We start from the raw sequence: 53,434 nt of genomic DNA, 5'->3' as shown, positions 1-53,434 counted from the left end.
CCAAACACACCGAAATGTGTTGCCGCAGATAAAGTGGTCGGTGTTGAATTTAATTATAGAGGGCGAGATCATGTCCAAAAATTTTTGAATATGGACATCCGTTTGCACGGCGGTTTGGGTCTTTGCTTTACTTGCCATATGGTTTCTTCCTTTCTGATTTTACATTTTGACATAAAAAGCCGCCACATTTGTGACGGCGCTGGACACATTTTGGGCCAAGCATGGTATAATAAGCGCATACAAAATTTGCATTGTTTATATTTTACGAAATCAACGTATACTTACGCTATTATATCTGTCTTAAGAAAAAGAAAGGGTTCTATGACATTACAACAGCTAAAATATATTGTTACGATAGCGGAATGCGGCTCCATAAACGAGGCGGCAAAGCAGCTATTTATTTCTCAACCGAGTCTCTCAAACGCCATTAAAGAGGTAGAATTGGAAGCGAAGAGAACTCTGTTCCTGCGTACTCCGAGAGGAATGCAACTAACGGAGGAGGGAATGGAATTTCTTGGCTATGCGCGTCAGGTCTTGCAGCAGATGGATATGCTGGAGGGCAAGTATCTGAATGAACAGAACGGGAGGCAACGCTTTTCCGTTTCCACGCAGCACTATACATTTGCCGCAAACGCGTTAGTAGAAATGGTAAAGCAGTTTGGCGGAGAGGTTTATGACTTTACGCTTTACGAGGGCACAACCCATGATATCATTGAAAACGTGAAGAATCTCCGCAGTGACCTTGGTATTATCTATCTGAGTTATGCAAACGAAACCGTCATTCGAAAACTGCTGTCCGACAACGACTTGAAATTCAAACATCTTTTTACCGCAAAGCCACATGTTTTTCTGTTCAAGAACCACCCGCTGGCGAGTAAGGACATCGTTACGCTTGACGAGCTTGAGAATTACCCTTACATCACCTACAATCAGGGCATATACAATTCGTTTTATTATTCTGAGGAAATCCTGTCCACAAGAACGGTGGCAAAGCAGATACGCGTGAGCGACCGCGCCGCCGTCGTGAATTTTATTATTGGCCTGAATGCTTATACGATTTCGTCTGGAGTGTTTCCAGCCTACTTGCACGGCAATGATATCATTGCTGTACAGCTGGATGTGGACGAAAAGATAGAGATAGGTACAATTATGCACAAGGATATAATTCTAAATGAGTTAGGGCACATCTACCTTGCTGCGTTAGAAAAATACGCAGAGGATATATAGTTTCATCCTATATCGATACATACAAAACTCGTAATTTAGTATAGCGCCTTTGGGTGCTATACTATTTTTATCTTAAAAAACATGGAGGAACGCCGAATGAAAGACGAAACGAAATGCCTGCACGCAGGTTATTATCCCCAGAATGCGGAGCCGCGTGTAGTACCTATAGTACAAAGCACGACGTATGTGTACGATTCAACCGCTGATGTGGCTGCGGTATTTGATGACCCGATGAAAAGCTTAATCTATTCAAGATTCGGTAATCCTACCGTTATGGCTGTTGAGAATAAAATTGCGGAGCTTGAGGGTGGAATCGGTGCAATGTGTACCACTTCCGGTCAGGCTGCAACATTGTTATCCATACTGAATATTTGCAACTCCGGCGACAGCTTTATCAGTATGCCACATATTTACGGAGGAAGCATTAATCTCTTTTCCTTTACCTTGAAAAAACTTGGAATTGAATGCATCTATGTCGAGGGAAACGCGACAGAGGAAGAAATTAACAATGCATTTAAGCCGAATACAAAAGCTGTTTTCGGTGAAACCATTGCCAATCCCTCATTGACTGTGTTTGATATTGAGCGTTTTGCAAAAATTGCGCATAGCCATAAGGTGCCGCTGATTGTCGACAATACCTTTGCAACGCCGATTCTGTGCAAGCCCTTTATATTTGGAGCAGATATCATCATTCATTCCACTACAAAATACATGGACGGCCATGCAGTTCAGGTCGGCGGAGCTATTGTTGATAGTGGAAATTTTGATTGGACTAATGGTAATTTCCCGGATTTGACCGAGCCGGACGAGTCCTATCACGGAATATCATATACCGAAACTTATGGCAAAAAAGCATATATCGTTAAGGCGCGGATGCAGCTCATGCGTGATTTCGGCATGTACCCTGCCGCACATTCCGCGTTTTTGCTCAATCTCGGTCTTGAAACCTTAGCTGTAAGAATGAAACAATATTGCGAAAACGCGCTGATTGTTGCACGCCATCTCAAAAGTTCCGAGCAAGTAGAAGAAGTAACATATCCGGGGCTTGAGGGAGATGTTAATTATGCACTGGCACAGAAATATCTCAAAGGCGCAAGCGGTGTAATTTCGTTTGTTATTAAAGGCGGAAGAAATGCAGCTACTCGATTTATGGATTCGCTTGAGCTTGCATCCAATGAAGTCCATGTTGCCGACATCCGAACCTGTGTACTTCATCCTGCAAGTGAGACGCACCGTCAGCTAACCGACGAACAGCTTATTGCGGCAGGAATTGAAGCCGGGATGATACGCTTATCCGTTGGGCTTGAAAATGTTGATGATATTATCAGTGATTTAGAAAATGCATTTCGAAAGATTCAAAAATAGACGAGATATTATGGAGGGAGTGTTGTTATGCCTACTCCTGCACTAACTGCACTTGCTGCCTATATGTTAATCAATTCTTTCACGCCGGGACCGGGTAATATTCTAACACTGACCACCATTACAACATATGGTTGGAAAAAGGGGAAAACGCTATTTTTCGGCATCGTATGCGGATATTATTGCGTGCAGGCCATTTGCGCCGCTGCTATTTTCGGACTGAGTCATTACCTGTCACCGATGCTGACTGTACTGAAGTATTTTGGTGGGGGGTACCTCTTGTGGCTTTCAGTACATATTGCCAGAAGCAGACCGGATGAAAGAAGTGAAACTAAGGAACCTTCATTCTGGACAGGGTTCTTATTGCAGTTTGTGAATGTCAAAATATATTTTTACGGCATGACCTGCCTTACGGGATACATCGTACCGTATTATGACTCTTTTGCCGCTCTATTGGGTACGGAAATGATAATTGCAACCGTCGGTTCGCTTGCGTCCTTATCATGGGCGTGGTTCGGCATGAAAATTCAGAAAATTTATAAAAAGTACTATAAACCTATCAATATCATTCTTGCTGTTTTTTTGGTTTACTGCGCTTGGACTATGGTGTTTTAGGAAGGAAATCAAAGTTTAATCTGTTATTGAGATTATAAGCAAACTGGGAAGCTGATGTACTGCGTCAGCTTCCCAGTGCTTTTTCATCGTCTATAACTACCATGTCGGGTATTCTCGAAGCGCCCAGACGCACCGGTAGGTGTTGCCGCAGATGAAATGATCCGTATTGAATTTGACCACCGAGGGTGAAATCATGTCGAGAAACTCCTGAACATGGCTATCGTCATACGATAGTTTAGTGGGGTTTATTTTCATTGTTATCCGCTCCTTTCAAAACTTTATTAAAAATCGGCCTGATAAAAATCAGACCGATAATTTATTTTTGGTATTGTAACCAGTATTACTTTATGATATATTTTAGTAACCAGTATTACATTTAAGAGGATGATTTTATGGAACAAAACAAATGGCTTGTAATCAATTATACGCTGCCGAGAGAACCGTCAAGGGCGCGTGTGTCCATCTGGAGAAAACTGAAAAAAATCGGCGCTGTCAGTATCCAACAGTCAATGTGGATATTACCTTTAAGCGATGAAAATTACAGTTTGTTGAATGAGATTAAGAGCGAGGTTTTCCAGAATAGTGGAGAGGCGTTTGTCATGACATCCTCGGTAGATGAGGACGGTAAAAAAATTATAATTGAACAGTTAAACGCAGCCAGGGATGAGGAATACGGAGAATTGCTTGAACAATGCGAAGAATTTTTCAAGGAAATTGACAAGGAAATAGCAAGAGAGAATTTTACGTTTGCTGAGATCGAGGAAACTGAGGAAGAACTCAACAAGCTTAAACAATGGTATGAAAAAATTACTGCAAGGGATTCTTTTGACGCGCCGCTTCAAGAAAAAGCCAAGTTAATGCTGTCAAAATGTGCGGAGTCCTTGAATGGTTTCTGCGACAAGGTGTATGAATTCAACGAAAAAGCGGAGGGATTGAAATGAAAAAGAAAAAGATTATATCCAATATTGTTCTGATCGGGCTTGTCAGCATGTTTGTGGACATGAGCACCGAAATGGTTTACCCGCTTGTTCCGCTCTTTTTAACAGCCACTCTCGGGGCATCTCCAGCAATCGTAGGAGTCATCGAAGGAAGCGCCGAGAGCATAGCTTCGCTTCTAAAGGTGTTCAGCGGTTATATTGGGGATGTGTACCATAACAAAAAACGCCTTGCCTTTGCAGGATATTCAGCGTCGGTGATTTATAAGATATTCCTTATTCTCGCAACCTCATGGTTTGGTGTTTTAGTGGCGAGAGTCATTGACCGTACCGGAAAGGGTATTCGAACCGCTCCGCGTGACGCACTTGTCGCACAGTCGAGTGATAAGAAAAAGCTCGGAGGTTCTTTTGGGCTACATAAGATGCTTGATATGGCGGGTTCGTCACTTGGCGCACTGGTTGCCTACATATTTGTTGCAACCAATTTTGGGTATCATAAGGCATTTCTGTTTTCCATGATTCCGGCAGTCATCGGAATCATGATCATTTTTGCAATCAGGGAAGACAAAAGTTGTGAAGTGCCCTGCGAGAAGTTGACCCTAAAAGGTTTAAAGCTGGATGGAAAGCTGAAAACATATCTCGCCGTAATATTCGTTTTCTGCCTCGGAAATTCATCAAACACATTTTTACTGCTGAAAGCACAGGAACAAGGCTTTGCAGCGTCGCAGGTCATTTTGCTTTATCTGATTTTTAATGTTTCGGCGTCTATACTCGCGATTCCGTCAGGTAAGCTGTCCGACAAATTTGGAAGGAGCAGAATCCTTGTTCCCGGATACCTGATTTACGGATTTGTATATCTTGGCTTTGCGCTTTTATCGTCAAAACCGGCAATTGTGCTGTTGTTTATTGCTTACGGCGCTTACAATGCGTTTATCAGCGGCGCGGAGCGGGCTTTTATAGCGGAAAACTCGCCAACAGGACTAAAGGGAACCGTGCTTGGCCTTTATGGCATGCTGCAGGGCATCGGCCTGCTCTTGTCATCAATCATAGCGGGCTTAATGTGGGATAATATCAACTCCAGCGCCCCGTTTTTGTTCGGCGGCATCCTTGGAGTTGCTTCCGCTGCCATCATCCAAATAATTCTTGGAAGCAAGCCGAGGAAACTGAATATTTAGTTAGAAGCCGATGAACGGTGGTTATGAATATGAAAATCAAAGAAAAAGTCAGGGACTTAAAAAGTAAGATAGCTGCTCTGTTCCTTGCATATAAGCGCAAGGACACACCGCTTGCCGCAAAGATTGTGGCGGCGCTAACAGTAGGCTATGCCTTATCGCCAATTGATATAATACCTGATTTCGTCCCGGTACTCGGTTACCTTGACGATATCATCATTCTTCCGCTTTTAATAACCTGGGCTATTAAACTTATACCGGACTATATTATGGAGGAATGTCTTGAACAGGCAAAAGGCATGTGGTCCGAAGGCAAGCCGAAAAAATGGCGTTATGCGATACCGATCATCTGCATTTGGGTCTTTATCATCGCAATTATCGTATATATAATCCTTAATTAGTTGTTACCTTGTTTGTATATGCACCCCGTTTTGCTGTCATTTCTTCGTCTATAACAAACTGGTAGGGTACTCCCGCAGGGCCCACACGCAGCGGAAGGTGTTGCCGCAAATAAAGTAATCGGTCTGAAATTTGATAATACTCGGCGCGATCATGTCGAGGAAATCCTTGATTTTGGCATCCCCGGCGGTAACCGTGCCTGTTATTTTGCTGTTTTCTCTCAATGGATTCATCCTCCTGTTATCAGCCGGTAGGAGGCATGAACGGCAGCAATCCATTGCAGCGGCCGGTACGCCTGCTTACCGGCCAAATTCAAAATAAAGAATAAAAAATGCCCGCTGTTCTATCACAGTGGGCATCGTATCGGTATGCGGTTTTATTGTGTTACAGAGATAGCTTTGGCTCCTGGTCGGAGGGTCGCAGCGTGGGGATCAGATCGGAGCAGAATGTATAAATCCGCTCCGCCTCTTTCAGTGCGGATGCCGCTTAACGCTTTTTCAGCAGCCTGTTGGCAATGGTAGCAGACAGTTTCGAGCGGCTTGGGATGTATGGTTTCAAACAGGTGCTTTGCGGTGCGCAGGTTGGTCGCGGCGATCTCATACCATTCTCTGACTTTCCGCCCTGTTCATAAAGCACGACCCCCTCTCTGGCGATACGGCGTTCCATTGTTGGCAGCACGCTCATTTCCGCGAACCGGCTTGACCGCGCGGCCAAAACATCGACCGGCATCTTCCGCTTTACGTTGCCCAGGTTCCGGTGGATTTTCCGCATCGCCTCTATTGGTCGCAGGTTGGAATCGTCCGGAAGCACCACATAAAAATCCAGATCGCTGTCTTTATGCGGCTCGCCATAAGCAAAAGAGCCGAAGAGATATATCTTTTCGCAATCCACGGTATTCATGATGGTTTCCGCAATTGCCATGATCTCAGCATCCATGCGCGTCGTCGCCTCCTTTAGCATATTATTGTATCCTGTTTTATGAGAAGAAGCAACACGCAGGCCGCTTAGTCATTTAAGATGATCCAGCGTTCCCCGTCGAAATCCTCGAACCGCTCGGTGGTCACATTCTGCTCGTAGTAAACGCCCAGCAACCGCTTGATGTCTGCTTCATTTGCCCGCCGTGCGGTAAATCCCTGATCCTTCAGGCTTTTTTCGATACGGGAGAGATACGGGAGAACATCGGACTCCTTTTCCTCCCGCAAACGGATGATAATGAAAAATTCCCGCGCCGTTGCCATCTGAACCTGCATCCGGTCCAGGTTTGCCGCGTCCTGCTGCAGCAGTTTACGGATGACAGGGTTCTGCTCAGCTTCCGTGCGCTGGCGCAGAAAGCTCTTGTTGTCCTCAAAGTTTTCCCGTGAGTTCAGGCAGAGCATCTCGATCTCCGCGATACCCTTGAGGACATTCATTAAGGCATAGATCCGCGCTCCGACGCTGGCGTCAGACAGGACGCTGATATTTGTCGGTTTGATCATAAAAAACACCAGCCTGCCGTGACCGGTCACAAGACTGTAATCGGTGATGCCGGTGATGCCTATAAGCTGGCGGGTAGAGGCTTTTTCCTTTGCCGCCTGTTTTTCTTTTCTGCTCATATAGCAAGTCCTCCATAAAAGAATGCATTTGCTTTCAGCTTCTTTGGACAAAGTTAGGCCCCGCAGGTTTTGTTTCTGCGGGGCCTTCACCCGATTTTATTCAGCGGCATCTCCATTGTTTGGGGGATTTTCGGGGGTGACGCTGCCGCCCACGCCATCCTCCGAGCTGCTTTTATCGGCAGTTCCATCAATGTCGGGATGTTCCGGCCGCGCCTCCTGTTTCTCAAACCTGTCCAATTCCTGCTCGATCAGATCGACAATAAAATCTTTCTGACTGAGCTTCGGATGCTTGGCGAGGTATGCCTTTACCCGCTGAAAGAGTTCCTCCGACACCTGAAATGCCAGGGTTCTGTTGTTACCGTTCATATCTGTTCCGCCTTTCTCATTTTGTTTTGGATTGAAGTGTTCTTCGAGTACCATTTGGATGTATTGGCTCATCGTCTGCTTCAGCAGTTCCTGCTCTGCCTTTACCTTGCCGTGCAGGTCTGCCGGTACCTGGACGGTGATTCCGCGCATTTCCGACATTTTCTTTTCTCCTTTCCTACTGTGTTTTGTAAGCCAAGTATATTGAAATGTATGGGCAATAGCTATTACCAACACTAACAATGAATGTTAAAGAAATGAAACATAATTGTGCTAATGGGAATCGGCTGCCTCCGCCTTGAGACTTCCGGTATCTCAAACTACAAATCCCGTTTTCAGGCCCTCCATTGATAAATTTGCTGGCGTCCGATGAAGAACCCGAAAGCGTATCGGATAAAATCGAGGATACTGGTATCCTCGAAGCGTATGGATAAAAAGGCGTAGAGCGCCGTTAGGACGATGGGCGGCAGGAACCGGAGCTGCGCCAGCGCAAATACAGAGATTAAAAGTCCGACGCCGATGATGCCGATGTCCCGCAGTTCCCACAGCCACAGGGTGGCTTTCGCTTTCAGGTTGTCGGGGTACATATACATTGCTGATTCCTCCTGTGTTTTATTGGTTAAGCTCCATGACGGGGCCGTTTGCCTGCTCCTGTGGATGGAGCAGTTCGATTTGACTCTCCGGAGAAGCAAGGAGTGAGTCCATGCGGTTGACGAGCATTGACATATGGTTTTGCCAGTCGTGCCAGTTCTTTTCTTCAAACCAGCCGCCCCACCGATCCCACTCATGCACTCCTTGTTTTGCTATGAGCTCCGCATTTTCTTTGGCGCATTTGAGCGTTTCGTAGATATAGTCCCTGAGCCACCGGATGGATTCCTTGGTTGCGGTGAAAGATGTCACGGTGTTAAACTTATTATCGTTTGCCGCCCATTCCTCGTTATAGTCCAGATCGCCGATGTCTTGGTCGAGGAATTTCACCGCGATTTCAGCAAATGCCATAGGGCCGGTGTGGGAATAGCCGTCAGTAACGTCAGGCACATACCCCTCATCTTTCTGCATGGCTTCAATCATTTTCCCAAGCTCCAGTTTCCCGTCCTCCGGCAGATTTCCTCTGAAAAAGTTAACCGCGTCCAATCCGTCATCCGATTCAAAAGCGGTAATTCCCCAGCATCCCATCAGTTGTTTACCTCCTTTTCAATTTTGCGTAAAAAATAAGCGACGCCCCGCAGGACAAAGTCCACGCAGGGGATCGCCACTGAGTTTCCAAGCGCCTTATACCGTGCGCTGTCCGAGGCGCCGGGTATATCCGTCCAGTGATCAGGAAAGCCCTGAAGCCTTTCGCATTCCAGCGGGGTGAGGCGCCGGATAAGTTTTTTCAGCCATGTTATGATCGGCGCGGCCACGAGGTCGGTCGCATCCTTGCCTTGATGAACAGTCTGCGTGCTGACCACTTCGTTTTTCCGAAATACGTCGCTTCGCTGCCGGCTGAACACAGCGTGCCGGTCGGCGGTATTGAGGGTATAACTGATGTCCGGCTGACACCCAATACCGTTTCCGCCGTTCTGCACTTCGCGGTCGATGATGTTTCCGGCAATGCAGAAGCTGTCCGGTTCTCCGGCTACCAGAGGTACGTTGTTTCCGCCTGTGCCGTATCGGGCCGACATGGTGGGGGCTACCTCATGGGGGCCGGTGTAGCGGCTGTCGATCCCATGATTTTCAAACAGCACGGGCTGGTTGTTACCGCTCATTCCCGCTGCGGCGGTGATCGCCGGGCAGACGCCCACGCCGATTTCCGCGCCGCCCTGCTGTGTTGCCATGATCAGCGGCTGGTGCCCTCGCTCATCTGCTCGGAGAGTCCCGCTGACACCATGGCTCAAATCGATCCGTTTGCCGCCCTGATCGTTATTCCGCATATTTAGTTATCCTCCTTTTTCTTTTGAATCCGAAGAACACCGCCGTTTTGGCGATATTCTTCGGGATAAGTATTTTTGTTACTTGAGGCAGTATAGCTGCTTGATCATTTCCGCATCCCCCTCCCACAATGTTTTTTCTGTATTGGGCGTATTGTTCGGGTTGTTGGCCTTGCTTATGGCCTCAGCCTTCATTTCCATACTGGCATATGCATAGATGCTTGTTGTTGTCATCTGGGAATGCCCGAGATATTCGGACAGAAGCGGCAACGGAACTCCAGACCGGTAAAGATGGATTGCTCTGGTGTGCCTAAACATATGTGGATGTATTTTTTCAGGCACATTCGGGTTTCCCTTTTTTGCGAGCAGTCCATATTTATGCACAACTCGGGAAACGGTATCGGGAGACATCGGATTTCTTTTCCCATGAATGACAGTATAGAAAAGATAGTCTTCCGGGCTGCTCAGTTCATCTGGATGAAAGAATTGCATATAACGCTTGAGATGATCGATCGTTTTTTCCATCAGAGGGACGGATCGGAGCTTTTCTCCCTTGCCGGTGAGATAAACGTATGGTGCTTTCTGCTTAAAAACGATGTCTTTCAACTTAATGTCAAGGATTTCCTGGCATCGAGCAGCTGTATCATACATTAGAATCATTAGCATTCCATTTCGCAATCCCCAAAAATTATGCATATCTGGCATGGACAGCAGTGTTCGCATGGCATCCTCGCTAAGAAATTCCACTTTTTTGCCGGGAACCTTTTGGATGGGAACATTGGATATCTCCATACGAATATAAACGTTGGCGATTTCCGAAACAGAGCAATATTTTGCAAATGAACGGAGTGCCATCAGCTTCTGGTTTCTCGTGGTTGATGCAGCGTTTTTACTTTCCTGAAGCCAATCAAGGTAATCAGATACATTAACTGCGTTCAATTCGTCGAGTGTAATCTGAAGAATTGGGATATTCTTCATTTCCACAAGATAATCAACAAATTGGTTCAATGTCCCTTTATAGGATTTTACCGTGTTTGGGCTCATTTTCCGCTGCCGAGGCAAGTAGACAGTTAAAAAATCGCGGGAAGATTTGAAAAACGAATCATTTTTTAGCTTCATATACTCACCTCCGGTATCAGTGAAGCAAATTTTGACGCCACTCGCGGCAATATTTCAGGAAAAAAATCCGGGATAAGGTGGATGTAATATAGTGTGTGCTGAAATTTCTCATGCCCCATATATGCGCTTAAATATGGCAGACAACTATCGAGATCGTATCCCTCCTGCATCCAGCGGAGCAACGTGCGCGTAGCAAAAGTGTGCCTGAGATCATATGGTCTTGGGTTGTTGCCGGTGAATTCAGTAATTCCCGCATTGATTAAGCACCTGTTCAACACCCGCGCAGGCCAATGTCCATCATGGCATTTGCTTGTCCGTCCATGTGAAGGGAAAAAATAAGCACTGTCTGGGACAATCAGTTTTGCTTTCTCGTCGTACCGGCGGCAAATATCCAGCATAGTGCTATCCATAATAACAACCCGATCCTTTAGCTTTTTTGATTCAGGAATGAAAATCGTGCCATCATCTAAATCTATGTTTTCACGTAAGATTGTTCTTCCTTCATAGGGACGTAACCCGCAGGCATAAAGCAGTCTAAGCAGCACCGAAGGCTCTATTGCACATAAAGGGAATTTATCATTTTCAAAACATCTGTCAGCAGTCGTAAACAAAAGCTGCAATTCCTCATGCGAGAAAATATGCGGTATATGCTTCCGGCTTGGTACTGCGCCATATTCAGTGGGTATTACAAATGCTTCTTCACCGTTCCGAAGGATATATTTTGCCAGCTCTCTGACCGAACTCATTCGCCTACTTAGGCCAGCTCTGCTCTCATTTGGCAATGAAACAGCCCAAGCCATACCCATTTCACGCGTAATTGTTGTTTCATTTTGAAATTGCCCGGCACACATGGCATCAAAATTTGCGAGGTAGCGTTCATTTTCGCAATATTTGAAACCCAGGGTATGTTTTTGCTCGAGAAAGGCTTCAATTGTTTGAGCTAAGTTACTGCGAAACTGTCTACTCATAGCTCCTCCCGCGTGGGCGCATATCCTTGCATAGGCATCGCGCAATTGCTTAATCTCTCAATATCGACAGAGAGATATCTTTTAGTTGTGTTTTTCTGTGCATGACCCAGCACCTCACTAATTGTAGACAGAGGCACATGAGCATCAAGCATTGCAACTCCCAGTCTGCGCCTGAATCCATGAAGACCTATGGCCGCTTTGGTTTCTTTATCTACTCCGGACAATGCCGCATATTTCTTGACCATAATGTATAATCCACTTATTAATTCTCCATATGGCTTTTCTGCGCTCAAAAACAAATATGGCGAATTACATTCAGGGCGTCCATGCAAAATGTAATCAGCCAGGGCATCGCCCGCATTTTTTGTTAACGGAAGGATCATCGTTTTTTGTGTTTTGCTTTGGATAAGTTGTATTTCCGAGTGGTTCCAATCGATATTGGCCAAATGCATATTTTTGATGTCAATGCTGCGTAGGCCTGTCTCATAAGCCAAGGTCATAATCGCAAAATCGCGTTTGCCAATCGGAGTGGATGTGTCCACTGCTGAAAGAATTCTGCTGGCTTCTTCGTCGGTGAATCCAAAGATTACTTTTTTATGTCGGGCAACCCCTAAAGACAAGGACATAGGAATAGCCTCACTTATTCCAAAATGAACAACCAAGTATTCTAAAAAGCGCCTGACCGATCCAAGTGCATGACTGAGGGTTTCTTGGCGTGATTTCTTGATGTATGGAATGGCATCAAGGACAATTTTGCTTGTTAGGAGGGAAACATCGCCTATGGTGTGTTCATCGAGATAATGCAAAAACAAAGTTACATTATACTTTTCCAGCTCAATTGATGCAGGCTTAAGATTCCGAGATTTCAGCGATAGTAAATATGCAGTCAGTAAACTTTGGCATATGCCAGACATGGGCTTGGCCGGGGGTTCTGGAGTATGCCGCCTTCCGACTTCAATTTGACCTTTACTGTAAAGTTCGTTGGACATGAATACAGCACGTCTCAAAGGTAACCACACTCGTCTGGAGATTAAGCCATCAGCATATTCTTTTTGTTTCAAATCCAGAAAAAGAGCCGAGTCCTCAGTAGAATAATTTTGTTCACCCCTTTCTTCATAGAACCGTTGGATTTTTGCTATTGCAGCCTGGTATGTTTCGATTGTGCTGTCCTCATAATTGCAATCGTGAAGATAGCAAATCACTCCATCAAGTATGGCTTTTAATTTTGTGGTGGACTTTTCGCCCATAATTCATCACTCCTCATTTATAATTGTTGGAATTGTTATCCCGAACAATTATAAATGAGAGAGCATAGCAATGCGAGTTGTACAAGCACTTTATAAACAATTCAAGATAAAAAGGAGGATAACTAAATATGCGGAATAATGACCATTAATCCGAGTTCGGATTAATGGTCATTAAGGCACAGGATGGACGGCACCATATTTGTTCCGCTTTCGGAAGCCTTCAGTGTTGGAGCGCATTCCTCCTGAAACCCAATGCCTCCCGCTGCCGGACCCGCTCCGGCGCAAAAGCCGGCAGTCATCACGCAGGGGTAGCCCTGCCCGGCTTGACCGCCGCCTGATGTCAGGGATGTATGCCGCTCCGGTGTGAGAAAGCAGTCGCCGTTGCCTTTACTGACAATGCCCGCCGAAAATATAAGCCCCGCAGGATTCCGGCCGCCGCCGCCATCGGCTCCGGCCAGCGTCGGCACCGTGCTTTCCGGCGTGAAGATCCGGTCCTGCTGTGTGTCCCACGGCGTGAGGCAGTTAGCGACAAACGTCTGCTGCTTCATGCCGGGCTGTGCGCCCAGCGCCCCGGCTACATCGTTCAGATCACGCACCTCGTCGCGCTGATTTGCGGCGAAGGCAACGTGGCTTATGGGTTGGGTGCAAGGCCAGCTTGTATGATCAGTGCTTCTCTTAGACCGGAAGGCAGTTCCTTTCCCCGGGCTTTCGCTCTCCGGAGTATCCCCGAACAGGCTGTCTTGGTTAAATAGTATTTCTGGTGCACATGATCCTCCAAAATCTGCGACAAGGAAGATACGACGGCGACGCTGGGCGACACCCCAGTATTGAGCGTCCAGCACTCTCCAAGCCAATGAGAATTGATTTCCCAATACGATTCCCCCAGCAGATTGCCATGACCCGGAGTCAGGTCGAGGCACATGACAGGAACAGTCTTTAATTCTGACGATTTCCTCCAAGACGGAGCGGAAATCTTCGCCTCCCGCGGAGGAGAAAGCTCCAGGGACATTTTCCCATATAAGGAATCGAGGTCGAATAAGGTGATCTGTTCTCCCACGCAATATATCTGCATTTCTCAACTCCTTTGTCACTCGCACTTGTTCCATGAATAAGCCGGAGCGTTCACCGGCAAGGCCGGCTCTGGCTCCGGCCACGGAAAGATCCTGACAAGGCGAACCGCCCGAGATGATGTCCACGGGCGGTAGTTCGGCTCCATTCAATTTTGTGATATCCCCGACATGGAGCATATCAGGGAAGTGTATCTTCGTGACTTCGATAGGAAAGGCTTCAATCTCACTTGCCCACACGGGGACGATGCCGTTATGCACTGCGGCCAGCGGGAAGCCTCCGATCCCATCGAAGAGGCTCCCCAGCGTCAACATTATTGCAACCCCGTCATACCGGGTATGCTTTGGCCGCTCTGTGGATAAGCCTCGTCAATTTCAATACGGCCGTCCTTGGCAATGCGGATTTCTTTTCCCTCCGCCTGCAGCCACGCAAGATACTCCGGCGCCGTCTTTTGCCAGATGGACTTCGGAAGCCATGCCACCGGCAAGGAAAAAGCCTGTCCCCGTAAATATTCGGTTTCCTGCTCGATGGTATATTCCAATGCTTTTTGGATCATGGGAAGCCACGGTTCGACGTCCTCGGGAAGCGTCTGCTGATAAAAGGCATCGTACAGGCGTACAGCCTCGTAATCATGCCAGCCGCCGTTCTTGTCCTCATCCTGCCAGATGAAGTCGGCGGAGGTAACGGTCACGCATTCGTCGTTGCAGTTAACCCACAAGGTACGGTTTAGGTCGGGCAGATAGAATTCCACCGAGGCCACCATGCAATGGCCTCCGGTGTTGCCGTATTCCCGGCTTCTAACCTCAAATTTATTCGGATCGAACGCGGGAATCGTATCCGGCTCCCGGAGCGATTCCAGAGATATCCGGCTATCGGAAGCGTATTTCTGAGGATATTCCATACATCTGTATTCCGTGACGGGTTGGCTGTTCAGGCACAGTCCCCTGATTTCACCGATACGGAACATGGCTTTCTGCTGAGAGGTGAAAGTGAGAAGCTGTCTGTTCTCGCTTAAAAAGCCCGCTTTTCCCGCAAGCGGGCTGTCCGGCCGCCCTTTTACCCATATCGCGTAGGTGGGATTTGGAGAGCCGAGGATCTGTTCTGCCGACACGTATCGGATCGGGATACCAAGTTGTTTTGCCCGCTCAATTTCCGCTTCCATACCGGAACTGATCCTGTTGCCGAAGACCCACATCTCATCACAGCGTTCCAACATATGATGGCCGAGCTTCAGTCCCGTTTCCCGCTCTGCCGGATTGCTGTCCTCCAGTATCTGCGGATAGAGCAGATGGGGCGCAAAAAAAGCATGCCCCTGTTCCATTACATAGCGGCACGCCCGTTTCGCAAATTCTACATTATTTTCGACATCCCCCGCGTAAGGGGACGCCACATAGATGAGCTTCATAGGCTCCTTCCTTTCTCTGCTATTTCGGCGCCACAGCCTGTACCACCGTGCGCGTGGTATTGACCGCCGCCTGAGCGGTGTAAACAGCGGACATCAGGTTCGCCCTTGTGCTGGTGTCGAGTCCAAAGGCCCCGGCGATCCGCGGCACCTCTCCGGCCGCAAGCATCAGGCCAAGCCCCAGAAGGCAGCGGTCAGGTATGACCATGAGTCCCGCCACAAGGATCGTTGCCTGTAGAAATGTGGTCAAACACAGCCCGATGATCTGTTTGCACCATTGGACGAAGCCGTCGAGATAACCGCGGGGAACGCTGAACATATACAGCGATCCGACTGAGATCTGGATCAGCAGGATGCCGCCTCTTTTCAGATTGCTGAAAAAAACTTTTATTACAGCGTATCCCATCATGATGATAATAAAGAGCATCAGGAGGGGATTCGTGACGGGATCGAGACCGCCGAAAACGCCGGAGCTTGTTGCACCTTCCAGGCTACCGGCTGCATTCAGGTTATTGATGATTCCGGTTGCGAGCGTGTCGATGCCGGAGCCGTAGCCGGTGATGCCAGAGGACAGACTGGCCTGCAGGTTGACCGCCAGCTTGAACAGCTCAATGGGTACTGTCGTAAACATGCTGACAGCCAAAAATCCCTTGAGAGCATTCAGAAGAGTATCCTTGATGCTGCCGCGTCCGGACTGATACTCAATGCCGCACTCGAAAACGGAAACCACCAGCCCTGTCACATAGAGCGCCCATGCCAGATAAGAAAAAAACAGGACGATACTTTCCACCCACGGCATATCAAACAGTTCGACGCCCATGTTGCCCATTTGGGCAAAAAAGTCGCCAAGGAACCCCACGGCTTGACCATAGAACCATTCGATGATCTGATCCATGACGTCCCCCATCAGGAAATCCCATATAAACATAGGACAAGCACCTCCTTCCATGTGAAATAGAAAAAGGCACACCGTAATTGCTCCTAACGGTGTGCCTGTATGGTATAATATTGTTTTTTCATGCGGGTATCAGCCCATCTGCTGTGTCATGCCGGCAGTCTGCTCCTGCGCAGGCTCACGAAATACCTCCAGATAATTGTCCACCGAATCGGAAAGCGTCTTGTAGTCTGCCTTGGTGGGTTGGTAAGCATACCATTCCGTTCTTTCCCCGTATGTCCAGATGTACGGAATGATCCCATCCCTGAAGTTCGGATTGCTTACCTGCTTTTTGCCGAACAAATCCCCGAAGCGGACGACCTGCAGTTGTTCATAAGGTGGGGTATTATATTCACGGAGATTGGAGAAAACGGTTTTTATAACTTATCCTTTAGTATATCCGGTAGACGTGTCGATGCTTATTGTGTTTGTATTGCCATCCCATGTGACCCCGAAATCTATGGCGGCCGCGACATCGCGCAGCTTGAAGTAGTTGTTACCCCCAGTATTATACGCCGTAAGCTTTATTGGAACGCCGTCAAGGTATACAGACGACGTGGTAAGAACCGCGCTCTTGTTTTCCTTATTGCCCGACACCACAAGTTCCCCGCCGACAGATGTATAGACTTTGCCCGCCGTTATTCTTATAGCGTCCCCGGCGCCGTCCCATGCCACCTCAAACTGTTTTTTCGTACCGCTGAGTGCCTTTGCGAGATCGCGTAGTTTGAAATAATTGCTGCCGTTTATGCTGTAAGCCTCAAAGGCTGTTTTTTGACCGTTTACCAAAATATTCGAGCCTGTTGGCAATGCAGTCAACGTATCCGCGAAAATAACCGGCGTCTCGGTAAAAAAGTCGATATCTTTTTGTGAGACAAGTACATTCCCGTTAAATACCTGCAGTTTTTCCGGACGGTTGTAATTGTATTCATCGAAAATCAGGCTAAATCTGACTTTTCCGTTTTCGTCTGAAACATTGGTTTGACCATTTATTTTTACTGTCAGCCCGCAAATTGGCTTCCCGTCTTTTCCGGTAATCGCTACATCGTATTCCCTCGTCACTCGCGCGTCCTGCCATTGCAGATGTTCCCTGAGTTCAGAGGCGATTTTCAGGCTGCCCTTGATGGTGAAATCATTTGTCATCGAATGATACGACTCGCCCCCGATGATTTCTCCGGCGTTGGTCCAGGTGCAGTTTTCAAAGCTGATCGTTCCGTAAAAATTCCGCGGGATAAACTCGACCATGTGCGAATTGGCAAGAGCGATATCTGACGTTCCACTTGGCTGTAAAAAAAGGTAATTTGAATTGGTTATGGTTACATCGGAATCGGTAATGGTAAAAGGCCACTGTCCTGTCATAACGATATCGTCCAGTTGAATATCCCGATAATGCAGGTCAGACGGCATTCCGATTCTTAAATTGTCAAACGTCGCGTTTTCCCCATTTAGATTAATAAACACCTTCCTCAGCTCCGAATCGGAAATCTTTACATGGGAATCGGGATCGGGGAAGAACAGCCAGCCTCTTTCATAGGGACCGGGTTCGAAATCGTCTTTTAAAAGAGTGGTTTTTTTCAGAACGAGGCTGTAATTTGCTTTGGGAATGACGTCATGAACGTCCCAGGACTCAAGATATGCTCCGGACTTTAAATCGCTTATGTTTAAGGCGGCATCGGCCGGTACAGTCAGTCCCAGTGCGCCGAGTGTGGAATTGACGACTTTCGTATCTCCTCCCGCGATTTGAAGGAGGCCTCCTATTTCATATACCATTTCCGAATTTACGATTGTAAGTGTTCCCTCATACATTTCCAGCAGATGAACCTCGGTGGGGGAATCGCTCATCGTCATCGTCCCATAATTTCGGATAATAACCAAAGCGCCCATTTCACCCTCGGGAGTTTCCGGAACAATTGTGGAATGATCTATTTCAAGGGTCGCGTTTTCACCGACATTAATATATACATGTATCGTCGGTATGTCTCCGCGGCCGAGCATGAACCCGGAATTTCGGATAATCAGCTTTGCATGGTCATTGATGTACACATTCCCCTGCTGCAGATACTCCTCGTTTTCAATGGTCATCACCTCCGTGCCGCTTAGTACCAGATCTCCCCTATGTGTTTTGTCCGGAATAAACCCCTGTCCAGCCTCCGGCCCGGTGGCGACGTCACCGGCCGCCGCCGCGGTGATTTTTACATCGTCGAGCAGGAAATCGGAGTTTTCGATGGTTTCAAAGGCAATGCCTCCCGAAGCGAGAAAATCCTCATCCGTATAAGCAATATACAGAACGCCGTCGATACTGACGTTAATCAAGCCTTCATATGCCTTTATTTCAATTTCGTGCCAACTGGTGTCCAGATTGAGCTTCGCAGTGTCGAGATCATAAAAATTGTCCCCGGTCTGCTTGTTCAAATACAGACTCGTGCTGTTTACTCCGATAAAATACCGGATTGCTCCGTCCGAATGAACGCTTCGCCTGTAATTGAAATGAATCGTGCCTTTAATAATTTTAAATCTTGCCGCAAATGCGTAATTGTCCCAGCCGCCTTGATTCTGCACCGCCCAGGTATGGCCGGTACCTTCCAAAACCGTATTATTCTCGATTTTTTTAAGCTGCCAGCCTTCGCTCAAATCCCAGTTTTGGCTTCCGCTTTCAAAATCGTCGTAATATTCCGCCGACGAGCCGGCGGATACGGATATGCCGCTTGCCGGGATCAGAAGAAGCAATATGAGCGATATGCAAATGAATTTCATTATGAGCCGTTGATGTTTTGAACCTGCGGAAAAGGATTTTAACAGCGTTTCCATCTTCTTTCCCCCTTCTGTTGACGTTAGTTCATTTATAATCGTATATCTTGTCTGAGTACCTTAAAATTACCTGTTAATGGCAATATTTTATCATTGTTGTATGCCTTATTCAACGCAAATAAGGATTTTTGTTTGGAGCCGGTGATGTGACCCTGACACACGACCGTCGTATCGATGACGCCCTCGGTTCTGTTGAGGAGCGGTACCTTGAGGGCCTCGTATTTATTCGCATATCCAAGGGTGATAAACTCCGCCCGGACACGGATGTGATCACCAAGTTTGCCGTAGCAGGTTCTGCCGACGAACCGTGTATTGGCAAAAACCGTGTCATGGTCAAACAGCTTTCTCAGTTCGCTTTCAAATGTGTTCATCATTTACACCTCTGTACCCTTTTTTATGAGACGCGAAAAGGCTCGCCGTATGCCTGCTCTTTTTTCCGTTGGCGGATGAGCTGATGGCATACGTTACTGCCAGGTTCATGGAGGAGCAGGAAAACGCTCTGAACGGTGTGGTCGATGAAGTCCAATTGCAGGAACTCTATAACCAGATTTCCCATCTTGCAGGCGAGTCAATGATGAAGGACCTCAATCGACGACTTAAGCAGCGATTTCTGATTGCGCCGTTGGCAGCTGTGTTTGCACAAGGGCTTACCGATGACCTGCTTTGCAGGCTCACCGCCCGTGATCATGAGACCAGCAGGCAGATGTTCCAGCTTCTCATTGACAGATTGCCCGACACTCCATAAAGCAATCAGCGGAGAGAGCAGCAGCCAGTTTGGTTGCTGCTCTTTTTTGGCCTACATCCCGAGGATTTGCCAGATGTATATCGGGGCGGTCATAGTAAATACCAGGCAGGCGAACAGGATCGCCGGAGCCGACCATTCAAATTGGCCATGTTTGCGATAATCAAAATACGCTGTGCCGAGTTTGGCAAAGAAAAACACCGCCAGTATCAGGTCTATGGCGGGAAATATGACCCGGTTAACGACTGTTTTAATCTGCTCGGACGCATCATTCCAAGTCCCCTCAATGGCTCCTGCCACGTCGCCGGTGCCGGCCGCATAAGCGACCGTGCTGAGTACACATGTCAACAGGAGCACCACACAGAGAATGGGCAGAATTCGCTTTAATTTCATGAAGATAACCACCTTTCATATATTTTTGGGCATAGAAAAGGACCGCAAAGCTCAGTGCATGCGGTCCTGATTCTTTTTCTGTTGTTTACGGCTTTACCGGTGCGATATGCCAGTCATCCCAAAGGCTTCCGCTGATAGTCACCGAATCGGTGAGGTTCATGGAAAGCATTCCGGCCGGAGTCCAGCAGTCGATAAGCCAAGTATACGGCGTATAGCTTCCGTTTGGAAACCAAATGGGAGTAAAGTGCGTCCTGCGGTTATAGGTCGAGTATTTGTTGGGCGCAAACTCGAATTTGGAACTGTATCCGGAATGTGTGCGTTCCAGCAATCGCCAGTACGTTTCGTACCGCCATTCGGGGAAATACGTCACGGCTGTCTGCGCATCCGTCACGGCCGAGGATTGGTTGGTGCTGATATTGGCGGGAACGGTCTGGTTGATTCCATATCCGCTTTTCATGGTTTTGCCGGACGCTGTCGGGTCTTTTGCATCAGGCATGACACTCATGGAAGCCGAAAGGCTGGCGGTATATGCAAGCCAGTTAAACTCCCACCATCCCTCGTCCTCCCAATAACCGGTATTTAGACCCGTAGAAATCCATACCCAATTGGAATGCCACCATGGGTGCCAAACACCCCAGGATGCCGAGGTTCTCTGCGCCTTATTGGGTACGGATGCCGCAGTGAAAGAGTTGTTGCGGTCATCGGCCAACGGATTGGGGGGATCGTTTTTTGAAAGATCCACGATCCTCGCGGTGATGGTGCCCTGACTTGCCGAGCCGCCGCCCGATACAGACACACGGATAATCATGGTCTGCGGCGTTGACGGCGTTGTCCAGCGAACCCACACCAGCTGACTGTCGCCCTGTGGATAGTACACGCCGCTGACTGTATAGGTCTGACCGCCGATTGTAAATCTCACCGTGACGGGATTATCCGGATCTGCCTGACCGCCTCTCACCGTAACCGAAGTGACAACTTCCGTATTCACCCGGTACTCATAATCGTATGTGGTGACTTCCGGTGGTTCCGGCTCCGCATCGCTAAAACGCACAATGCCAAGTCCAAGAGAGGAAATAATATCGGAGTTTGATGCGGTAGTGGTTGTAGAACCGCCCCACGCCGGATAGCCGAGATCCGGGGTTTCCAAAAACATCGCAAGGGGTAGATTTTTGTGACTGAGAGACGCCATTTTACTTCGCAGTCCGCCGTCCAGCTGTTGGTCAAAAAGGGCGGCTTCTGTAGCGGTCATGGCATACTTGATTCCACCAAAGGTCATATACGCGATAGGTTCAAGGAGCAGCCGGTATTGGCCGTTGATCAGGACATTAAAATTCATACCAACGAGGGTTGCGATGCTCCGAATGACCTGCTCATCGGTGAAATAACTCTTGATTGCGGCAATATTGCCGTTCCCGCCAGAAGAGCTGATGATTCTCGGCAGGGCTTGAGATGGATTGGCGTAATCATAATCGTTGATTTTGGGACTAAGGCTGTTTCCATTTGAGTAAGACATCTTACTTACCTTACCAAAATGGCGAATGTTTTCGGAGGGGGTGTTGTTTGTAAGGTCTATGGGTGTTGTTACGACCGCGTGGTCGCTTACCCGAATGACCGTCACCCTTACGCCCTCATCGCCAGGATTCCAGTAATCAGTATCTGAACCGTTGCCCATCCCTCCGCCGCCGCCATCAAGATTCCCGTCCCCAACACTGTCAGCGTAAGCGGTAACAGGGATTAAAAATGTCAGCAGCAAAATGAGTATCAAAAAAATACTGAGCCCACGTTTCATGAAGTTCCTCCTTCCAACGCAAAGAAGCACAGCATTTCTGCTGTGCTTCTCTTACATATTTTTATGAGTTATCAGTTCATGTCTCCGATTTTGTTGCCGTTTTCGTACATATCATCTGCTTTTGTTCCTTCGTTTGCACCGCCATCATCAACCCATCCAAAACCAGGGAACCACATCTGCCCTTTATCATTTTTATCGCCAGCCTTTGGCGTAGACGGGGCTGTGCTGTTTTCCGGTTTCGTCACCTTTTCTCCGTCTGGCTTTTGGGACGGATTGGTTTTCACATCCTGCGGCGGCTCTGAAGGCTTCGTGACCTCCGTCTGAATACTCTGCTCGGTTCCGGTTGAATCGCCGGTGTCCGTTGTTTGATCGGGAGTCACAGCCGGATCAATGGGCTGGGCGTTTACCCCCTGTGCATTGGTCTGCTCTGCGGGAGGGACGCTGGGGTTGACCGCGTCCGATACCGTGGAGGAGGGCTGAGCAGGCACCACATTGGGTTCCTCCGTTCTGAACTGCGAGGCTATCGCTATTACAAGGGCTACGCATACCACACCGAGTCCGGTGAGGACGAGCCGCTTCTTTGTTTTGTCTGTCAGTTTCATTTGGGATACCTCCTTTGTGTAAAAGATTGATGGACTCTTTCAAGGACACCATACTACAGAAATTTCCGGAAGTCTATGGCAATCGGAAAATCTCTAAAACAAGGGCATATATTTCGCCTGCACCCTGAGATTGATCCGCATCGGCGGAAGCAGCTCGCCCCCGAACCGCACGGGAACCTCCAGCCGGATCGTCGTGTCGGCAAGAAAGCCGTGAGCATTGTCCGGGCTGCCTGGGGCCAGCGGCATGTTGTCCAGATCGACCGACAGTCCGGAGAGCTTGAATTCCACCGCGTCACCGGCAGCATATTTCACATGATAGCCGCCGGAGGATTGAAGCCCCAGCAGCTCGTCCAGCCGGCCGTAGACGTCGCCGTAGTCCAGGCTTTCCTCAAAGTCATTTGCCGAGGGCATATAAGCTCCGGCGTAGCCTTCACGGACGCCGTGATACACGTTGTCGTAACTGTCGTTTACTGTCGAAATCACGGCGGATTGCACCGCGTCCCGAACACCCTGCGCAATGATGACCAGCCGGATATATTCGGATATGCCGCAAAAGATTATGACCAGCGCGAGGGTAACCGCGATGACGAGCGGAAAGGCAGTCCCTTTTTTGTCTTTCAGTATAGCACATAATTTTCCAATTGTCACTTCCAGTACACCTCGCTTTTTCCGCTCGCTCGCGCTTGGAACGTTATGGGGAAGCTCCCGAAGCCGCCGAACAGCCCGAGATCCGCCCTTGCGGTCACCGTTATGGTGAATTCCTCATTAAGCTGGATTCTTCCGGTTTTCGACCAAGTGATGTCGGGATCGAGACCGGTTTGTTCGGTGAGCACCTGTGCGCGAAGGGTCGTTTCCGTACCGACACGCCCGGCGATTTCGGCTTCCCGGCACAGCTCCGAGGCATAGGTATCCAGCTTGTTTTTGGTGACAAACACCGGCAGGACGCTCACCGCCACGGCGATGACCAGCATCACGCACAGCACCAGCACCGCCACGTCGATGTATCCCTCACCGCGGTTGCTTCTGAGGATCTTCAGCACATTTGCACCCCCTGTTCTGGAGGGAGGAAGTCCTTGTCCAGCTCGTATTCCTGCTCGGCATCCTGTTTGTCGGTAATTGACCAGAGCGCATGGGTCATGTCATCGTCATGCACCATTTCCGAGCCGTTTTCCTCGATCCACTTATCCCGAACCACTTCCAGAGGGTTCGTAAAACGCAGCAGGTATTCCATGTCCTCCGTGCTTGCGGTTTCGGGGAGCAGCTCGACCATCAGCTTTGTGGCTGCGATTTCTTCAGCCTTTTCAATGAGTTCGGTGGACTGCATGGTCAGCCATGACATGACGAATTGCGCGTAATTCCTGCCCAGCTTTTCCTCAAACGCCCGCTTTACTTCTGTGGGATTCATTTTGACACCTCCAATCTAAAACATGCTGCCGAGTGAGCCGAGAATCTCCACGGCAATGATGGCAAGATAGGTAAATAAAAAGCACATCAGCATGATAAAGGAGAACACCCGGATTCTCGGCGGGATCTTCTGTGCCTGGCCTTTCAGCCGTTGGAGTTCCAATGCTTTGAAATCGTGGGCCAGCATCTGAAAATACACGGCGCTGTCGTCGCCTCTGAGAACGCCGATCAGCCCCCTGACCACATCGGACAGCATGGGCGAGTTGAGCCTTGCCTCGAGCCGGGTGAGCGCCGCCTCATAAGAAGAGGAGCGCATGTCGGCCGTCAGCACGTCCAGCTCATGGGCAAAGGCGGGGCCGGCGTTCTTCTTATAGGCTTCGATCATCGCCAGCACGTCCCGGCTGGCCTTGAGAGTCTGCTCAATTGTGGCGACAAACCGGGGCAGTTCCATCTCGATCTGTTCCCTCTTTTCCCGAAGCTGTTCGTCGGCTCTTTTCGTTTCCTTGAAGTAGGTCAGGATTGCGAGAATGATGAGCACCGGGGAAAGCAGGGGAAGAATAACCAAGCACGGTATCGCTATCAGCAGGATGGCTCCGGCCTTGACAATGGCGTAAGCCGAATAGACCTCGGGTGTCATGCTGATGCCGGCAGCTTTCAGGATATTCGTCATGCGGCTTTGCTTGTACTCGTCCATCCGGATATACTTTGAGAGCTTTACGGTGCCGGACATCAGCCAGGTTTCCACGGTTTTTACGGCCTTTTTGTTCTGTTTGCCGACACTCAGCATTGCTTTGGCCGCGCTCATGGCCGGAAGCCTCAGCACGTCCGCCAGAATGAAGAACAGCCCCGCGGCAAGGAGGATTCCGATAAAAAACAGTTGCATCATTATCACCGTCACCTCCTGTATTCAATGGGCTTGGTCAGACGGATCACAAATGCCGTGGAGATAAAAATCGCTGCCCCGCACACCGCGAGGATGATCTGTCCCACCACGGTGTGCATCAGCGTATGGTACCAATCCCTGTTGAGGAAATACATGATCGGCACGTTGCCGACCACCATCAGGGCCATCATGATGAATTCCTTGCGCGGTTCGGATACCATATATTCGAGATCCGCGTTGACGATGCGCATGTCGCTGAGCTTTGAAACAATCGGCGTAAGGGTGGTCTTGAGACTCCGGTCATACTGGCATGAGCAGATCGCGTCGATCCATTCATGAAAGACCTCGTTCTGTATTTTCGGCTTCATGGCGTGAAGGGCTGTTTCCACATCCGGATCAATCAGCTTCGTCTGCGCCAGGAATTCCGTAAACACATCCCGCACGGGCGGATTCAGGTACTGCGCGCTTTCCTCCACCGCCGTCAGAATATCCTCGTTGCGCAGGTATGCCGTCGTGATGATGGAGAGCGCCGTTTCCAGCTCGGCGGCTACGCTCTTTTTGTAATGCGTCGCCGTCAGCCGGATTGCCCAAAAAGGCAGGAACATCATCCCGAATGCCAGCACCGGCACGAGAAAAACATTGCCCATCAGGATGGCCAGACTCGCTCCCACCGCGAACAGCAGCAAGGACGCGGCGCAGACCATGGAAAAACGGCTGCTCCGGCCGGTCAGGTTAAGGATTTCCCGCGTATCGGTGATTTCGCGGCGCAGGAGGCCGGCCTTTTTCCGATGGGTCGTTTCATTGATCTCCGCCTTGATGCTTTTGTTTTTCCGGGTCAGGAAAGCGAACAGCCCATCGGTAAACTCCAGCGGGGAGATCCCAAACAGCAAAAAAGCGCCGACAATCATGCCGGCGCAGGCAATAAGCAAAACGGCAGTCATACGGTCACGCCTCCCATCGAAAGGATACGTTTCAGGCTGGTCTGCGGCATGCCGTTTTCGAGCAGGCGCCTTTGCAGGCTTTCGGAAATCCCCTGCACCATACCGTGCCCGCCGCTGATGATGAATTTCCCGTTTTCCATGTGGTTTTCGGTGATATGGTACCGGAACAGCGGACGGAAGGTCCTTGTGCCGTCAGGCAGTATCTCGCACTCCATGATCTCCATGACGCGGCGCGCTTTGTTTTCAAGCTGCTTGCAGAACGCAACCAGAGGATAGGCTTCCGTAACGTAGTCCATCAGGGTTTCGTCGGACATATCGATGGCGCGTTTACACAGTGAGACCATTCTGCGCCATGTTGCCTCACAGCTGTTGGAGTGGATGGTGGTCAGTACGGTGATGCCGGTGCGCGCGGCTTCCTGGGCCGCGTTTGCTTCCGCGCTGCGCATCTCGCCCACCACTACATAATCCGGATTAAAGCGCAGGGACATATCCAGCAGGCTGGTCTGCGTGATCCGCTGACGCTCATTTTCGCTGTCGCGGGTCAGCGTGTGAATGACGCTGTTTACAACCTTGCTGTCCTCCCGGCGCACCAGCGCCAGTTCACGGGAGCCGTTTTCTATCGTGAATATTCTCTTGCTGCCGGGAATAGTGGTCAGAAGCCAGCCCGCCAGCGTAGTCTTGCCGGATGAGGTCGCTCCCGCCACACAGGTCGAAACGCCGTACCGCAGGCACTCCGCCAGAAAGTCCAGCATTTCTCCCGTCGCGGTCCCGCCCCGGATGAAGTCCTCTTTTTTCATGGATTGCGGGTTGACGATACGGATACTCGCCGCGATCCCCACATCCTCGTCCACCACAGGGGCTTTCAGCACGGCGATGCGGATATTCTTGGAGAGATGCCCCAGCGCGGTGGGGCTGGCGTTGTCCAGTACCATGCCGCTGACATGGAGCATGCGCCGCACCACATTGACGGCGTGTTCAGGGCTTTCAAAGTGTTCGTCCAGCTTTTTGGTGGTACCGTCGCTGTACTGCACCTCCACATCATCCCACGCGTTGACGTCGATTTCCTCGATCCCACTGCCGAAGATGTATTTTGTCAGGAATGAAAACTCCGCCATTTCGGTATAAATAGCGTCCACCAACTGCTGTTCGGTCATGCCGGCGACCGCGATGCGGTTATCCTGAATGTACTTTCCGATATACCGCTTGGTCTGCGCTTTCATCTCGTCGCCGGTGGCGCCGTCCGCGATCAGTCCCGCGTAATGCGAGGAGATATACTCCTGCAGTTCCCGAAGCACGGGGCCGAATTCACGCTCGCTTGAAGATGAAAAAAACAGGCTCTGATTGCCTGCCATGTCCGGCGCTTTTGACTTTTCGGTTGTTTGGGGAAGCGCCGGGGCCGGCTGCCGTCCCGCATCTCTGTGTCTGTTTCGACTCATACGCCGAACACCTCCTTGCTTATTTTCTGAATCTCCTTCCGGAAGCCCCGGCTGTCCTTGAAGGAAAGATCCTTGAATAAATCCCCGCAGAGCGCGAGGTTTTCAAGCTCATTTGAATGCGGGAGCTTAAACGCCGCGTTGCCCAGCACCTGTTCGATGTTCTCGCCCGCCTGGTTGGGCTTTATATTGGACGCCACCCTGTACTGCTTATCCGCGTCCCATTTCTGGTCCTTCAGGAGCGGGAGCTGGCTGGAGAGATAGCTGATGGATTTGAGATCGCAGTTCACCAGCCGCAGCACGGAGTCGGCTTCCATGAGCGCCACCGCAGACAGAATGTCATGGGCGATATAGCTGGTGCAGTCGATGATGATGTACGGGGCGATATCCCGCAGACGGTCGATCAGCTCGGTCGCCAGCTCCTGGGTGTATGGCGGGTAGGTATATACGTTTTCACCCTTGAGCATGCCGATGACCGTCAGGTAGCTCATCTTTTTGAGGGTGACGCAGTTCTGCTTGATGAGCAGGTCCGTCACATGGGTGGCGGCGAGGATGCTTCCCAGGGAGCGTTCGCACTCCAGATCACTGGATGGGCAGACGCAGGGCAGCATGGGGGCGGTCATATCGCAAAGGAGCAGCGCCACGTTCTTTTTCTGATCGGACAGATACTTGGCAAGCCGCACGCTGACCGTGGTCTTGCCGCTGCCGGGGCTGCCCCATACCGCCAGCACCTGCGTATCCTGTTCCGGTTCTTCCGGCGCGGACACGGGCTTGCTGTGCGAGAAAATGCTCCCTTTCATAAAGTTCAGCACCTTACTCACCTCCGGTTTCCTGTACGGGAGCGTCCGGTTCTGTAGGAGCATCCTGCGCTATCGGAGTGTCCGATGTTGCCGGCTGGTCTGTCGGTTCGCTGTTCTGCGCTGCGGGAACCGGATACAGCGCGTTGATCACCTTGTCTTGCAGCTCGGTAAATTTGGCGGCGTTCCCTTTTTCGCCTCTGTAGACGAGGGAAAGATGGAGCTTGCCGTCCGATTCCAGCTCCGCGAGGATTTTTGCCTGCTCCGGGGAAACCAGCAGGGTGACGGTGGCGGGAAGCTCACGCCCGTCCGCGTTATCCTCGGCGTTATCCTCGGCGTTATCCTCGGTCTTTTCGCCGGTATCGGTGTCGTTGCCCGTGCTGGCGGTTACGCCGATGACCTCCACATAGGTAAGCTCCGGGGGGATCACGGTGGAACCCTGCTTTCGGTAATCCGGGGCGATGACCGACACAATATCCCCTGAAATCAGCTTGCCGGATAGCCCCTGCGCGAAGCTTTTTATGCTGACGGAAATAGCCTGCTTGTCGCCGGTTAAGCTGTACAGATAGGCGTTTTCAGCGGCGGGCATGTCGGATATCTTTTCCGAAAGGATGTAGTCACCGGTGATTAGATCGGTCTTGGCGTATTTTCCGATCACGGCTTCACTCTGACGGATCACGTCCTCCGGCAGGTTGTAGCCGCCGACCTCCACGGTCTGCACCGTGTCCTTTGTGATCTCGTCGCCGGATTTGACGTCTTTGACCACCCGTACAATAGTTGTTTTCTGCGACACGCTCTGATTGAACAGGGGCGTAAGCGCAAAGCAGATGAGTAAAGAAAGCACGATGCAGAGCGCGCCAAGCACCATGCGGTTCCTCAAAAATCTCATAATGTGTTCCTCCTTGTTTAGTGAATGAAATAGACCATAAGGCAGCCAAGCGATAAAAAGGGCGCGAGGGGGTATGCCCTTGGCATATCCCTCACGCGCAGCTTTTGGATGATGGCATATACGCCGTAAAACAGAGACAGCACTAAAAAGCCCACGACTATGGCGGTCATGCTTGGGCGCAGTCCCAGCACGAACCCTGCCGCTGCCATCAGCTTGATGTCCCCGCCGCCCATGCCGTCCTTCTGGATCAAAGCGCCAATCAAAAACGGCACGCCGGCGAGGATGCCCCACAGTTTTCCCGGCTCAAAAGTCAGCAGTCCGGTTATGGCGATGAGCAGGCAGAGGATGTCGGGAACGGTTCTCTTACGGATATCCCAAAAGCAGGCCGCAACCAGCAGGGCAGTAAAAAAGCCGCCCTGAAGGAGGAGCGGCAGCTTAATTGCCATAATTGAACATATCCACAATGCGGTCCCGCAGAGTCGGCAGGATCGTTTCGCCAAACAGGGCGTAAAGGGCGCTGAGGATGAGTGCGCCGACCACAACTGAAATCAAAATTTTGACAGCAGTGTCTACGAAGCCTTCTCCGCGCTGGGAACAGAGGATGACCCGCGTCATGAAGAACAAATTCCTGATCTTGTCGATTACCCTTGTGATCGTGCTGACGGCCTTGTTGATGAGCTTCTTAATAAACTTTTTCATTGAGAATTACCTCCAGTTAAATTTGATGTATGGTTGTTGAAGAGAGGACGGCGGGGCTTATAGCCCCGCCATCTGCATGCCGGCCCGCTGCTCCGGCGCCTGGTCAAAAGGGGGCGTATCTGCCGCCTTCTGCTGGTTCGGGCTCTGGCTTTGAGCGAGAGCCTGACGGTATGCGTCAACGACCGCCTGGTTCAGCTGTTCCCTGAATTCCTTGGTGACAGGGAAGCAGATGTCCTTGTACTCGCCATTTCGCGCCTTGTAGCTGGGCATGGCGACGAACAGCCCCTTGGCGCTGTCCATCACCTTTACATTGCGAATGGCAAGGCAGTCGTTGAGGTTGATGGACGCAAAGGCCCGGACGTTGCCCTCCGGACGGATGGAGCCGATTTTGACGTCCACCTTCATGGGATATGCCGGGGTCTGCGTCCTTTCGGCGGTATCCGCCTGTTCGGGCGCTGCGGCGTTCATGTTCTTTGCCATTGTGTTTTTCCTCCCTTATTTAAATTCGGACAATAAAAAAGACAGCGTTGGCTGTCGGGAAGCTACAGGCTCATGGTCATGCCTTGCGCGGGTCCGTCATCTGTCGTGAACTCCACCTCTCGGAAATGGGTGCGGTCTAAATAATAAAAGGAGCTTCCCTCCGCACTGTAGAGTTCGACGATGTCGGAAACCGAAAGCGGATGGCCGTGAAAGCCCTGCGGACGCTTTTCGTGGAACCTGTCATAGATGACTTCCAGATCGTTTGTATTGAGCTGCCCGTCATAAGCCACGGTATAATCCTGAATGTCGGGTTCCGGCAGGGCCTTGCCAAAGGATGCAATGTCCCGCCACGTTTCGGAACCGGGCTTAAGCTGCCAGATGCGGCAGTTCTTCAGCGGGACAGCGTTTCCATCCGATATGTCCGGAACGCCGTTTGCCAGCCGCTCATAGACGCCGTCCGCCCAGCGAACCGTGAGGTTGTTTTTCGCTAACCATTTCGCAAGCTCATCGTTTTGAAACAGGGTGTCCATGATGGCGGCATCTTTGTCGACGTACCCGGCTGGGTTACCGTAGAAGAAGATACAGCCGTTTCTGTACTCTATGCCGCGCATGGCGATATTCCTCCTTTGCCGCTAAGTCATATTCATCCCACCTATCGAGGGAGCGTCCGTCTGCTCCTGTTTTGCAGCCTGGATCTCCGCCAGCTTCTCCCGAGCCCACTCGGGCATGGCGTCGTCGCGCAATACGCCGACAAACTGGCTGCGGTTCCAGCGGGTTTTTTCACCGTCGCTGAGACAGGTGGCAAACACTGCCCGGCCGGAGCTGTTAGGACGGCAGCCGAAGCCCCCGGTCGCAAGCCAGAGCTGATCCTCCTGCCGCCAGCAGCTCTCCTTGAGCGTATCCGGCGACAGCACCAGCACCTTTCCCTCAAAATCCTGCTTATTTTTGTCCGGCTCACAGTGGGTGTGGTCAAACAGCCCCAGCGCCTGATACACACGGCGATATTGGTTGATGAAGCCGTCCAGCACGGCGGGATGGGAGCCGACGATGAAATCGGATTTATGATCCTTATCCGGAGGGATATAGGTTTGCTTTGACCATTCCTTGTTGGATTGGCTGAAGCGCCCATCCCCACTCAGTTCCCGCAGGGTATTGGCGAGGACGAAATTTACACGTTTAAAGCCATACGCGGCGATCACGCCCTCGGCGCAGTCTGCGTTCAGGTGCATCCCGTCAAAGTTCTGCCGAATGGCTTCCTTGATGGCTTTTTTGCAAGCCACATTTGCCCTGTAGCTCTCGCGCCAGAGTTCCAGCTCGTTGTTCCGCTTCGCTTCCTCTCTGGAATATGGGTAGAGGTACACATCAATCTCCATAGACGATATCCTCCGTGATGAGGTGTTCTTCCAGTGCGTCAAGGCAGACGCCGGAATTAATGAAAACATCCAGAAATTCCTGCGGCACGTCGCTCAGATCGAACTCGTAATCGGTCGCCACGATTGTTACAGTTCCCTCGTCCCCGTCAACATAGGCGGCGAGCTTGGCGCCCTCCGGGATGGACGCTTCATCCAGCAGATACTGAGGGATATGGATTTCGTCGCCGTCGTCAAGATTGTCCGCCGCGCATTCCTCACAGTCATGGCAGGGGCCGCAGACCTTTGCCAGATGTTCGGTCAGCTGCGCGGCAAGCTTTTTCAGCCCCTCGACGGTTTTGATCATCTCCATGGCCGTCATGCGGCCTCCCAGTACGACCACCGCGTGGTCGAGGGCGTGGATTTCCGCCTTTTTTGTTTCCGAGAGACCGGTCATCTCAACGATGGCAGCGGGGATTTCCAGGGCCGGCTTGGAATTTTCCTTAACGAATTTCATGAGTGCTTTCCTCCTTCATAATGACGGCTCCATGGTGAAGCCGCTTTCCTGTGCTGTTTCCTGATGTTCATTCTGAGAGCGCAATCCCTCGGACCACTGCCGCAGTTCCTCCGACGTGACGGAAATGCTTTCCTTATCCAGCACGGTCAGCAACTTGGCAACCGCTCCAATCTCATTTGCTGCGGCACTCAACCCCGCGGCGTCCAGATGCCCACCCGACCGGCGCATGGCAGCGCCAAAAGTGATAGCATACTTTCCGCTATGCCAGTCCGGACGGAGTATTGTTTCGATATGGACGTATGCGTCGTCGGCGGGATGGAAGCACGGCTGCCCGATGGAGCCTGTGGCGAGCCGATGCATTCCGCCGGTAGCGGACTCTATCAGTTCCACAGCGTTATTGAGCTTTTCAATCTCTGTCAATGAATTCACCTCCAGTGCAATCAAACAGAGTTATCTGTGCCGGCATATTTCTCTGCCGTTCATGCAGATCATAGTTGGCTATCAGCAATTCCTCAAACAAGCAGCCGTTATCGTACCGCTGCTTGATGTTGTTTATCCTGCTGACTCTCTCAATATGGATGCCCGGCTTGTCATACAGATCCCACGCAAATGGGCAGTCGTTATACGACATAAGGAATTTTCCCATGATGCTCATTAGCGCGTCCCGCAGACGAATATGGTCTATTTCGGTGAAGCCGTTCTCTCCAATATTGCTGTAATACTTTTCGGTTGCGATGTAAGGTGGGTCAAGGTAAAAAAAGCTCTCCGGGCGGTCATACTGCCGGATGAGCTTCACGCAGTCCTTTTTCTCAATGACCACTCTGGCCAGCCGCCTGTGGGCCTGCTCGATGAGTGGGAAGTTCGACCACATGTCGTGAGGCTGGCTGCCGAAGCTGGTCAAACTGCTGGCGTAGGAATAGCGGATGAGCTGATAGAAATACGCTGCCCGCTGTACATCGTCTGCAGTACTGTCTGTGGCGAGGATATTTCGCGTAATCTCAAAATCCTCGCGGGAATTGAGAACGAAGCGTAGGGCTTCGATCAAATCCAAAGGTCGGTCGCGCACGCAGCGGTAAAGGTTTGTCAGCAGACTGTTAAAATCGTTATAGACCTCGAAATCATTGCCGGGCGGCTTGTGAAACAGTACCCAGCCCCCACCGCCAAACACCTCGATGTACCGCTCGTAAAAGAGCGGAAAACGCGGAACGATCACATCTCGTAAGGCTTTCTTTCCGCCGATCCAACTCATGAAGCTGTTCAAAAAGCGCCATCCCCCTCCAGCGGCAGGCGGGTCTGCCCTTCATCCGAATAGAGGGCGCGCGCCTTGATCAGCCCGCGCTGAGCTTCGGAAATCTTTTTAATACGGCTTGTGAGCTGCCGGATGGTTCGATTCAGTTCGTCCTCGGTGGCGGCATAGCAATAGCCATACTCGAAGCTGCATATGGGGACGCCCTCCGAGCGCAGACAGTTGACAATCCCGCGAAGCTCGCGGCCTCGGATATCGAACGCACTTTCCAGCTTCCGGCTGGTAATTGCCCTGCTTTCGCCTTTATGGAAGTCCTTCAGGTATCCGGCGATTTCTTCTTGAAGCATTGGAACGCCTCCTTTTTCCGGGGCGTTTTCCCGAAAAAAGGCACAAAAAAGCAGGGCCGCTGTCCTCCTGGGAAAACGGCCCTGTTTATCTTTTTGCTTTGGGTAATATAAATGGCGGGGAATTTATCCTCTCTGCCTGATTACGTCAGCTCCTGTCAGGAGAACGCACGTTTATTTTTTGCTATCCTCATCATCTCCTTCGCTTGGAGCGCACAGATCACTGTCGATGCCATTCGGATCAATATCCTTTTTGTGTATGATCTGAAATATTTTCTGCGGTGGCGGAGGGTCGCCTCCCGCTGCCCTCCATCCGGCGATAAAGGCAATGCGAACCATCGCAAACAGGGCGTTCTCCGCTTGGTCGTATTCTCTGCGGTCAAGAAAATCGCCGAATGCCTTTTCAAAGTCGTTGCTGTGCATATGCTCCACCTCACTGTGTATAATACCATTTATAGATAGCTAAAGCAATATATTATCATGTATTTGCTTGACTATGCTTTGTCTTAATTTTCGGATTTATTTTGTAAACTATTAAGTGAGGGGGCAAGGTAAATATGGATACGAAACACTACAAGGACTACGTTCAAATTGGACTCAACATACTCTACTACCGCAAGGAGCAGGGCATCACGCAACTGCAGCTTGCGGAAATGACATCTTACAGCAGAAACCACATCCAACAAATTGAGACCGCTCGCGCGGTCCCAAGCGTTGCGGTGCTTCTGGACATTGCCAAGGCTCTAAAAATTCCGGTAATGAAGCTGTTCGAGTCCAGATAAACGAAAGCCCGGCGATTGATTTCGCCGGGCTTCTACATTCCCATGGATGGATTTTTAGGGGCAAGGTCATTCCTGCGGCTGAACTCGCAAATAAATTCCTGACTGTTTCTTGCGATGTAGCCGTGAGCGCAGGGCTTCAGGCGAAGCCTGTTGATCTCGGTCTTGCAGTAAGCGGCGTAATCAAAATACATCCCTATGGCAGTATCGGGATCGACGATTTTTCTTTTGCGGGCCAGATCCTTCCCGAACTTTTCCCAATGCTGTTCGGTAGGGATAAAGTCATAACACCGGAGGTTTTGGGTGATGTCCAGCGCCTCGTCCAGTCGGGTGCAGCCCTCCAGCTCCATCGCCGCCCGAAACCGTTCCTCGAAGCAGATCATGCCCTGCCCGCATTCCTCCAAAACATAGCCCAGATTGTTGCCGTCCTCGATGAGCTGTTCAAGAGAGTCGTACTGTTCCGCGAGATCGGTGATATTGTCAAGACAGCACTTTGCCTCCAGCAGATCCACGTTGCCCAGCTTGTTGAATTCCAGCGTGACCAACTCGCCCAGCGCGACCGCAAGCTCATCCGGCTCGCCGGTGTGGATTTCATGATCGGGGAGCTTCACCCACACGCCCTCGGGACAGTGTTCGGATGCAAGCTTCAGCTTCACGCTCCAGCCGCCTGTCATCTGGCTGAGGTTTTCGCCGTTATATATCTGGCGGCAGGGGCTGGTTTGCTCCACATAGCCGCCTGATACAAATACGCCGCCGTGCCGCTCTCGCAGGTCAACGCCCCATCGTTTAAGATCGAGATAGGGCATCTGATCGGCAGAGGCTGCCTCTCGGTATTTTGCATAGTAGTGGCCGAGGGTTCTGTCTTCCATTGCCGAGTAGAAAAATTCAAAGTTGTCGAGCTGCTCGGTGAGATTGATGAGGTCGGCGGCATTGTCGATTGACTGGAGCCTCGCAGCGCCCTCCAGCAGATATCCCTCTCTGACCGACATTTCCACAAACCGCCTGTCGAGGAATGCCATTTCCTCCGGCGTGCCGGAAAGCTCTTTCCAGGGATAAGGGTACGGATAATCTTCCATACTGTTTCACCTCATTTTCATGTTTTGGTCGGGATCGTCGGAGTGCTTCTCCAATTCCGGCTGATCCGGATAGCAGTAATCAATCATTTGGGCCACCTTTTCGGGGACATGGTCGAGATCCACATGATGGTCCCGTTCAATATATACGGTGTACCAGTAATCATAAGGGATATAGACATCCGAGAGATATTTGGAGTCGGCGGACTTCATTTCCTCAGAGCCGTCATCGATAATACCTCTCGGCGAAAAAAGAAGGTGCCGTAATGCTCGCCGGAGGATTGCAGGTCGAGCGTTACGATCCCAAGCCCGATGTGTTTTGTGTTTTGTCCCCGAATAACGGCAGGCATGTCGACAAACTCATAACCGCTGTCGAGGTTATCTGTGTGGTAGACTTTCACGAAAAGATCGTGCATTTGCTTCAGGATTTCTTTAGCGTATCCATCGTTTTTGGTGTTGCAGGATCGGTCCAGCTTTGCAAAGTCCACCGTTGGAAGTATAGCGTTTAGCTTTTTGATATAGGCGGCCTGCAAATCTTCGTTGCTCATGCCTGGCCTCCCATCTCCATATGCCGGCCGGGACGCACGAGGCATTGCTCCACTGTTTGACCGCTGGGAGAGAAGAGAATGCCGTAATCAGTACTGACTGCCTTATTCCGCTCCATCAGCTTCTCTCCGTAGCGGTAGAAGTTCTGGCTCAGCAATTCCGCCTTAAGGGGAATGGTGCATTTGGCAAGCTCCGCTTTCGCGTAATCCTCCGGAGAGGCGATTTCACGCAGGAGTCGGAACTCGCCGGCTTGATAAGCAAGATCGAGCGCGTCCTCCAGCGCGATATCCTTGGGGGCTGACTCCAACATCGCCTTATATGCCGGGATGCCGCCCTCGTCGTTGAGCCTTTGGAGCTGAGCAGACAGATCCCGAACCGTATCCAGATTCCCATACTCCAACGCATCAGTTATTTTTTCAGTCAGACGAGGGACAATGCAGTCCACGGCAATAAAGCCGCATTCCTCCGGCACAATTGCATCCACCTCACTCATCGCCATTTGCAGAGCTGTCTCGGAAGCAGGAAACTCCATTACAGCAGATAACTGCTGATCGTCGCCGGGCGCTTCAAAGAATCGTTTCGTGACATGGAGAAGTACTGTGTAATCCGGCTTTTCAGTAAGGATCGCGTCACCGCTTTGGTATGTCTGCGCGATTTCGCCGTTTTGCACCACATAACCGCTCGGGGTAAATACTCCGCCCTCTCCGTCGTGCATCTCTTTGCCGATCTTGCCATAGTCCAGCCATGGGAAGACTTTTTCCGGCAGGGTTTCCAGTTCGGGAACAAAGCCGTTTTCCTCATAAAACTTACCGAGGGACTCGTTATCGTGAGCTTCATATACGACCTGGCAGTCGGCTGTGCTGTGGGTCATGTTGATGAGCCGCTCCACGGCGATGGGAGCGTAATCGGTGTGAACGGTGTCCATCATGACCATTCCCTCGAAGCAGTCCAGCTCCCACTCGCTGAGCGCCGCCAGCCGCTGGGCAAGATGGTTTAATTCATATAGATTGGTGCTTGGGCTGAGAAACTGCGGCAAATAGTCCAACTTGCAGCTCGTGATTTCCATAGAGTAGATGACGCGCTCATCGATTACGCGGGCCTTATCCAACGCGTCCAGTATCTCATAGGGGGTGGCGGGGAGCGTAAGCGTCGCCGATGTATTGGCTCCAAACGAACAGGGACGGCTGATTTCCAGTTCAAAGATTCTGTCCGGTTTCGCGGGGCTGCCGGCCGTCATGCCCGCAAACTCCCAGCCAAATATGGCTCCGGTAATCATTGCGTTTTCCTGCTCCGGCGTGACGCCGCCAAGCTCCTTGTTTTCCTTATCCGCGATGGCGCGGTTTCGGGATCGGTCGCCTTGATCCAGAGGCGACCGGAAAAAGCCAGTCGTACCTTGGGTGATAGTGACGAGTCTGCCGTCGAAAGAGAGAACAGCATAGCATTTTTGTGGCAGGCTGTTGTTTTCTCTGTCCTTATTCAAGCGTCATCCCTCCCATCTGCTGGCTCTGCTCCAGTTCATCCTTTGTCCTGATGCTCCAGCTTTTATCGCTGCTCCAGAGACTGACATTGATCTCGCCGTCCGTGGTTTTAATGCCCCTCTGCTCAAAACCCTCTCCAAAGCCGTCAGATGCCTGCCCGGAAATATATTCCTTAAGCTGCTCCAGCTCCTGATCGGTCAGTTTGCTCTGAACCCGGCACTCGGCCACGCCCATCAGCTTATTCTGAACCTGTTCCACCGTGAAAACAAAGGACTGTACTTTGCGGCATACGCTGTCATCCTCATGGTAATATTTCATGAGCCCGCGCTCAGCTTCATCCGGCATTCGCTCTTTAACAATGGCGGCGAGAATGCTGTCCTTATGCGCAAGAACGTCATAACGGTCAAGCTCGACGGCCTCATTTTCCAGATCGCCCCATCTGTTGCGCTCGTAGGCCGTAACGGTGAGCGGCATATACAACTTGAGCGTTTGAAGCGGCTGCGGAATGACCGAGAAGCGGTCCAGGCCGGGGATGAGGGCGAGGGTGCGTCCGTTATCCCAATTCATATGAATCTGGCACGCATCGTCGATATGGTCGAGGGTTCCCTCGGTGCCGGGGGGCACAGGGGCATAGGGGTCTTTCATCTCGGTGAGCCGGATGCGGGTACCGGGCGGGTACTGCTCCCGCATAAATTCCGCCCATTTTAGATGCTGGTTCATGCTACATGCCTCCTATCTGTTGGATTCCTGACTGCTGCTGTTCTGAATCAGGGCTGTCCATATTTTGTTTCCAGTGCTCATGCACTGCGTCAAACGCCTCATTGTTTTGGATGGGACGATTCTGGCTGTTAGTCCACTCGATATAATGACCGAAGTCCATGCCGCGCTCCAGAAGCATTTGTGCCGCTTCTGTGTTGCCGGTGTTAATACAGGCGTGGAGCGCCCCGTAATTATGGGCTTCAATTTCCATGCCCTGCTCCAGCAGATGCGTGACCGCCCAGGGACTCCGTTGGAAGGCGCGAATCACATCGGCAGCGGCCTCATCTGCGTGAATTCCTTTCTTCACCAGCTCCGAGGCCGTTATATAATCGTCCCGCAAGGCTACCTGATGGAGCAGCCGGGGGGAGGCGCCGCCGATTTGCTCGGGGGTAGCCTGCTTCAGCAGTGCCTTGGCGATATAATTTTTTTCGCCATAGGAATAGATGATCACATCGCCATAATACGTCTTGGGGAGATCGGCGACGCAGTGTTCGGCCTGTTCGTAAAACAGCCGCACCTTTTCAACTTCACCTGTATCGACGGCGCGTTTGCTCGCTTTGAGGTATTGCCCACCGGTCAGCTCTTTTGCATCGGTGAGCAGAAGCATCGTCATCTTTCTGCCGACCGCGCCCGGCCTGCCTGCCGCAAGGAGCAGCAAATCGGCGGCTTTATCCGGCACTTTTGGGTACACCGTCTGAAATGCCGGCAGGTTACCGTCTTCAATGGCCAGCATCGCCATGTCATAGTCGCTGATTTTCAGCGGACGTTCGCCAACCTCGTTGACAAACTCGGTAATGCTGCCTGTCACACGGCGCAGAAGCTGTTCCACACCGACGAATTCCTGCTGCAGTTTGCTGCGGTGTTCTACAAGGCTATCAATCAACAACCGCTGTTCCTCCCGGTTCAGGTGCATGACCATGCCGTTGGGACTTTTCGCTTCTCCAAGCCGGATATATCGGGCATAGGTGCCGCCGTCACCGTTGAACGCCTTTGTAACAGCGGAAGCGATGAGGTACATGCGGTCAAGGTCGCTGCCGGTATCCCCAAGGGTTTTGCCGGTAGCAAAGCTCTTTGTTATCTGTTTTTCCTGCTGTTGATCGTACCATTTGAAATAAATATCCAGATAGACGCCCTCGCTGCCGCCGTAGTCAACGGTACAGAAAAAATTGGCGTCTTCGGGTATTTCCTTGCCGTTTCTCCATTCGCCGTCCATCAAAAAGTATTCGTCTGGCAGATAGCCGGTGCTTTCAAGCCGGTGCTGAAGCTCTGCAAAAACCTCCTGCGCCGTGCGCTGGCCGACACGCCGGACGGTGCCCGGTTTTTCGGGATTGGGTTCCCAAATATCGAAATCAATTGTATTCATCGTTTCCTCCTGCTTTACAGCATCTGGCCATCCTGAAAGCCATGTACGCGCTGGTTTCCAATGAACCGGAGCAGCCAAATTCCAGTTCCATCAGCTTATCCAAGCTGCATGCCTCCCATCGTCATGCCCTGATCAGGCGTCTGTTCCGCAATTTCATGTCTCAGCGTTTCAACCGCCTCGGCAATTGCCGCGTCGCTGGAAAAACTGGCAAGGTGTGTGTAATCGTCCGTGAATTGCTGCTTTCCATCCAGCGTGATGACAAAGTCCACGGTGGCAATCTCATCTTTGGTCACGCCCAGCCGCTTGTTGCCGCTGTCCGTTTCGTTATACAGTCGGATGGCTTCCGACAGCGTGAGGTCGCCCGTGAGTTTTTCGTCGGGCAAGTTATAATCCTGAAACACAAACCAGCTATAGCTGTGTGGCAACGTGCCGTCCGCGGCGTTTTGGAGTTGCTGCTTTCCGGCCGCCGTGAGTCCATAATCCTGCTTTGGAGCCTCGTTCTTCATTCTCAGTTCCTGCTGCCGTTTGTCGTAAATATATAGATAGGCGTTATAGTCGCCCTGAATCGGCGTACAGCGCAGACAGTAGCGATAGTTTTCGCTCTCTGCGATATACCCGTAGCCGCCGCTTGAGCCGTCATCCAGTTTGCCGGCGTTGTGGTCGCAGCAGTATCCGGACATAGACGAGAGGCTTCTCAGCGGACCGCTTTTGCGCAGCTCATCCACAAATTCCTGAAGCTCCACTTTGAATTCCGGCGTGTTCAGCTCATCACCGTTGTGCGGCCACCAGGTATGCCAGAACTCATTACCTCCGTGGCCGAAGTCCGCCCGCAGATGCCCGACCGTGCCAATCTCCGCGTCCTTCTTGTCTTGGGAATAGAAAAGCCCCGCCTCATCGGGAGAGGCGGGGCGCAGGATGAATTTGCGGTTATCAGGTGCGAGGTCAAGGCCATGTTCCTCACAGAAGTCCGGCAAGGTCAGGCATTCGCCAAGAAAATTCAGCTTTCCGCGCAGTCGGCGGAAGCCTTCCTTGGGAATGGTGACCGGCTCCGGTGTGAGAATGGCTCCGGCATGGTTAATGGCGACATGGCTTTCAACCGTTACCGGTCTGCCGGGATCATAATCCGAGCCTCGGAGGTCGTAACAATAAAAGCCTTTTGGTACCGTATCCCGGTCAATGCGGGAATTGGTGAAAAGCGCGGGCTTTCCGAACAGCTCCACATGCTCATATTGTTCTTCTCTGGCATTTACGCTCATGGGACATTATCTCCTTTCCAAATTTGTCAAGTACACAAGATACCACGAAGAGACCGGAATAGCTATACCATAAATTTATACCAGTACCCGGCTTGTAATTGCACAGGGGAGCTTAAACAAAGACCGCACCGTCGCACCATTTTTTCATCGCGTTATAAATCAGATGTACTTTGGTCCCGTCGGTTACATCGCGCCATCCTGACGGTTTGAACTGCCTGAGACCAAACTGGCGGTCGCCCTCGAAATACGCCAAGATTCCGATGTCGGCTGGTATCTCGTCGGCGATTTTGGGTGCAAGGGACTTCGGTACGCAGTAGTAGTTTTCATTTCCGTGGAAGTTGTGGCCGTTTACACCTTTGAAATCGGAGTAGGTAATTTTGACCTCGAAGCAGGTGACCATCATGCCCACCTTCCAGTTATGGCATCGTAATACGCAACCGTGGCATTTCTGATCATTTTTATCCGTACCGCCGTTGCGGAAGCACTTTCCGGGTTGGTGCATGTACGCGGTCGTGCGTTGATCTGTCTCGGAAAACCGTGCCGCGTCCAGAAGCCTGCAGAGGTATTCCTCATCTGCGTAATAGTCCTCAAACCGGATGCTGTCCACTATTCCCGTGGGAGTCCACACTTCATCTGCCCACCGAATGGTTCTCTTTTCAGTATTCAGCTTTGGCCGGTAATAATGGGTCAGAGCCTTAATCCGTTTTGTCAAATCCGTTTCCACGTTTCACCTCATGCGTTCTATATGAATCGAAAAGACCTGCCCCTCGGCGAAAGGCAGGCCGAGCTTATCCCATTTCCATACCACCAAGCTCCTGCCGGTTAATCCGGGCATCGACGATATCCTGCAGAGCCTGCTCCGCGCTGTCCCGCCTGAGTACATAGCCTCCGGCCGTGTAAGCGCCGCCGTGATTGGCGTAATATTCAATGCCGACCCGGGCGTAATCCAGATACGGCTGAACATTCTCGTCAAAGGGCATCACGCCGGAATTGACGAGGAAAATGCCAAGTTCCCGGTCTGTGGTAACGTGGGGAATGTACAGGTACTGCTCCAGCCGTTCTCCAATGGTGATCACATCGTCCAGGCCGTTAACGGACTCGGCATCCAGCGCGCCCTCAAACAGCCGACACCCGTCACGGTCCAGCGTGTCGGTAATCTCCGCGATACGGTTCAGCTTTTTCATCTGTCCGGGGGCGTTCACGTCCGCGTTTTTCAGGTAGCGGCCGATATTCCTGACATCGCTGATCGCGCCGACGATTCGGGTGGAGGACACATCGGTGCTAATTTCATCCAGCCAGGACCACACCTCGCCGATTTCAGCCGGAGTTGGCGGGAGTTGCAGGTAGACGCCCTCATAATCGTCGGCGCGGGTAAGGTGAAGCTTAAGCATTCATTTTCTTCCTTTCAAAAAGATTTCCCTGCGTTCAGTGAAGAACGCAGGGATTGATCTCTTTCAGAAGCGCGAAGCTGAGTCGAGTTACTCGAAATAGAACTCCACGCTGTAGGTGATATTGCTCTTGTTATACATGCAATCATGGTTGGTATAGTAGTACATTTCCAATTGCGAATACACACCCGGTGGTAAGGATCGGCTGAAGGTGATGCCGTTTGTGGTAGTGCCGTAATCCAGCTGATCCCACTGGCCCGTTAGCACGTTGTAACCACGCACACGTCCGAAGTCCTGACCGCTGTGGCCGGAAACAGGGGGCACTGTGAAGGTGTAATTGATGATGGTCGCCCCGGCGATCCCCTGCTCCAGGATGACAGATTCCGGTCCGGTGAGCGTCATGCCGCCGCCGTGGGTTGGATCGGATACGAAGAAAATAACGGCTGCCCAGGAAGATTCGGCGCCAGTGGCATCGATAGCCTTCACGCGAACCACGTTTTTTCCGAGGGGATAAGCGCTGCTTGTTTGAGCCGGCCGACCTTCCCAAATGTAGCTGACAGCGTCGCCGTCAGAGTCGGTGCTTGCGGCAGTGATGGTAATCGGAACGCCGGGGGCGATGCTGTTTCCGTTCGGGGTGCGGGTGATCACCGGCGTTGTGGGAGCGGAATTTGTCACCGTAAAGGTGATATCCGCCCAGTCGGAATATAGCCCCCATGCGTCTTTTGCTCTGACATACACCGTATGGGTACCCACGGTATAGTAGCTGTCCGCAGTGTTGCCGGAGTATTCCAGAGTGACGGTATCGCCATCTGGGTCTGAGGCATAGGCCGTGAGATTCACCAGGAGTTTGCCGTTTTGGGCCGTTCTTGTGACCGACGCGCTTCCGGTAGGCTTATACGGCGCATTGTTGGTGATGGTGAAGCTTTGCGAATAGGTGAACGTCCGGCCGGCGCTGTCGGTCGTGCTGGCGGTCAGGACATAGTTGCCGATTGCGTTGACGGCAATGCTGCCGCCGCTGTTTGAGAGACTTCCTGTATAGGATGCCGGGCTTCCGCCTTTGGTCAGCGACCATGTGAGGTTTCGGCCCTCCAGTCCGGACACGGCCGGCAGGGATACGTTAAAGCCGGAGCCGATGTGAGCGGAGGATGGCACACTGAATGGGAATTGAGCAATCGGTTTGACCGTCGCGGCATTGGATTCAAAGGTGAATTTTCTGCCGTTTACATCCGTCACTTCGGCAAACAGCTTCACTGCAATGGTTCTGTCCGTGCCGATTGCCAGTGAGCCGCCGCCCGCGCCTAAAGTGCCCGTGGCATATTGGGAATAGGGCTTGGGCTGGCCGCCATCGACAGAGATAAGCCAATTGAAGCTCGCTCCGTCAAGTTCATTGCCATAGGCGGTGACTGCCATAGGTTCTCCGCTGTAGGTCAGCGGTGGGATGTTGATGCTCATGGTCGGGATGGGTGATATTGTAAAGCTCCGGCTCTCGGTAAAGGTGCGGCCGGTGGGGTCCGTCATGGTCAAAATCAGCGCGTACTGTCCTTTTACCGGGAAGGTAATTGTACCGCCCGATTCTGTAAGGACGCCGGATGCGTAATTTGAATACGGTTCAGCGCCTCTGTCATCAGTCACGACTGTCCAGTCCGCGGCGAGGTTTTCCAGATCCGTGCCGCTGACGCCGACCGTTCCGGATTCACCTGCATACCAGACCTGCGGCGTACTGAGTGCTACTACCGGGATCGGGCAGACCGTGGTCGACGCCGAGTAAGAGAATACCCTGCCCAACGCGTCGCTCATGGCGGCGGTAAGGGTGTAATCTCCGGCATCCTTAAAGCGGATATCTCCGCCGAAGGCGTTGAGGTTTCCCTCGACAGCGTCGGCAAGACTGACGGGTTCTCCGTCCTTCGTGAGACTCCAGTTCACCGGCAGCACGTTATTATTGCCGCGGGTCCGCAGGTTGATGGTTCGGTCGGTGTGGGTCGCTTCGGGAAGTTCAAAGGAGATATTCAGTACCGGCAGGACTTCGATTTTCCCGCCATTCTCGAACAGGAATACCCGCCCTGTTTCATCGGTGATTCGGGCGATCAGTTCATAGGTGCCGGCATGTTTGAAGCGAATAGCGCCGCCGCTGTTGTCCAGCGTGCCCTCGATATATGTCCCAAGATCCTGAAACCCGAAGCCGTTTTCCAACATCCACTCCACCGTAAGGCCGTCCAGCTCCGAGGTTTCCGGAGCCACGGTGACAGTGGTGTCGGTGTAGGCGGTTTCCGGCAGCGTATATGAGATACTTGGAACCGGATACACCTTGACCGGCGCGGTGTAACTATAGGTTCTATCCGCGGGGTCGGTGAAGGCCGCTTTCAGGACATATTCGCCTTTTTCAAGGAAACGGATGTTGCCACCCTGATTTGTCAGCTCGCCTTGAACAGCGTCGGAAAGGGCGACGGCTTCTCCGTCTTCGGTGAGCGACCACTGAATGGCAGCGTCGCCAAGGTTTTCAAAGCTGGTTTTCACCTGGATTATTTTATCGGTGTGGGTGATTTCAGGTGCGTAGAAGCCGATGGAGCCTATCGGATAGACGGTGACGGTCTGAGAGGCTTCAAAGGCGCTGCCGGTTTCATCGGTTAATGTACCGGTGAGCGTATACACGCCCTTATCCAGGAACCGGATCTTCCCGCCCTGATTTTCCAGCGTGCCCTCGACAGCGTCCGTAAGAGCAGCCGCCTCGCCGTTTTTGATCAGGCTCCAGTCGACGGTCAGCCCATCGGCTTCGGTCAGAGCCGTGACGACCTCAAGAGTCGTATCGGTGTGAGCAGCGGCGGGAAGAGAAAACGCGATTGCCGCCACAGGATAGACCTTCGTATTTTCCGTATGGGTAAAGATGCGTCCAGCTTCATCGGTGATAGAAGCCGTCAGCGAATACTCCCCCTTGGTTTTGAATGCAAAGGTGCCGCCTCCATTTTCAAGTGTGCCGTCCAGAATGTCGGCCGGCGAAACGGTTTCCCCATCCTTAGTTGCTGTCCACACAATGTCGTGGCCGTAGAGCTTTTCTAATGGGAGGGTAAGGGTAACCGATTTGTCCGTATGGGTCGTTGCCGGAAGCTCAAAGCTCAGGTCAATGACCGGATAGACCGTGATCTGTTTGGCCAGCACGGTTTCTTTTCCTCTGGCGTTTTTGGCCGTTGCGGTCAGCGTGTACTGTCCGTCCTCTTTAAACTGGATCGTGCCGCCCTCCAAACCGAGCGTGCCGGTGACGGCGTCCGCCAGTTCCACAGGCTGCTGTGAGCCGTCCACGGCGGTTTTGGTCAGCGTCCATGTAAAGTTGCTCATATACTTCCACACGGGCATGACCTTGATTTTGCTGTCGGTGTAGGCGGTTTCGGGAAAGTCAAACTGTACCTGCGCGCTCGGATGGCTGTGAGAGCCGCCTCCCGAACCGCCCCCGGAATCATTGCCCGGATTATCCGGAGTAGGTGTGGGTGTAGGCTCAGCCGGATTTGTCGGAGTGGGTGTCGCCGGCTGCTCCGGAGTGCTTGGGGCAGACGGAGGAGGCGTCGGTGTGGAATTTTCCGGCGTGACCTTGTCGATCAGATCGTCGGATTCGCCCTTTGTCACCGGGTCATTGGGATGGATCTTGCCGTCGTCCGTATCCCCAATGATATCTTCCTCGCGGCCTACGATGACATATCCTTTATTGCCGTCTTTGATATCATCCTGGTCATCATAGCCGCTGTGCCCCTGCGTATTTTTTGCCTCGTCGTCCTTTCCGCTGACCCGCACGAGCATTTTGATGATCTCCGCGCGGGTGATGGGATCGTCGGGGCGGAAGTACCCGTCAGGATAATCGGCGGAATCGAGGATGCCGGCGTCGATCAGGGCCTCGATGTACCTCTCTGCCCAATGCCCGTCGATGTCGGAAAAACTGGGCGGAACTTTTTCCGCGTTCCCGGTATCCATCTCCAGTTCTTTTGACAGGTCGGCGGCGAACTCGCCGCGGGTGATGATTTCATCCTGCCGGACGAAGTTTTCCGGATGCAGGCGATATGCCGTATAGATCACGCCGCACACCAGAAAAAGGAGAACCAGGGCGAGGATTCCAATGCGTTTCCCTTTTTGCTTCATTGGTTTACAATCCTTTCTTATTAATTTTGACTATGAAAAAACCGGAATCACAATCTGGTTCCGGCTTCAAGTCCTTATTGGCTATTGTGGATATCCTTGTTATCGCGGTCGGTGTTTCACATTTCTCCCATTGTCATATTCATGCGCTCGGTTTCAACTCCCGCCATGACCTCGTCAATGGATACGAAGCCGTGATAGCTGATGTAGCCGGTTTCGGCAAACAGACCGTACTCTCCGGCGATGCGCTGCTCTCCGTATTTCTTGAAATCATAGTATGCATCCAGCTCGCTGTCGTAGTCGAAGTGGCCGGATTCCATGATCATGTACCGGCCATATTCTTCCGGAGAGGAAACGCCGGGAACAAAGTCGAAAAGGTCAAGCTGGCTTAAAAGGTTCCGAGCCTGCGTGAGATCGGCGGGAGACGCCATTTGAAGCGCCGCTTCCGTTTTCTGGCGGCAGCCGTCGTCCAAATCCTGAAAGCTGGCGCACAGCCTGTTTAGCTCATAGAGGTTTTCTTCTGTATCCATCAGGTCAATCAGCGCGGCGGGCAGCTCGCTGCCATCATACTGCAGACGCACATCCTCGTTCTGGATTCCCGCGCGCATCAAGGCGCGTTCAATCTGGCAGTCCTCTACCGGCAGGTACAGCCATGCAATATCCTTGGTATCTTCCGGGAGGCTTCGGTCTGTAACCGCCACGGTCAGCAGAGTATCGCCGCTATACCGATAATCAGGGAAATACAGCCCGTCATAGTAAAGCTCCAGCTCCATGCCGTTTTCGTAGACCACACCGTAAGGCATGATGGTCCCTTCTTCATTCAGCAGAAGGGAGAGAGCTGTTTTGTGGAAGTCCACGGTTCTTAGATCATCCTCGGTCAGCCCGCCGTGAAGGTTCATGTGGTGCTTTCGGCCAACAGCAGCCAGATCTGTAAAACCCTGAACGACCGTTACACTCTGGCAACAAAAGGTCAGGTTGATGAGATCCGTCATATTGGAAAAGTCCTGGCTGACGGCGGCGCCCTGGAATTGGGCAAGTTCATATTTGTCAAAGCTCTCCAGCCGTTTGGCGAGATAGTCCAGTTCATCCACATTGATTTCGGTTTCTTCCAATCGTTTGAGGATGGAATAATCTCCGCTAAGCTCCTTGACAAAGCAATCATGTATGGCAATGTGTCCGATACCGATGGCTTGGAGGTTTTCATAGATTCCTGCATAATCCGCTATGGGGAAGCACACGGCGACAGGCGACAGGTCGGGCCGCTGATGATTCGCTAAGATAGTTTGGATCATTGTGTCACCTCCAGCAATTTTGCGTCGACCCACCGCGTTTTTCCGGATTTCATCGTTTCATACTCGACAAAGAGTCGGGAGTCAAGCTCAACATAGGAAATGTCGAGATCGGATTTTTGCGGCCGGTAGGCTTTATCAGCGTCGTACTTATACCAAACGCATAGTTTGAGCTTCCTTCCGTCGTCGGTATCAAAGTAACAAATGAGCGCGCGATTACTGTTCCATTTTTTCATGACAAGCGTGCCGGTGAAGCTGCCCGCCCCCTCCGGGAAATCGTATTCCTTCATGGGGAAGCCCATATCCATGACTTGTTTTTTCGAGAATCCGCGTCTTATCATTTTTCGATCCTCCTTTTTCAATGCTCCAGCGAATAACTGGCATAGCCAGAACGGGCGATAATCATAGCGCCTATGATGACCTTCAGCAGCTCATCGCTCACGATGCTCTCATCGGCAAGGTCGGCGGCCGTGATCCGTTTCTCGTTGGTGTAGACACTTTTGGCGGTTTGGTACAGGATGTAGTTGTTCGTGCTGATGCCGCGGAGCTTGACCTTTGTAAAGTCAATATCGTTTTCTGTTATAGCTCCTGCTACGGCTTTCCACAGTTCGGCGTCAGCGGTGAGCAGATGCAGATCTGCAATGAATATCGGAGGCTTGCGGATTACATCCTGCATGAACTGCCGCCATACCCAAGCAAGTCGTTCCATATGCCGGCCTGATACAGTTGTCCGTGGAAGTCGGCGGCGGCAAGGTGGATTCGAGTTTTGGCGCGGGGATTTTTCAGATGGGCAAAACACTCGATGACGAGATCATAATAGGTCACTGCTCCAGCCTCAATGCGCTCCTTGAGCCATGAACAGTGCTTGGATTTACATTTCTTTTTTTTGTAGTCCGTGCAATAACGGCAGTCGACGTCATCGGCGGAATATCTGGAATTACCGATCTGGAAGCCGCTGCTCCTGGGTGAAAAGTTAGGAGGAAGCAGCAGCATCTGTTCGATTCCGGCAAGCCTGGTGTTACACATAAAGTGTCTGGACATGGCGTTTTTTCCTTTCATTTTGTTTTAAACGCAAAAAAGCAGCGGAGTCTTTGCAGCCGTTTTGGTGGCTGCAGACCCCGCCGCTTTTATATTGAATAAGCGCTTACATATTCATTTGTGGCGCCTGACCCTGCGCCTGGGCGATTCGTTCCTCCACATCAGGAACGATGCACTCGATCTGCTCTCTGATCTCTCCCAGCTTTTTTTCGCTGTCATAGGTCAGTTCATAGCCGCCCTCCAGCATTCCCTTGATGCATTTGTACATCTCGGAGAATTGTTCCGGCGAAAACAATTTCTTTTCAGGTATCAATCCGGAGCGGACGGCGAAGTCCTCTTTGGCGGAGGTATATTTGTTGATGAAATAGTGGCCGAGGCCAACGCCGGTTCTATCGTAGTCTCGTTCCCAGGTTACAAACTTGTACCCATAGTTTTTCTCCATTTCCAGTCCGGCGAGTACATACCCATTAAAGTCGGCCAGCAGCCGGTAATCCTCGTCCAGACTTTTTGCGTGGAGGATAGGCGCCAGTTCCATCGCCGTCATGTATTCTCTGACCATGTCGGCAATAGGCGCTGTACGGTCATACAGATCGTTTGCCTCGGGAGTATTAAGATCGCCGGGGGCCTTGCATAGAAAACCGGGGGCCTCGACCCGGAAGGCCGGCTGGCCGTTCAGCAGAACGGGAAGCCTGCCGTTTTTGGCGGGCGTGGTTTCTATTCCTTCGTTGGCGAGGATGCGGTAAAGCTCGGCAAAATATTTTTCTCTGTCCATAGGATACCTTCTTCCTTAATTCTGTCTGAAAATCGAGTAGGAGGGGGTGGTTAACTCCCGTCCTCTCACACCACCGTACGTGCGGTTCCGCATGGTTTAAAAGAAGATGATAGAAAAACAATGTATGCAGAGATGAGCAGAATTACAAGACATTTTGTCATAATTAATGACTATAATGAGAAAAGATCACTTTTAGTGAATATTGCCGAATGGTTAGAAGGTGGAGATTACTTTAATTTCATAAAAAAGGCTCAGGATGAGATGAAAGAGGTCTTTGATGAAGTCCGCATAGTAAATGTTGGTTCGCGAGCGGCATGTAATATCTGCAGACCATTTGCTGAGAAAAAGGGTCCATGTTAAAATTTCGGACAGTATGATAAGATACACCTGAAGAAAAGGAGCTTATCGAAATGTCCAAAAATCGAAAGAAATACGATGAAGAATTCAAAAAGCGTGCGGTGCGAATGAGCTGCAGCAGCGAACGTCCGGTCACAGCGGTGGCCGAGAGCCTCGGGGTCACGAGCAACATGATCTACCGCTGGCGAAAGAAATACACGCCTGACGGAGAGAAAACTCAGATGGCTGCGCAGCAGGACGAGCTGGGCGAGCTTCGCAGAAGGATAGCGGAATTGGAAGAGGAAAATTACATATTAAAAAAAGCGTCGGCCTTCTTCGCAAAAAATCAGAAGTGACGGATTTTTATGACCTGATGAAAAACGAAACCAAATACGCCAAGGCGAAGTGGGCCGAAAAACTTGGCGTTTCCACATCCGGATTTTACACCTGACTTCACGACCGAAAGCGGCGGCAGGCGTCCGGCGACGAATTGCGTGAGAAGGTCGTATCTGTTTTTAATGAAGGTCAAGGCGTCTATGGGGCCGACCGTATCTGCGGTATTCTCAGGCGCAACGGGGATTCGGCATCCTACCCGGTCGTAAAGCGCATCATGTCGCACGAAGGCCTGAAATCCTACCACCTGCGTCGCAGACAGCGGTCTTTGACAGACAGCAGAAAAGCGCGCGGAGCCAGGTATGAGAACCTGACGAAGGGGCTTGAAATAGAAAGGCCGCTTCAGGTTTTGTCCAGCGACATCAGTTATATCCGAACCGGCGAAGGCTTTGACTACCTTTGCCAGATCCGCGACGTCTACAGCAATACCGTTCTGGCTTCCTGTCAGGCGGAGAACATGAAAAAGGAGCTTGTCCTGAAAACGTTGAGAGCCGCTCAGGATCGCTGGCGTTTGCCTGCGGGCGTGATCTTCCACAGCGAGCGTGGCAGCCAATACACATCAGTACACATCAGCCGAGGTAATGGCGCAAGTGGCCGGTTATGGCTGGAATCAGAGTTTTTCCAACGTAGGCAAACCGGGCGACAACGCCTGGAGCGAGAGCTTCTTTTCGATCCTGAAAAAGGAGATCGTGCACTGGCGGTTCTATCCTACCCGCGAAACCGCGCGGCAGGCCATATTTGAATATATTGAGGTGTTTTATAACAGGCGCAGGGTTCAGAAACGGCTGGGCTACCTCAGCCCGATCCAATTCCTGAACGCCTGGAACAAGCGGGCTTTACCATGTAGTGCTTAGCATATTGTCCGAAATATCGTTGACTTCTCAAAGTAATAAATGTAAACTGAGTTCAAGACGCTATCTATGCTATAATATAGCAATGAATAATCGCAACAGATGAAACATCACATTTACACTTATAACAATATCCATAAAGTGTATTTGGCGACTGGTTACATTGCCGATTGGCAAACCAAATTCAGGAATACAAGGTGGGCGAAAGACGGGTTTGCAGATCAGTTAGAAATACCAAAAAGTGGCTCAAATTGACAAAATAAATTCTTCTTAAATACTTAAAAGGAGGTCAAATATGTCAATCGTAACTGTAGATTTTGATGGAACTTTATATCAACATAATTCAGTTATGGCTATGCTTAAAGCTGGGAGAAAAGCATTCACTTTAAAACAATGGGTTTTAATAGTCATGAATTTTTTAAACGGTTCTGTAAACAGGACGAGAGGAAATAAAGTGGATTATCGTGTTGTTTTACTAAAATCATTTTTTTACCAAATGAAAGGGAAAAATATGGACGAGATGCATACTTTTTTTGAGTCCATAGCCAATACCGGGCGTCAGAGTATTAATTATGATTTGGTTTCAAGGATAACTAAACATTTGGAAAATGGAGACCGCGTGATCATTCTATCAGGGGCTTTGCAGCCATTTCTTGAAGAATTTATTCGACAGCTGGATATGCGAGCAGATGCGATTGGAACATCATTACTTTATGATGAAAGAGGGCTCTGTACAGGTGAAATCGGTAGAATAAACCATGGAGTTGATAAAGTAAATAGGTTGAAACTTTGGATAAAGGAAAATGATGCTAGCGGAGAATCAATTTGGGCATATGCAGATAGTGAATCTGATATTCCTCTACTAGAATTTGCCGATAAAGCAGTTGTTGTTCAGCCGTCAAATGCAATGAAAAAAATTGCAGAATCAAAGGGGTGGGAGATTTTCTATAACTAATGCCTCCGTTCAAATTGCACCGTGATAACGTGTTTGTTTAATTATTTACCGGCAACACGTCATTCATATGTAATGCATTCGCGTTATAGAATGTGGAGTTACAGCTTCTCCATGATATCAAGCAGGCTCTGGTAGCTGTCCACATCATGATAAACCACGTCATCTGTGGAAATTTCATTGAACAGCCGCTTGGCGCAGGCTATTTTGGCTTGCTCGATGGGACGTAGGTTCAAACTTTCCATTGTGCCTTTGGTCTCTGCGATTTATCATAATTTCGATTATGCTGTTAATAATTTTATCTATTGTTCTCCCTGCTTTCTTGGGAGTATGTAACATTCTAATATGCAAACTCAGGCGATGGCCTCCAGTAGAGTTTCTAAAAAACGCAAAAAATCGCCCGGCAATGAACCGAGCGACAAGCATAAAGCAAAGCGCAAAACGCCTAAGATCCCAGTAATACAGGCACTTTCGGCCATAGATACAACAAAACCCACCTCGTAATGAAGTGGGTTTTATTGTATCAACCATTGTTGATGATGTGGTGGAGACGGAGAGGAGCGAACTCTTGACCTCCGCGTTGCGATTTTTAATCGCGATGTCAAAAATTTCCGGTGAAAGGATAGGCGAAAATTTTTGACCGAATTTTTTGCTCTTTATCGGGGCCTGCTTTAAGCACAGCTTGCGCTCCCAGCTGAGCTACATTTTGTTATATCAAGTGTCCAATCTTAATTGCATTAAGGTATGAAAAAACCACAAGGTTATTTGGCCTTGTGGTTTATCGTTGTTGGTGGAGATAAGCGGGATCGAACCGCTGACCTCTTGAATGCCATTCAAGCGCTCTCCCAGCTGAGCTATACCCCCGTATGTGGCAAGACCCTGTATTCATGCGGTTTTGCCGTGTTTGTCATTGTCTGTGGATGATTTCGCTTTGCGGGTGGTTTTACCGTTCCGATGCCCTCCCAGCTGAGCTATACCCCCACGGTCACTCAAAACCAAACAACAAGAAATCAATTGCTAAACTCACCATACTTGAGAGTCAGTCCAGGTTACCCTGCTTGACTCTAAGTACCGACCTTGGAGTAGATTCAGATCTAGTCTGAATCAGTTCTCCCTAGAAAGGAGGTGATCCAGCCGCACCTTCCGATACGGCTACCTTGTTACGACTTCACCCCAATCATCTACCCCACCTTCGACGGCTGGCTCCTTACGGTTACCCCACCGGCTTCGGGTGTTGCAAACTTTCGTGGTGTGACGGGCGGTGTGTACAAGGCCCGGGAACGTATTCACCGCAGTGTGCTGACCTGCGATTACTAGCGATTCCGACTTCATGCAGGCGAGTTGCAGCCTGCAATCCGAACTGAGAACGGCTTTCTCGGATTTGCTCCACCTCGCGGCTTCGCTTCCGTCTGTACC

Annotated in this window: 69 protein-coding genes, 1 tRNA gene, 1 rRNA gene and 2 pseudogenes (1 of these 73 cut by a window edge); 13 read left to right on the top strand and 60 right to left on the bottom strand. The window is 50.9% G+C overall.

Features of this window, described 5'->3' with window-relative positions:
- Positions 1-138, bottom strand: the 5' portion of a protein-coding gene (locus tag A7K50_RS13355; RefSeq protein ID WP_119776827.1) for an ATP-binding protein. 1,689 nt of this gene lie to the left of the window's left edge; 138 of the gene's 1,827 nt are visible here — the first part of the coding sequence; its start codon is at positions 136-138; its stop codon lies off the left edge, out of view.
- A gap of 183 nt (positions 139-321) precedes the next feature.
- Between A7K50_RS13355 and A7K50_RS13350 the strand changes: the two genes are divergently transcribed.
- From A7K50_RS13350 to A7K50_RS13340, 3 genes are all read left to right on the top strand, one after another.
- Positions 322-1,227: a LysR family transcriptional regulator gene (locus A7K50_RS13350; RefSeq protein WP_119776826.1), complete on the top strand. Its 906-nt coding sequence runs from the start codon at positions 322-324 to the stop codon at positions 1,225-1,227.
- Between the two features lie 96 nt (positions 1,228-1,323).
- A complete protein-coding gene (locus A7K50_RS13345) occupies positions 1,324-2,592 on the top strand; it encodes an O-acetylhomoserine aminocarboxypropyltransferase/cysteine synthase family protein (protein WP_119776824.1) in 1,269 nt (422 codons plus the stop codon).
- Positions 2,593-2,619: 27 nt separating this feature from the next.
- The gene (locus A7K50_RS13340; RefSeq protein ID WP_119776822.1) at positions 2,620-3,204 is read left to right on the top strand and encodes a LysE family transporter; all 585 of its coding nucleotides are present in this window, start codon (positions 2,620-2,622) and stop codon (positions 3,202-3,204) included.
- A gap of 96 nt (positions 3,205-3,300) precedes the next feature.
- Here the strand turns inward: A7K50_RS13340 and A7K50_RS14240 are convergent, their stop codons facing one another.
- On the bottom strand, positions 3,301-3,459 hold the full coding sequence (locus A7K50_RS14240; protein ID WP_165904955.1) for a hypothetical protein: 159 nt from the start codon (positions 3,457-3,459) through the stop codon (positions 3,301-3,303).
- A gap of 137 nt (positions 3,460-3,596) precedes the next feature.
- Here A7K50_RS14240 and A7K50_RS13335 point away from each other — a divergent pair, with 137 nt between their 5' ends.
- From A7K50_RS13335 to A7K50_RS13325, 3 genes are read left to right on the top strand one after another with little or no spacing between them, the layout of a single operon-like run.
- On the top strand, positions 3,597-4,145 hold the full coding sequence (locus A7K50_RS13335; RefSeq protein ID WP_119776821.1) for a Chromate resistance protein ChrB: 549 nt from the start codon (positions 3,597-3,599) through the stop codon (positions 4,143-4,145).
- Positions 4,142-5,314: an MFS transporter gene (locus A7K50_RS13330; RefSeq protein WP_119776819.1), complete on the top strand. Its 1,173-nt coding sequence runs from the start codon at positions 4,142-4,144 to the stop codon at positions 5,312-5,314. Before A7K50_RS13335 ends, A7K50_RS13330 begins: the two co-directional genes overlap by 4 nt.
- Before the next feature lie 29 nt (positions 5,315-5,343).
- Positions 5,344-5,712 carry a YkvA family protein gene (locus tag A7K50_RS13325; RefSeq protein WP_199698306.1) on the top strand — a complete coding sequence of 123 codons (369 nt, stop codon included), beginning with the start codon at positions 5,344-5,346 and terminating at the stop codon, positions 5,710-5,712.
- Between the two features lie 48 nt (positions 5,713-5,760).
- Here the strand turns inward: A7K50_RS13325 and A7K50_RS13320 are convergent, their stop codons facing one another.
- The 17 genes and pseudogenes from A7K50_RS13320 to A7K50_RS14235 form a co-directional block, all read right to left on the bottom strand.
- Complete coding sequence (locus A7K50_RS13320) at positions 5,761-5,943, bottom strand: hypothetical protein (protein ID WP_119776816.1); 183 nt, start codon at positions 5,941-5,943, stop codon at positions 5,761-5,763.
- A gap of 143 nt (positions 5,944-6,086) precedes the next feature.
- Positions 6,087-6,272 (bottom strand): HEPN domain-containing protein, encoded by a 186-nt coding sequence (locus A7K50_RS13315; RefSeq protein WP_243103766.1) that lies wholly within the window; start codon positions 6,270-6,272, stop codon positions 6,087-6,089.
- The gene (locus A7K50_RS13310) at positions 6,197-6,646 is read right to left on the bottom strand and encodes a nucleotidyltransferase domain-containing protein (protein ID WP_243103757.1); all 450 of its coding nucleotides are present in this window, start codon (positions 6,644-6,646) and stop codon (positions 6,197-6,199) included. The genes A7K50_RS13315 and A7K50_RS13310 overlap by 76 nt, the downstream gene beginning before the upstream one ends.
- A gap of 68 nt (positions 6,647-6,714) precedes the next feature.
- Positions 6,715-7,302, bottom strand: a complete 588-nt coding sequence (locus A7K50_RS13305; protein WP_119776814.1) for a hypothetical protein — start codon at positions 7,300-7,302, stop codon at positions 6,715-6,717.
- A 96-nt stretch (positions 7,303-7,398) separates the two neighbouring features.
- Complete coding sequence (locus tag A7K50_RS13300; RefSeq protein WP_199698304.1) at positions 7,399-7,827, bottom strand: 4-oxalocrotonate tautomerase; 429 nt, start codon at positions 7,825-7,827, stop codon at positions 7,399-7,401.
- 173 nt (positions 7,828-8,000) lie between these two features.
- Positions 8,001-8,258, bottom strand: a complete 258-nt coding sequence (locus tag A7K50_RS13295) for a hypothetical protein (RefSeq protein WP_119776813.1) — start codon at positions 8,256-8,258, stop codon at positions 8,001-8,003.
- A gap of 19 nt (positions 8,259-8,277) precedes the next feature.
- Positions 8,278-8,841, bottom strand: a complete 564-nt coding sequence (locus A7K50_RS13290) for a DUF4259 domain-containing protein (protein WP_119776811.1) — start codon at positions 8,839-8,841, stop codon at positions 8,278-8,280.
- Positions 8,841-9,569 (bottom strand): annotated as a pseudogene (locus tag A7K50_RS13285) (DNA cytosine methyltransferase); the annotation flags it as partial. The pseudogene A7K50_RS13285 and the gene A7K50_RS13290, both read right to left, overlap by 1 nt.
- An 87-nt stretch (positions 9,570-9,656) precedes the next feature.
- Entirely contained in the window at positions 9,657-10,694 is a 1,038-nt protein-coding gene (locus A7K50_RS13280; RefSeq protein WP_119776808.1) for a tyrosine-type recombinase/integrase, read from the bottom strand.
- The gene (locus tag A7K50_RS13275) at positions 10,691-11,707 is read right to left on the bottom strand and encodes a tyrosine-type recombinase/integrase (RefSeq protein WP_132102079.1); all 1,017 of its coding nucleotides are present in this window, start codon (positions 11,705-11,707) and stop codon (positions 10,691-10,693) included. Before A7K50_RS13275 ends, A7K50_RS13280 begins: the two co-directional genes overlap by 4 nt.
- On the bottom strand, positions 11,659-12,909 hold the full coding sequence (locus tag A7K50_RS13270) for a site-specific integrase (RefSeq protein WP_119776805.1): 1,251 nt from the start codon (positions 12,907-12,909) through the stop codon (positions 11,659-11,661). Before A7K50_RS13270 ends, A7K50_RS13275 begins: the two co-directional genes overlap by 49 nt.
- A gap of 167 nt (positions 12,910-13,076) precedes the next feature.
- Positions 13,077-14,291: pseudogene (locus A7K50_RS13265) on the bottom strand (DNA cytosine methyltransferase); the annotation flags it as partial.
- Complete coding sequence (locus A7K50_RS14535) at positions 14,291-15,382, bottom strand: DUF4406 domain-containing protein (RefSeq protein ID WP_119776804.1); 1,092 nt, start codon at positions 15,380-15,382, stop codon at positions 14,291-14,293. The gene A7K50_RS14535 and the pseudogene A7K50_RS13265, both read right to left, overlap by 1 nt.
- 19 nt (positions 15,383-15,401) lie before the next feature.
- Complete coding sequence (locus A7K50_RS13255) at positions 15,402-16,307, bottom strand: conjugal transfer protein TrbL family protein (RefSeq protein WP_119776802.1); 906 nt, start codon at positions 16,305-16,307, stop codon at positions 15,402-15,404.
- Between the two features lie 99 nt (positions 16,308-16,406).
- A complete protein-coding gene (locus tag A7K50_RS13250) occupies positions 16,407-16,616 on the bottom strand; it encodes a hypothetical protein (protein ID WP_119776801.1) in 210 nt (69 codons plus the stop codon).
- An 81-nt stretch (positions 16,617-16,697) separates the two neighbouring features.
- Entirely contained in the window at positions 16,698-19,118 is a 2,421-nt protein-coding gene (locus A7K50_RS13245) for a stalk domain-containing protein (protein WP_119776799.1), read from the bottom strand.
- 32 nt (positions 19,119-19,150) lie between these two features.
- Entirely contained in the window at positions 19,151-19,492 is a 342-nt protein-coding gene (locus A7K50_RS14235; protein ID WP_199698303.1) for a hypothetical protein, read from the bottom strand.
- 80 nt (positions 19,493-19,572) lie between these two features.
- On the opposite strand from A7K50_RS14235, the gene A7K50_RS13235 reads away from it, so the two are divergent.
- Entirely contained in the window at positions 19,573-19,863 is a 291-nt protein-coding gene (locus A7K50_RS13235) for a hypothetical protein (protein WP_119776798.1), read from the top strand.
- A gap of 51 nt (positions 19,864-19,914) precedes the next feature.
- Here the strand turns inward: A7K50_RS13235 and A7K50_RS13230 are convergent, their stop codons facing one another.
- From A7K50_RS13230 to A7K50_RS14095, 18 genes are all read right to left on the bottom strand, one after another.
- Positions 19,915-20,253 carry a DUF3852 domain-containing protein gene (locus A7K50_RS13230; protein ID WP_119776796.1) on the bottom strand — a complete coding sequence of 113 codons (339 nt, stop codon included), beginning with the start codon at positions 20,251-20,253 and terminating at the stop codon, positions 19,915-19,917.
- 85 nt (positions 20,254-20,338) lie between these two features.
- The gene (locus tag A7K50_RS13225; RefSeq protein WP_119776794.1) at positions 20,339-22,042 is read right to left on the bottom strand and encodes a hypothetical protein; all 1,704 of its coding nucleotides are present in this window, start codon (positions 22,040-22,042) and stop codon (positions 20,339-20,341) included.
- A 71-nt stretch (positions 22,043-22,113) separates the two neighbouring features.
- Entirely contained in the window at positions 22,114-22,644 is a 531-nt protein-coding gene (locus A7K50_RS13220) for a DUF6550 family protein (RefSeq protein ID WP_119776792.1), read from the bottom strand.
- 93 nt (positions 22,645-22,737) lie between these two features.
- A complete protein-coding gene (locus tag A7K50_RS13215) occupies positions 22,738-23,292 on the bottom strand; it encodes a hypothetical protein (RefSeq protein ID WP_119776790.1) in 555 nt (184 codons plus the stop codon).
- Complete coding sequence (locus A7K50_RS13210) at positions 23,289-23,684, bottom strand: DUF4320 family protein (protein WP_119776789.1); 396 nt, start codon at positions 23,682-23,684, stop codon at positions 23,289-23,291. Before A7K50_RS13210 ends, A7K50_RS13215 begins: the two co-directional genes overlap by 4 nt.
- Entirely contained in the window at positions 23,678-24,049 is a 372-nt protein-coding gene (locus tag A7K50_RS13205; RefSeq protein WP_119776787.1) for a DUF3848 domain-containing protein, read from the bottom strand. The genes A7K50_RS13210 and A7K50_RS13205 overlap by 7 nt, the downstream gene beginning before the upstream one ends.
- A 15-nt stretch (positions 24,050-24,064) precedes the next feature.
- Positions 24,065-24,934 (bottom strand): secretion protein F, encoded by an 870-nt coding sequence (locus tag A7K50_RS13200; RefSeq protein WP_119776785.1) that lies wholly within the window; start codon positions 24,932-24,934, stop codon positions 24,065-24,067.
- 8 nt (positions 24,935-24,942) lie between these two features.
- Entirely contained in the window at positions 24,943-25,872 is a 930-nt protein-coding gene (locus tag A7K50_RS13195) for a hypothetical protein (RefSeq protein WP_119776784.1), read from the bottom strand.
- Positions 25,869-27,308 (bottom strand): ATPase, T2SS/T4P/T4SS family, encoded by a 1,440-nt coding sequence (locus tag A7K50_RS13190; protein ID WP_119776782.1) that lies wholly within the window; start codon positions 27,306-27,308, stop codon positions 25,869-25,871. Before A7K50_RS13190 ends, A7K50_RS13195 begins: the two co-directional genes overlap by 4 nt.
- Positions 27,305-28,117, bottom strand: coding sequence for an AAA family ATPase (locus tag A7K50_RS13185; protein ID WP_119776780.1), 813 nt, complete (start codon positions 28,115-28,117; stop codon positions 27,305-27,307). The genes A7K50_RS13190 and A7K50_RS13185 overlap by 4 nt, the downstream gene beginning before the upstream one ends.
- A 1-nt stretch (position 28,118) precedes the next feature.
- Positions 28,119-28,991, bottom strand: a complete 873-nt coding sequence (gene cpaB / locus A7K50_RS13180; protein WP_119776778.1) for a Flp pilus assembly protein CpaB — start codon at positions 28,989-28,991, stop codon at positions 28,119-28,121.
- A gap of 17 nt (positions 28,992-29,008) precedes the next feature.
- The gene (locus A7K50_RS13175) at positions 29,009-29,437 is read right to left on the bottom strand and encodes an A24 family peptidase (protein WP_119776777.1); all 429 of its coding nucleotides are present in this window, start codon (positions 29,435-29,437) and stop codon (positions 29,009-29,011) included.
- Complete coding sequence (locus A7K50_RS13170) at positions 29,427-29,690, bottom strand: DUF6133 family protein (RefSeq protein WP_119776775.1); 264 nt, start codon at positions 29,688-29,690, stop codon at positions 29,427-29,429. The genes A7K50_RS13175 and A7K50_RS13170 overlap by 11 nt, the downstream gene beginning before the upstream one ends.
- Before the next feature lie 57 nt (positions 29,691-29,747).
- Positions 29,748-30,158 (bottom strand): SpoVG family protein, encoded by a 411-nt coding sequence (locus tag A7K50_RS13165; RefSeq protein ID WP_243103765.1) that lies wholly within the window; start codon positions 30,156-30,158, stop codon positions 29,748-29,750.
- Between the two features lie 74 nt (positions 30,159-30,232).
- Positions 30,233-30,781, bottom strand: a complete 549-nt coding sequence (locus tag A7K50_RS13160) for a YodL domain-containing protein (protein WP_119776772.1) — start codon at positions 30,779-30,781, stop codon at positions 30,233-30,235.
- A 21-nt stretch (positions 30,782-30,802) separates the two neighbouring features.
- A complete protein-coding gene (locus A7K50_RS13155) occupies positions 30,803-31,543 on the bottom strand; it encodes a DUF3849 domain-containing protein (protein WP_119776770.1) in 741 nt (246 codons plus the stop codon).
- Positions 31,533-32,036 (bottom strand): hypothetical protein, encoded by a 504-nt coding sequence (locus tag A7K50_RS13150; RefSeq protein WP_119776769.1) that lies wholly within the window; start codon positions 32,034-32,036, stop codon positions 31,533-31,535. Before A7K50_RS13150 ends, A7K50_RS13155 begins: the two co-directional genes overlap by 11 nt.
- A 15-nt stretch (positions 32,037-32,051) precedes the next feature.
- Positions 32,052-32,228, bottom strand: a complete 177-nt coding sequence (locus tag A7K50_RS14095) for a hypothetical protein (RefSeq protein WP_158582066.1) — start codon at positions 32,226-32,228, stop codon at positions 32,052-32,054.
- A gap of 15 nt (positions 32,229-32,243) precedes the next feature.
- On the opposite strand from A7K50_RS14095, the gene A7K50_RS13995 reads away from it, so the two are divergent.
- Entirely contained in the window at positions 32,244-32,459 is a 216-nt protein-coding gene (locus tag A7K50_RS13995; protein WP_131930379.1) for a hypothetical protein, read from the top strand.
- On the opposite strand, the gene A7K50_RS13140 is transcribed toward A7K50_RS13995, so the two are convergent.
- From A7K50_RS13140 to A7K50_RS13130, 3 genes are all read right to left on the bottom strand, one after another.
- Positions 32,443-33,285, bottom strand: a complete 843-nt coding sequence (locus A7K50_RS13140) for a DNA adenine methylase (RefSeq protein ID WP_119776894.1) — start codon at positions 33,283-33,285, stop codon at positions 32,443-32,445. The two genes, A7K50_RS13995 and A7K50_RS13140, sit on opposite strands and share 17 nt — an antisense overlap.
- Before the next feature lie 8 nt (positions 33,286-33,293).
- Positions 33,294-33,629, bottom strand: coding sequence for a hypothetical protein (locus tag A7K50_RS13135; protein WP_119776765.1), 336 nt, complete (start codon positions 33,627-33,629; stop codon positions 33,294-33,296).
- Between the two features lie 171 nt (positions 33,630-33,800).
- Entirely contained in the window at positions 33,801-34,049 is a 249-nt protein-coding gene (locus A7K50_RS13130; protein ID WP_119776764.1) for a hypothetical protein, read from the bottom strand.
- Positions 34,050-34,183: 134 nt separating this feature from the next.
- Between A7K50_RS13130 and A7K50_RS13125 the strand changes: the two genes are divergently transcribed.
- A complete protein-coding gene (locus A7K50_RS13125; RefSeq protein WP_119776762.1) occupies positions 34,184-34,408 on the top strand; it encodes a helix-turn-helix transcriptional regulator in 225 nt (74 codons plus the stop codon).
- 32 nt (positions 34,409-34,440) lie between these two features.
- On the opposite strand, the gene A7K50_RS13120 is transcribed toward A7K50_RS13125, so the two are convergent.
- From A7K50_RS13120 to A7K50_RS13055, 15 genes are all read right to left on the bottom strand, one after another.
- On the bottom strand, positions 34,441-35,481 hold the full coding sequence (locus A7K50_RS13120; RefSeq protein WP_119776760.1) for a hypothetical protein: 1,041 nt from the start codon (positions 35,479-35,481) through the stop codon (positions 34,441-34,443).
- A 6-nt stretch (positions 35,482-35,487) separates the two neighbouring features.
- Positions 35,488-35,691 carry a hypothetical protein gene (locus tag A7K50_RS14400; protein WP_243103756.1) on the bottom strand — a complete coding sequence of 68 codons (204 nt, stop codon included), beginning with the start codon at positions 35,689-35,691 and terminating at the stop codon, positions 35,488-35,490.
- Positions 35,688-36,026 carry a hypothetical protein gene (locus tag A7K50_RS14395; RefSeq protein WP_243103755.1) on the bottom strand — a complete coding sequence of 113 codons (339 nt, stop codon included), beginning with the start codon at positions 36,024-36,026 and terminating at the stop codon, positions 35,688-35,690. The genes A7K50_RS14400 and A7K50_RS14395 overlap by 4 nt, the downstream gene beginning before the upstream one ends.
- Positions 36,023-37,504 (bottom strand): antirestriction protein ArdA, encoded by a 1,482-nt coding sequence (locus tag A7K50_RS13110; protein WP_119776759.1) that lies wholly within the window; start codon positions 37,502-37,504, stop codon positions 36,023-36,025. The genes A7K50_RS14395 and A7K50_RS13110 overlap by 4 nt, the downstream gene beginning before the upstream one ends.
- A complete protein-coding gene (locus A7K50_RS13105; protein WP_119776757.1) occupies positions 37,497-38,222 on the bottom strand; it encodes a DUF4314 domain-containing protein in 726 nt (241 codons plus the stop codon). The genes A7K50_RS13110 and A7K50_RS13105 overlap by 8 nt, the downstream gene beginning before the upstream one ends.
- A gap of 1 nt (position 38,223) precedes the next feature.
- Positions 38,224-39,624, bottom strand: a complete 1,401-nt coding sequence (locus A7K50_RS13100) for an ankyrin repeat domain-containing protein (protein ID WP_119776756.1) — start codon at positions 39,622-39,624, stop codon at positions 38,224-38,226.
- A 95-nt stretch (positions 39,625-39,719) separates the two neighbouring features.
- Positions 39,720-40,880: an LPD28 domain-containing protein gene (locus A7K50_RS13095; RefSeq protein WP_119776754.1), complete on the bottom strand. Its 1,161-nt coding sequence runs from the start codon at positions 40,878-40,880 to the stop codon at positions 39,720-39,722.
- Positions 40,881-40,992: 112 nt separating this feature from the next.
- Positions 40,993-41,604, bottom strand: a complete 612-nt coding sequence (locus A7K50_RS13090) for a hypothetical protein (RefSeq protein WP_119776752.1) — start codon at positions 41,602-41,604, stop codon at positions 40,993-40,995.
- Between the two features lie 64 nt (positions 41,605-41,668).
- Positions 41,669-42,271: a hypothetical protein gene (locus A7K50_RS13085; protein ID WP_119776751.1), complete on the bottom strand. Its 603-nt coding sequence runs from the start codon at positions 42,269-42,271 to the stop codon at positions 41,669-41,671.
- A gap of 87 nt (positions 42,272-42,358) precedes the next feature.
- Positions 42,359-46,390 (bottom strand): S-layer homology domain-containing protein, encoded by a 4,032-nt coding sequence (locus A7K50_RS13080; RefSeq protein ID WP_119776749.1) that lies wholly within the window; start codon positions 46,388-46,390, stop codon positions 42,359-42,361.
- 116 nt (positions 46,391-46,506) lie between these two features.
- On the bottom strand, positions 46,507-47,679 hold the full coding sequence (locus A7K50_RS13075; protein WP_119776747.1) for an antirestriction protein ArdA: 1,173 nt from the start codon (positions 47,677-47,679) through the stop codon (positions 46,507-46,509).
- Entirely contained in the window at positions 47,676-48,017 is a 342-nt protein-coding gene (locus A7K50_RS13070; RefSeq protein ID WP_119776746.1) for a hypothetical protein, read from the bottom strand. The genes A7K50_RS13075 and A7K50_RS13070 overlap by 4 nt, the downstream gene beginning before the upstream one ends.
- A 17-nt stretch (positions 48,018-48,034) precedes the next feature.
- Positions 48,035-48,352, bottom strand: coding sequence for a hypothetical protein (locus A7K50_RS13065; protein WP_119776744.1), 318 nt, complete (start codon positions 48,350-48,352; stop codon positions 48,035-48,037).
- Positions 48,340-48,735, bottom strand: a complete 396-nt coding sequence (locus tag A7K50_RS13060) for a hypothetical protein (RefSeq protein ID WP_132102073.1) — start codon at positions 48,733-48,735, stop codon at positions 48,340-48,342. The genes A7K50_RS13065 and A7K50_RS13060 overlap by 13 nt, the downstream gene beginning before the upstream one ends.
- 85 nt (positions 48,736-48,820) lie before the next feature.
- A complete protein-coding gene (locus A7K50_RS13055) occupies positions 48,821-49,486 on the bottom strand; it encodes a hypothetical protein (RefSeq protein WP_119776741.1) in 666 nt (221 codons plus the stop codon).
- Positions 49,487-49,618: 132 nt separating this feature from the next.
- Here A7K50_RS13055 and A7K50_RS13050 point away from each other — a divergent pair, with 132 nt between their 5' ends.
- Positions 49,619-49,846, top strand: coding sequence for a hypothetical protein (locus A7K50_RS13050; protein WP_132102071.1), 228 nt, complete (start codon positions 49,619-49,621; stop codon positions 49,844-49,846).
- Positions 49,847-49,896: 50 nt separating this feature from the next.
- Positions 49,897-50,178 (top strand): transposase, encoded by a 282-nt coding sequence (locus A7K50_RS13045; RefSeq protein WP_119776737.1) that lies wholly within the window; start codon positions 49,897-49,899, stop codon positions 50,176-50,178.
- On the opposite strand, the gene A7K50_RS14390 is transcribed toward A7K50_RS13045, so the two are convergent.
- On the bottom strand, positions 50,169-50,768 hold the full coding sequence (locus tag A7K50_RS14390; protein WP_243103754.1) for a hypothetical protein: 600 nt from the start codon (positions 50,766-50,768) through the stop codon (positions 50,169-50,171). The two genes, A7K50_RS13045 and A7K50_RS14390, sit on opposite strands and share 10 nt — an antisense overlap.
- A 28-nt stretch (positions 50,769-50,796) precedes the next feature.
- Between A7K50_RS14390 and A7K50_RS14385 the strand changes: the two genes are divergently transcribed.
- Complete coding sequence (locus A7K50_RS14385) at positions 50,797-51,069, top strand: IS3 family transposase (RefSeq protein ID WP_119776733.1); 273 nt, start codon at positions 50,797-50,799, stop codon at positions 51,067-51,069.
- Positions 51,070-51,361: 292 nt separating this feature from the next.
- The gene (locus tag A7K50_RS13030; protein ID WP_119776732.1) at positions 51,362-52,021 is read left to right on the top strand and encodes an HAD family hydrolase; all 660 of its coding nucleotides are present in this window, start codon (positions 51,362-51,364) and stop codon (positions 52,019-52,021) included.
- 98 nt (positions 52,022-52,119) lie between these two features.
- Here A7K50_RS13030 and A7K50_RS13025 read toward each other — a convergent pair whose 3' ends face one another.
- The 4 genes from A7K50_RS13025 to A7K50_RS13015 form a co-directional block, all read right to left on the bottom strand.
- Positions 52,120-52,284 (bottom strand): hypothetical protein, encoded by a 165-nt coding sequence (locus A7K50_RS13025; protein ID WP_348980866.1) that lies wholly within the window; start codon positions 52,282-52,284, stop codon positions 52,120-52,122.
- An 87-nt stretch (positions 52,285-52,371) separates the two neighbouring features.
- Positions 52,372-52,497, bottom strand: coding sequence for a hypothetical protein (locus tag A7K50_RS14515; protein ID WP_282432391.1), 126 nt, complete (start codon positions 52,495-52,497; stop codon positions 52,372-52,374).
- 309 nt (positions 52,498-52,806) lie between these two features.
- Positions 52,807-52,882, bottom strand: a tRNA-Ala gene (locus A7K50_RS13020).
- Positions 52,883-53,136: 254 nt separating this feature from the next.
- Positions 53,137-53,434, bottom strand: a 16S ribosomal RNA gene (locus A7K50_RS13015); the annotation flags it as partial.

It is taken from the genome of Dehalobacter sp. MCB1 (assembly GCF_003590275.1).
Classification (GTDB): domain Bacteria; phylum Bacillota; class Desulfitobacteriia; order Desulfitobacteriales; family Syntrophobotulaceae; genus Dehalobacter.
This window is presented reverse-complemented; position numbering and strand designations above follow the sequence as displayed.

What these genes read in the sequence shown, in the direction of transcription:
- A7K50_RS13350 (WP_119776826.1), top strand. Translation starts at nt 322, where the DNA reads ATGACATTACAACAGCTAAAATATATTGTTACGATAGCGGAATGCGGC.
- A7K50_RS13345 (WP_119776824.1), top strand. Translation starts at nt 1,324, where the DNA reads ATGAAAGACGAAACGAAATGCCTGCACGCAGGTTATTATCCCCAGAAT.
- A7K50_RS13340 (WP_119776822.1), top strand. Translation starts at nt 2,620, where the DNA reads ATGCCTACTCCTGCACTAACTGCACTTGCTGCCTATATGTTAATCAAT.
- A7K50_RS14240 (WP_165904955.1), bottom strand. Translation starts at nt 3,459, where the DNA reads ATGAAAATAAACCCCACTAAACTATCGTATGACGATAGCCATGTTCAG.
- A7K50_RS13335 (WP_119776821.1), top strand. Translation starts at nt 3,597, where the DNA reads ATGGAACAAAACAAATGGCTTGTAATCAATTATACGCTGCCGAGAGAA.
- A7K50_RS13330 (WP_119776819.1), top strand. Translation starts at nt 4,142, where the DNA reads ATGAAAAAGAAAAAGATTATATCCAATATTGTTCTGATCGGGCTTGTC.
- A7K50_RS13325 (WP_199698306.1), top strand. Translation starts at nt 5,344, where the DNA reads ATGAAAATCAAAGAAAAAGTCAGGGACTTAAAAAGTAAGATAGCTGCT.
- A7K50_RS13320 (WP_119776816.1), bottom strand. Translation starts at nt 5,943, where the DNA reads ATGAATCCATTGAGAGAAAACAGCAAAATAACAGGCACGGTTACCGCC.
- A7K50_RS13310 (WP_243103757.1), bottom strand. Translation starts at nt 6,646, where the DNA reads ATGGATGCTGAGATCATGGCAATTGCGGAAACCATCATGAATACCGTG.
- A7K50_RS13305 (WP_119776814.1), bottom strand. Translation starts at nt 7,302, where the DNA reads ATGAGCAGAAAAGAAAAACAGGCGGCAAAGGAAAAAGCCTCTACCCGC.
- A7K50_RS13300 (WP_199698304.1), bottom strand. Translation starts at nt 7,827, where the DNA reads ATGTCGGAAATGCGCGGAATCACCGTCCAGGTACCGGCAGACCTGCAC.
- A7K50_RS13295 (WP_119776813.1), bottom strand. Translation starts at nt 8,258, where the DNA reads ATGTATATGTACCCCGACAACCTGAAAGCGAAAGCCACCCTGTGGCTG.
- A7K50_RS13290 (WP_119776811.1), bottom strand. Translation starts at nt 8,841, where the DNA reads ATGGGATGCTGGGGAATTACCGCTTTTGAATCGGATGACGGATTGGAC.
- A7K50_RS13280 (WP_119776808.1), bottom strand. Translation starts at nt 10,694, where the DNA reads ATGAAGCTAAAAAATGATTCGTTTTTCAAATCTTCCCGCGATTTTTTA.
- A7K50_RS13270 (WP_119776805.1), bottom strand. Translation starts at nt 12,909, where the DNA reads ATGGGCGAAAAGTCCACCACAAAATTAAAAGCCATACTTGATGGAGTG.
- A7K50_RS14535 (WP_119776804.1), bottom strand. Translation starts at nt 15,382, where the DNA reads ATGAAGCTCATCTATGTGGCGTCCCCTTACGCGGGGGATGTCGAAAAT.
- A7K50_RS13255 (WP_119776802.1), bottom strand. Translation starts at nt 16,307, where the DNA reads ATGTTTATATGGGATTTCCTGATGGGGGACGTCATGGATCAGATCATC.
- A7K50_RS13245 (WP_119776799.1), bottom strand. Translation starts at nt 19,118, where the DNA reads ATGGAAACGCTGTTAAAATCCTTTTCCGCAGGTTCAAAACATCAACGG.
- A7K50_RS14235 (WP_199698303.1), bottom strand. Translation starts at nt 19,492, where the DNA reads ATGATGAACACATTTGAAAGCGAACTGAGAAAGCTGTTTGACCATGAC.
- A7K50_RS13235 (WP_119776798.1), top strand. Translation starts at nt 19,573, where the DNA reads ATGGCATACGTTACTGCCAGGTTCATGGAGGAGCAGGAAAACGCTCTG.
- A7K50_RS13230 (WP_119776796.1), bottom strand. Translation starts at nt 20,253, where the DNA reads ATGAAATTAAAGCGAATTCTGCCCATTCTCTGTGTGGTGCTCCTGTTG.
- A7K50_RS13225 (WP_119776794.1), bottom strand. Translation starts at nt 22,042, where the DNA reads ATGAAACGTGGGCTCAGTATTTTTTTGATACTCATTTTGCTGCTGACA.
- A7K50_RS13220 (WP_119776792.1), bottom strand. Translation starts at nt 22,644, where the DNA reads ATGAAACTGACAGACAAAACAAAGAAGCGGCTCGTCCTCACCGGACTC.
- A7K50_RS13205 (WP_119776787.1), bottom strand. Translation starts at nt 24,049, where the DNA reads ATGAATCCCACAGAAGTAAAGCGGGCGTTTGAGGAAAAGCTGGGCAGG.
- A7K50_RS13200 (WP_119776785.1), bottom strand. Translation starts at nt 24,934, where the DNA reads ATGATGCAACTGTTTTTTATCGGAATCCTCCTTGCCGCGGGGCTGTTC.
- A7K50_RS13195 (WP_119776784.1), bottom strand. Translation starts at nt 25,872, where the DNA reads ATGACTGCCGTTTTGCTTATTGCCTGCGCCGGCATGATTGTCGGCGCT.
- A7K50_RS13190 (WP_119776782.1), bottom strand. Translation starts at nt 27,308, where the DNA reads ATGAGTCGAAACAGACACAGAGATGCGGGACGGCAGCCGGCCCCGGCG.
- cpaB (WP_119776778.1), bottom strand. Translation starts at nt 28,991, where the DNA reads ATGAGATTTTTGAGGAACCGCATGGTGCTTGGCGCGCTCTGCATCGTG.
- A7K50_RS13175 (WP_119776777.1), bottom strand. Translation starts at nt 29,437, where the DNA reads ATGGCAATTAAGCTGCCGCTCCTCCTTCAGGGCGGCTTTTTTACTGCC.
- A7K50_RS13170 (WP_119776775.1), bottom strand. Translation starts at nt 29,690, where the DNA reads ATGAAAAAGTTTATTAAGAAGCTCATCAACAAGGCCGTCAGCACGATC.
- A7K50_RS13165 (WP_243103765.1), bottom strand. Translation starts at nt 30,158, where the DNA reads ATGAACGCCGCAGCGCCCGAACAGGCGGATACCGCCGAAAGGACGCAG.
- A7K50_RS13160 (WP_119776772.1), bottom strand. Translation starts at nt 30,781, where the DNA reads ATGCGCGGCATAGAGTACAGAAACGGCTGTATCTTCTTCTACGGTAAC.
- A7K50_RS13155 (WP_119776770.1), bottom strand. Translation starts at nt 31,543, where the DNA reads ATGGAGATTGATGTGTACCTCTACCCATATTCCAGAGAGGAAGCGAAG.
- A7K50_RS13150 (WP_119776769.1), bottom strand. Translation starts at nt 32,036, where the DNA reads ATGAAATTCGTTAAGGAAAATTCCAAGCCGGCCCTGGAAATCCCCGCT.
- A7K50_RS13995 (WP_131930379.1), top strand. Translation starts at nt 32,244, where the DNA reads ATGCCCACCCGACCGGCGCATGGCAGCGCCAAAAGTGATAGCATACTT.
- A7K50_RS13140 (WP_119776894.1), bottom strand. Translation starts at nt 33,285, where the DNA reads ATGAGTTGGATCGGCGGAAAGAAAGCCTTACGAGATGTGATCGTTCCG.
- A7K50_RS13135 (WP_119776765.1), bottom strand. Translation starts at nt 33,629, where the DNA reads ATGCTTCAAGAAGAAATCGCCGGATACCTGAAGGACTTCCATAAAGGC.
- A7K50_RS13130 (WP_119776764.1), bottom strand. Translation starts at nt 34,049, where the DNA reads ATGCACAGCAACGACTTTGAAAAGGCATTCGGCGATTTTCTTGACCGC.
- A7K50_RS13125 (WP_119776762.1), top strand. Translation starts at nt 34,184, where the DNA reads ATGGATACGAAACACTACAAGGACTACGTTCAAATTGGACTCAACATA.
- A7K50_RS13120 (WP_119776760.1), bottom strand. Translation starts at nt 35,481, where the DNA reads ATGGAAGATTATCCGTACCCTTATCCCTGGAAAGAGCTTTCCGGCACG.
- A7K50_RS14400 (WP_243103756.1), bottom strand. Translation starts at nt 35,691, where the DNA reads ATGAAGTCCGCCGACTCCAAATATCTCTCGGATGTCTATATCCCTTAT.
- A7K50_RS14395 (WP_243103755.1), bottom strand. Translation starts at nt 36,026, where the DNA reads ATGAGCAACGAAGATTTGCAGGCCGCCTATATCAAAAAGCTAAACGCT.
- A7K50_RS13105 (WP_119776757.1), bottom strand. Translation starts at nt 38,222, where the DNA reads ATGAACCAGCATCTAAAATGGGCGGAATTTATGCGGGAGCAGTACCCG.
- A7K50_RS13100 (WP_119776756.1), bottom strand. Translation starts at nt 39,624, where the DNA reads ATGAATACAATTGATTTCGATATTTGGGAACCCAATCCCGAAAAACCG.
- A7K50_RS13095 (WP_119776754.1), bottom strand. Translation starts at nt 40,880, where the DNA reads ATGAGCGTAAATGCCAGAGAAGAACAATATGAGCATGTGGAGCTGTTC.
- A7K50_RS13085 (WP_119776751.1), bottom strand. Translation starts at nt 42,271, where the DNA reads ATGCTTAAGCTTCACCTTACCCGCGCCGACGATTATGAGGGCGTCTAC.
- A7K50_RS13080 (WP_119776749.1), bottom strand. Translation starts at nt 46,390, where the DNA reads ATGAAGCAAAAAGGGAAACGCATTGGAATCCTCGCCCTGGTTCTCCTT.
- A7K50_RS13075 (WP_119776747.1), bottom strand. Translation starts at nt 47,679, where the DNA reads ATGATCCAAACTATCTTAGCGAATCATCAGCGGCCCGACCTGTCGCCT.
- A7K50_RS13070 (WP_119776746.1), bottom strand. Translation starts at nt 48,017, where the DNA reads ATGATAAGACGCGGATTCTCGAAAAAACAAGTCATGGATATGGGCTTC.
- A7K50_RS13065 (WP_119776744.1), bottom strand. Translation starts at nt 48,352, where the DNA reads ATGCAGGATGTAATCCGCAAGCCTCCGATATTCATTGCAGATCTGCAT.
- A7K50_RS13060 (WP_132102073.1), bottom strand. Translation starts at nt 48,735, where the DNA reads ATGAAAGGAAAAAACGCCATGTCCAGACACTTTATGTGTAACACCAGG.
- A7K50_RS13055 (WP_119776741.1), bottom strand. Translation starts at nt 49,486, where the DNA reads ATGGACAGAGAAAAATATTTTGCCGAGCTTTACCGCATCCTCGCCAAC.
- A7K50_RS13050 (WP_132102071.1), top strand. Translation starts at nt 49,619, where the DNA reads ATGAGCAGAATTACAAGACATTTTGTCATAATTAATGACTATAATGAG.
- A7K50_RS13045 (WP_119776737.1), top strand. Translation starts at nt 49,897, where the DNA reads ATGTCCAAAAATCGAAAGAAATACGATGAAGAATTCAAAAAGCGTGCG.
- A7K50_RS14385 (WP_119776733.1), top strand. Translation starts at nt 50,797, where the DNA reads ATGGCGCAAGTGGCCGGTTATGGCTGGAATCAGAGTTTTTCCAACGTA.
- A7K50_RS13030 (WP_119776732.1), top strand. Translation starts at nt 51,362, where the DNA reads ATGTCAATCGTAACTGTAGATTTTGATGGAACTTTATATCAACATAAT.
- A7K50_RS14515 (WP_282432391.1), bottom strand. Translation starts at nt 52,497, where the DNA reads ATGGCCGAAAGTGCCTGTATTACTGGGATCTTAGGCGTTTTGCGCTTT.